Origin of the sequence: Streptomyces ovatisporus (assembly GCF_042653885.1) — a bacterium.
Classification (GTDB): Bacteria; Actinomycetota; Actinomycetes; order Streptomycetales; family Streptomycetaceae; genus Streptomyces; species Streptomyces ovatisporus.
In genome coordinates, this window is sequence record NZ_JBHSFH010000018.1 from 115,344 (window position 1) to 173,014 (window position 57,671).

The following is a 57,671-nucleotide window of genomic DNA, read 5'->3' on the forward strand; positions in this document are numbered from 1 at the left end:
CGCTGGACCGTCCCGCGCCGCTGCGGGTCGGTCGCCGCGCTGTTGCTCCGGAATCGGGCCGGAGCAACAGCTCACCGGCCTCGGCCGACCGACTCGCGACACGGCCTCAGTTCAGCTCAGCATCGGGTCGTGACGGTCAGAGCAGATCGCGGAGCCGCTGCGGATCACCGCAGACGATGAGCCGCTGCCGTGCCTTCGCAAGCGCGGCGGGGAGGGCTTCAGCGGCCTCGGCGTCCGTGCCGCCGTTGACCGCCAGGACCACGACAGTCCGTTCCGGTACACGTGACAGTGCATCGGTCGCCACGCAGAACACATCGCTCCCGTCGACCAGTTGACGCCAGTAGGCGTCCTCGCCGAAGGAGAGTTCGTGCTGGGCCCACGGGTGCTGCTCCCCAGTGGTGAGCAGCAGGATGTCACCAGGCGCGGTTCCCTCGTCGAGGAGCCTGTCCACGGTCTCGTCGGCGATGTCCACCGCGGTCTCGTCGGTGGCACCCACGAGTTCGATCTGCGCTGTCACAGTGGAAGCGGCAGCGCCGGACGCCGAGTTGCCGCGCTGAGGCGATGGACCGCTACTGCGGACGGTGCCTGGACGACCGGGTGTCGGACCCTTGCTGTCCGCGCGCGGCTGCGCGGGGCGCGAAGGGTTCCGGGGGCCGGGTACGGGTGCTGCTGGGCGGGAAGCCTGCGGAGTCCGGGTTGCAGCCGCGATGTTGCGGGGGCCCGGGACGCTCTCGTGAATCTTCGGCTCCTCAGGAGTGAGAGGCATGAGGTGATGTCTATCAAACGCGGGTTCGGGTTCCGTAGGCGGGTTCAGCTCCCGGCTCCGGTGCTCCCGCCTGCTGGTTCAGAAGATGCTCATCTGATCCACGGAGGGATCCTCGGTGGGATCGACCCGGGTCCGCTTCAGGTGCTGCCAGCGGGGCAGCGCATCCATGAAGGCCCAGGACATGCGGTGAATCGGCGTGGGCCCGAGCGCCCGAAGTGCCGTCTTGTGCACTGGCGACGGGTATCCGGCATTGTCGTGAAAGGCGAAATCGGCGTGTGCGCTGCCGAGTTCGGCCATCAACGCGTCCCGGCGCACCTTGGCGAGGACGGAGGCCGCCGCCACCGAGATGCAGGACTGGTCCCCCTTGATCACAGTGCGCACCTGCCAAGGCATCCCGAGGTAGTCGTGGTTGCCGTCGAGAATGACCGCGTCGGGCCGGACGGGGAGTGCTTCGAGCGCCCGCACCGCAGCAAGCCGGAGCGCCGCCGTCATGCCCAGTTCGTCGATCTCCTCCGAGGAGGAGTGACCCAGGGCATGAGCAGTGACCCACCCGTTCAGGACCTCAGCGAGCTCCGTGCGTCTCTTGACGTTGAGCAGCTTGGAGTCGGTGAGGCCCTCGGGCGGGCGGCGCAATCCGGTGATGGCCGCGCAGACCGTCACGGGACCCGCCCACGCACCGCGGCCGACCTCGTCGATTCCGGCGATCACCTTGGCACCCGTCTTGGCGCGGATCGACCGCTCGACGGTGTGAGTCGGAGGCTTGTACGGCATGGCTGGCTCAGCGTAGCGCTGAGAGTCCGCGCCGTGCTCGGCGGGGCTCCCCGAGATCACCTCACCCGGGAAGTACTCCACCGCGTCGGCCAGTTCCCCGGCAGGGCCGGCTTGTTCACGGTCCGGCTTGTGGAACGGAGCGCGGAGAGCGGTGTCTTCGTCCGGAGAGTTCATCGTCGAGCGTCCATCGAGCTGGAATCAGTCGAGGGAACCGTACGAGCGCGGTGTGCACCACTGCTCGAAGGGCCGGTCGAGGTGGTACCTGCCGTCGTTCCCCAGTTCCAGCGTACGCGTTTCCGCGTTGCCGGGATTGGACAGCGACTCGAACTCCGCAACGGTCCAGTGCAGCCAGCGCATGCAGAACAGCCGCATGGTGAGGCCGTGCGTGACGATCAGCACGTTGGGCGGGTGGTCGGGCCGCTCGAAGCTGCGCCACAGACTTTCGAGAAAGGCTCCTGCCCGGTCGTAGACGTCGGCACCGGACTCCCCCTGCGCGAAGCGGTAGAAGAAGTGTCCGTACGCGTTGCGGTAGTCCTTCTGCTTGCGCACGTCCTCCCGGTCCTGCCAGTTTCCCCAGTCCTGCTCCCTCAGGCGGGGTTCCTCGCGGACGCGGAGCAGCGCCGGATCGAGCCGGAACGCGGCGAGAGTCTGGTGAGTGCGCCGGTACGGCGAGACATAGGCGGAGATCCGCTCCTGGCCGAAAAGCTTGCGCAGCTGCGCGCCGGTCTCCTCGGCCTGCCGTACGCCCCGTTCCGTCAGCGCGAGCGCGTGATCAGGCACACGCTCGTAGATGGAGTCGTCGTAGTTCCCCTCGGACTCTCCATGCCTGACCAGGACGATGCGACGAGGTCTTGCCATGGGGCCACTCTAGGCTCACCCCCCGAACTCAGACGGTCCAGGAGGGTTCGAGATCGATCACATCTCCGGCGATGCCGGTCACATCCGCACCCAACTGGGCACGCAGCGCGAGCCGCTCCACCCGCTCGGTGCGGTACTTGCCGTGCTCCGCCGCCGAGTCCCACATGGAGAGGACCATGAATTCGTCCTCCGTCTGCGCCTGCGTGAAGACACCCCGCAGCATCCCCGGTGACCCTGCCATGGCCGGATTCCACACCTTCTCCTGCATGAGCGTGTAGTGCTCGATGCGGTCGCTGCGCACCCGGCAATGAGCGACCCGCAGCAGATCGGCGTCCGCGAAGACGGGCCGGAAACCTGTCTTCACATCGAAGCGGTACTCGAAGAGGCGTACGCGCATGTCCTTGTACGTGCCGACCTGTGCGGCGTGCAGCCGGTCGTGGGAGCGGGCCATGAAGGAGTCGTAGAACGCACGGCTCTCCCAGAACCCGAAGAGGTGCGCGACCCCCGGCCGGGCACGGCTCCAGCCGCCGCCCTGGCCCCGGAATCCCGGCTCGCCGAGCAGTCCCGCCCACTTCCGCTGCCCACGTTCGAACCCCCGACGGTCCACCACGGTGCAGCGCATCCACTTGACCAGCACCGCGCCATCGTACGGCCAAGAGAGTGACAAGCCGTACGCATACGGTCCTCAGGATTCGCGTCGCAGGGCGCTCAGTACCGCTTCTCGCCTGCTTCACCCTCAGCTTCCCCCGTCACGGCGCTCACCGCGCCCGCCCCGAGGTGACAGCGGCCAGATACTCGCTGTAGGTGCGGACGCCGACTGCATGGCCGGGCGTCGTGTGATGTCCCGCCCGGTACGCCCGTGCGGCTCTGCCCGGCAGCCGCACCGGCAGGAGGGGCCTCCGCATGCCGTGTGCACGCAGAGTGAGCAGCGCGAACTCGCGCATGGTGTGCACCTCCGGGCCGCCCATGTCGGCCACCCGTCCGGCGGGCTCGCCCGACGCCAACTCCACGAGTCGCTGCGCCACTTCGTCCACCTCGATCGGCTGGGCGGACATTCCGGCGGGATACAGCGTGACCGGCGACCGCCGCTGCACGGTCGTGATGCGTGCGAGCAGATCGTGGAACTGTGTGGTGCGCAGGATGCTCCAGGGAAGGCCGCAGTCCTCGATGGTCTTCTCCGCGGCCAGCTTCGCCCGGTAGTAGAACAAGGGCACCAGGTCGACACCGACGATGGAGACGTAGACCAGATGCGGTCTCCCTCCGGCCCTGCGCGCAGCCTCGATCAACGCCCGCGTGGCGTCGATGTCCTTCCCCGACCCCGTCGTGGCGCAGTGAACGATGCAGCTGACGCCGGCGACGGCTGCGTCCAGCCCCTTCCCCGTGGTGAGATCACCGGTCGCCCACTGTGGCACTGGAACGCCCGTCTGCGACATGGGAACGGACTGCGCACTCCGGTCTGCAGCGTGTGCACGGCGGCTGAGGACACGCACCTCCCGCCCACGCTCCAGCAGCTTCGGGACGACCCGCCGGCCGAGCGTGCCCGTGCCCCCCGTGACCAGCACTGGCCCGATGTCATCGCTCATGACGTCCATCCTCCGCCGCTCTCCTCATCTGCACACATCCGGTCGTCCGGAGTGTCAGGCCGACCCACGGAGCACCCCAGCCGCACATACGAAAGCGAGGCGGGAACCGGCACACGACCGGTTCCCGCCTCTCAGCTCCCCGCTCGGCACTCACCGCTCAGAGAAGCTTCTCTCCCATCCGCTCACGGAGCCGACCGCCTGGCAGGGCCGGGACCGCCGCGCTCAGCTGCAGCCGCTGGTGGAGCCGCAGCCCTCGCAGAGGTAGCAGCTGCCCGCGCGGCGCATCTTGGTACCGCAGGAGAAGCACAGCGGCGCGTCGGCGTTGAGACCGAGCTGCATCTCCATCAGCTCCGTGGAGTTGTGGGCACCACCCGGCGCGGGAGCCGGGGCCTGTGACTCACTGACCCCTTCTGCCTTGGCCTCTTCCCTGGCCTTCTCCTTCGCCTCCTTGACCGTCTCGGCCTTCGGAGCCGACTGGGCGAGACCTTCGACGTCGAGCTCCTCCTCGGACGGCTCGTACGAGCCGGTCTCCAGGTGACGCTGCCGCTCCCCCGCGGAGTGAATGCCGAGAGCCGACCTGGTCTCGAAGGGCAGGAAGTCCAGCGCCAGCCGCCGGAAGATGTAGTCGACGATCGACTGGGCCATGCGCACGTCGGGGTCGTCCGTCATGCCCGCCGGCTCGAAGCGCATGTTGGTGAACTTCGAGACGTAGGTCTCCAGGGGCACGCCGTACTGCAGACCGACCGAGACGGCGATCGAGAAGGCGTCCATCATGCCCGCGAGCGTCGAGCCCTGCTTGGACATCTTCAGGAAGACCTCGCCCAGCCCGTCGTCCGGGTAGGAGTTGGCGGTCATGTAGCCCTCGGCGCCGCCCACCGTGAAGGAAGTGGTGATGCCGGGGCGGCCCTTGGGCAGTCGCTGCCGCACGGGCCGGTACTCGATGACCTTCTCCGGCTCGGCCTCCTTCTTCTCCTCCTTGCGCTTGGCGGAGAGCGGCTGACCGACCTTGGAGTTCTCGACGTAGACGGCGAGCGCCTTGGTGCCGAGCTTCCAGCCCTGAAGGTAGATCTCCTCGACGTCCTCGACAGTGGACGAGGAGGGCATGTTCACCGTCTTGGAGATCGCGCCGGAGAGGAACGGCTGGGCCGCCGCCATCATCCGCACGTGTCCCATCGGGGAGATGGAACGCTCGCCCATCGCGCAGTCGAAGACGTCGTAGTGCTCCGGCCGCAGACCGGGAGCGTCCACCACGTTGCCGTGCTCGGCGATGTACTCGACGATCGCCTCGACCTGCTCCGGCTGGTAGCCCAGTCGTTTGAGGGCCTTCGGCACGGTGTTGTTGACGATCTGCATCGACCCGCCGCCGACCAGCTTCTTGAACTTGACCAGTGCCAGGTCGGGTTCGACGCCCGTGGTGTCGCAGTCCATCATCAGGCCGATGGTGCCGGTCGGGGCGAGGACGGAGGCCTGCGCGTTGCGGAATCCGTTCTTCTTGCCCAGCCGCAGCACGTCCTGCCATGCCTCGGTGGCCGCGGCCCACACCGGCGTGTCCAGGTCGTCGGCACGCTTGGCCGCCTTGTTGGCGTCGGAGTGCTGACGCATGACGCGGTTGTGGGCGTCGGCGTTGCGGGCATACCCCTCGAACGGGCCGACGACGGCGGCCAGTTCGGCCGAGCGCCGGTACGACACTCCGGTCATCAGCGAGGTGATGCTTCCGGCGAGCCCGCGGCCGCCGTCGGAATCGTAGGCGTGGCCCGTCGCCATCAGCAGGGCGCCCAGGTTGGCGTAGCCGATGCCCAGCTGCCGGAAGGCCCGCGTCGTTTCACCGATCTTCTCGGTCGGAAAGTCGGCGAAGCAGATGGAGATGTCCATGGCCGTGATGACCAGCTCCACGACCTTCGCGAAGCGCTCGGCGTCGAAGGACTGGTGACCCTCGTCGTCGTCCCGCAGGAACTTCATCAGGTTCAGGGAGGCGAGGTTGCAGGACGAGTTGTCCAGGTGCATGTACTCGCTGCACGGGTTGGACGCGGTGATGCGCCCGGACTCCGGCGAGGTGTGCCAGTGGTTGATGGTGTCGTCGTACTGGATGCCCGGGTCAGCGCAGACGTGTGCGGCCTCGGCCATCTTGCGGAAGAGGGACTTGGCGTCCACTTCGTCCACGACCTCGCCCGTCATCCGGCCCCGCAGCGCGAACTTGGAGCCGGACTCGACCGCCTTCATGAACTCGTCCGTGACACGGACCGAGTTGTTGGCGTTCTGGTACTGGACGGAGGTGATGTCGTCGCCGCCCAGGTCCATGTCGAAGCCCGCGTCGCGCAGGGCACGGATCTTCTCCTCCTCCTTCACCTTCGTCTCGATGAAGGCCTCGACGTCCGGGTGGTCGACGTCGAGCACGACCATCTTCGCCGCACGGCGCGTGGCGCCGCCCGACTTGATCGTCCCCGCGGAGGCGTCGGCTCCTCGCATGAACGAGACGGGACCCGAGGCGTTGCCGCCGGAGGAGAGAAGCTCCTTGGAGGAACGGATGCGGGAGAGGTTCAGACCGGCGCCCGAACCGCCCTTGAAGATCATCCCTTCTTCCTTGTACCAGTCCAGGATCGACTCCATGGAGTCGTCGACGGAGAGGATGAAGCAGGCGGAGACCTGCTGCCGCTGCGTCGTGCCGACGTTGAACCACACGGGCGAGTTGAAGCTGAAGATCTGGTGAAGCACGGCGAACGCCAGCTCGTGCTCGAAGATCTCGGCATCCGCCGGCGAGGCGAAGTAGCCGTTCTCCTCACCGGCCGCGCGGTACGTCTTCACCACACGGTCGATCAGCTGCCTGAGGCTGTTCTCGCGCTGCGGAGTACCCACCGCGCCGCGGAAGTACTTGCTGGTCACGATGTTGGCCGCATTGACCGACCAGAAGGCGGGGAACTCGACGCCACGCTGCTCGAAGTTGATCGATCCGTCGCGCCAGTTCGTCATGACGACGTCCCGGTACTCCCAGGTCACCTCGTCGTAGGGATGCACCCCGGGAGTCGTGTGGATGCGCTCGATGCGCAGCCCCTTGTTCACCTTGCCGCCCTTCGCGCGGGAGCCGCGTGCCGGGCCGCTCGTCGTCTCTGTCATTCCGCCTCCCTGTACCGGGCATAACGCCCCGATGTACCCCGAATCTTCCCAGGGCACCTTGCTGTGTCCGATGGCTGGTGCCGGCCGGTGCACACACACCGGGGCCGGGTCGAAAGTCCTGGCAGGCCGCCGCTCAGTCCGCGGTCGGCACCGCTACCGGCGCCGCGGAGCTCTCGCTCCCGCCGCCCGTCCCACTTCCCCCGCGGGCCACGCCGCCCGCTTCCTGCTCGCTCGCCCCCACGCCCTCCCGCGCTTCGCGCAGTTCCTGCACGGCGTCCTCGAAGTCCTCAAGGGACTCGAAGGCGCGGTAGACCGAGGCGAAGCGCAGATAGGCCACAAGATCGAGATCCTGGAGCGGGCCGAGTATCGCCAGCCCCACGTCGTGCGCGGACAGTTCCGCGCTGCCGGTGGCGCGCACCGCCTCCTCGACGCGCTGCCCGAGCTGCGCGAGGGCGTCCTCGGTGACGGGACGTCCCTGACACGCCTTGCGCACGCCGGCGATGACCTTGTCGCGGCTGAACGGCTCGGTGACGCCGCTGCGCTTGATCACCATCAGGGACGCACTCTCCACAGTCGTGAAGCGGCGGGAGCAGTCCGGGCACTGGCGGCGACGCCGGATCGCGGTGCCGTCGTCGGCCGTACGGCTGTCGACCACGCGACTGTCGGGGTGCCGGCAGAAGGGACAGTGCATTTTCCCCACCCTCCTTGAGCCTGCGAGAAGCCCGCTTCGTGCATGACTGGTACGCCCCTCGGCGGACACCGGAAGCGTCCGCGAAGTTGCCACAAGCATAAGCGACGAAGAGACGAATGGATCCCCCGGGACCACAACTTGTGGGTGGCGCACGCCAATCTAACCACTAGATCTGGTGTCGGTGCGTCAGATACGCCAACGCGTGTCGCACCCCGCGCGGCGTCCACGACCCTACGCGAGAAGAGGTACCGCAGACGCATCGGGGCACAGCTGGGAGACTCGTTCCGCGGCGGCGCGAACCGGCCACCCGGGGCGGTCCGGCAACCCGACAGCGAGACCCGAAGCGGGCACCCTCTACACCGTCGGCATCGCTTCAACCAGGAGAACCCGAGATTTTCACTCGAACGTGTGTTTGGCGCAACCTTTCGAAACCAACTACCGTTGTCCCACTAGGGAGAACCGCTCGAGAGGGGCCGACGTGACCACAACCGCAGACAGCGCCACCATCACCTCCCAGAACCGTTCCACACAGTCGCTCGACCGCGTTCAGTCACTGAACGACGGTCCCGTGAACTCGGAGGCGCCTGAGGAGCAGCAAGCCAAGCGCTCGCTGCCAGGACGACCTCCGGGGATCCGTGCGGACAGTTCTGGGCTCACCGACCGGCAACGCCGGGTGATCGAGGTGATTCGCGACTCTGTGCAGCGGCGCGGCTACCCGCCGTCCATGCGGGAGATCGGTCAGGCCGTCGGGCTCTCCAGCACGTCCTCGGTCGCGCATCAGCTGATGGCCCTGGAGCGCAAGGGATTCCTGCGCCGTGATCCGCACCGCCCCCGGGCGTACGAGGTGCGGGGCTCCGACACCCCCAGCACACAGGCGGCCACCGACACCGCGGGCAAGCCGTCCGCCTCGTACGTACCGCTCGTCGGCCGCATCGCCGCCGGTGGTCCGATCCTCGCGGAGGAATCGGTCGAGGACGTCTTCCCGTTGCCGCGTCAACTGGTCGGTGACGGCGAGCTGTTCGTGCTCAAGGTCGTCGGTGACTCGATGGTCGAAGCGGCCATCTGCGACGGGGACTGGGTGACCGTCCGCCGTCAGCCCGTGGCCGAGAACGGAGACATCGTCGCCGCCATGCTGGACGGGGAGGCGACCGTCAAGCGTTTCAAGCGCGAGGACGGTCACGTGTGGCTGCTGCCGCACAACGCCGCCTACCAGCCGATCCCTGGTGACGACGCCACCATCCTCGGCAAGGTCGTGGCGGTGCTGCGAAGGGTGTGACCCGCACCCGCCCCCTCGCCGGGTCACGAGCCGTCGGTTCCACTGCGCCGGGACCGGCGGCTCTGTTGTGCGCGACTCCCCGCCTGTGCAACGGCCCGGCGCCGCGACAGTGCTACGGCCGCGCGCTACGGCCGCCTGGACGGAGCGGCCTCCTTGGCAGCCGCGTCGATGGCGGCCAGTGACCGGCGTACCTGATTGCGGTCGGTCGTGTACCAGAAGTCCGGCATGGAGGCCCTCAGGAAGCCGCCGTACCGTGCCCGCTCCAGCCTCGGGTCGAGGACCGCGACCACGCCGCGGTCCTCGGACGCCCGCACGAGCCGGCCGGAACCCTGCGCCATCAGCAGCGCGGCATGAGTGGCGGCCACCGCCATGAAACCGTTCCCGCCGTGCTCCTCGACCGCTTTCTGCCGGGCGCTCATCAGAGGGTCGTCCGGGCGCGGGAAGGGGATGCGGTCCATCACCACGAGCTGGCAGTTGGCGCCGGGAACATCGACACCCTGCCAGAGGGACAACGTCCCGAAGAGACACGTCTCGGCGTCCTCGGAGAAGCGGCGGATGAGCTCGCCCAGCGTCTCCTCACCCTGGAGCAGGATGGGCACGTCGAGCCGCCCGCGAAGATCCTCCGCAGCGGCCTGAGCGGCCCGCATGGAAGAGAAGAGCCCGAGCGTACGGCCGCCCGCCGCACCCACGAGATCGGCGAGCTCGTCGAGCATGTCGCGCCGCTGGCCCTCCCGCCCGGGCGGTGCCAGGTGGCCGGCGACATAGAGGATCCCCTGCTTGCGGTAGTCGAAGGGGGAGCCGGCGTCCAGCCCGCGCCACTGCGGTGTCTCCTCCTGCGTCTTCTCACCGGCGCCGCCGGGTGAGTCGTCCTCCAGTACGCGTTCGGGGGCCAGGCCGAGAGAGGCTCCCACCCCGTCGAAGTCACCTCCGAGCTTCAGCGTCGCCGAGGTGAGCACGACGGAACGGTCGGCGAACAGCTTCTCGCGCAGCAGTCCCGACACGGACAGTGGAGCGACACGCAGGGAGGCACCGTAGCGGTCGTGCCGCTCGTACCAGATGACGTCGAACTCGGAGCCCTCGACGACACGTTCGGCGACGTCGTGCACGTTCTCCATCGCGGCGAGGGCGAGCTTGCGCACGGCGTCCTCGTCCTGCACGGACTTGTCGCGGGTGTTGCCCAGCGCGGTGATGCACTCGCGAGTGGCATCCCGGAGGGCCATGAGGGCGTGACCGAGGTCCTCCGGGACGACTTCGAGACGTCCCGGCAGGGCCAGCTCCATGAGCCGCTCGAAACCCTCGGCGGCAGTCTGGAGCCGGTCGGCCGCCTTCTCGTCGACGAGCCGCGCCGCGCGGCGCACTGCACGGTTGACGCCGCCGGGGGTCAGCTCCCCCGTGGCGACGCCGGTCACCCGCGAGACCAGCTCGTGCGCCTCGTCGACGATCAGCACGTCGTGCGGGGGAAGCACCGAGGCGCCCTCGATGGCGTCGATCGCCAGCAGGGCGTGATTGGTCACGATGACTTCGGCGAGCTTGGCCCGCTCGCGGGCGGCCTCGGCGAAGCACTCCGCACCGTAGGCGCACTTGGAGGCGCCGAGACACTCGCGTGCGGAGACCGAAACCTGGCCCCAGGCCCGGTCCGAGACGCCGGGCCGCAGGTCGTCCCTGTCACCTGTCCCGGTCTCGTCCGACCAGTCGCGCAGGCGCAGCAGGTCCTTCCCGAGCCGGGACGTGGGGGCAGCGCCCTCGAAGGGGTCGAAGAGCCCCTCTTCCTCCTCCTGCGGAACGCCCTCGTGCAACCGGTGCAGGCACAGGTAGTTCGAGCGGCCCTTGAGCATGGCGAACTCGGCACGACGGCGCAGCAGCGGATGCAGCGCCTCGACCGTGCGGGGCAGGTCGCGTTCGACCAGCTGACGCTGGAGCGCGAGTGTCGCCGTGGCGACCACGACGTGCTCGCCGTTCGCCAGGGCCGGGACCAGGTAACCGAGCGACTTGCCCGTGCCGGTGCCCGCCTGGATCAGCAGATGGGTTCCGCTGTCGACGGCCTCGGCGACCGCTTCGGCCATGGCGATCTGGCCGGGGCGTTCCGTGCCGCCGACAGCGGTGACGGCGGCGTGCAGAAGATCGGTGAGGGCGGGCTTGCTCATAGACACCGCACCTTACGCGTCACCTCTGACAGCGCGTCGGCCGCGCTCGCCCCTCATTACGGGCGGAGGCCGGTGGAGGCGCTCAACGGGTTGGCGACCGTGCCGTGTACGGCGGCGTGCGGCCGGTCAGGACGGTCGCGGTAGCCGTCCAGGTGCAGACGGTTGCGGTTCAGGCACAGCCGGTCGATGCGGGGGGCGAGCAGGTCGAAGGTGCTGAAGCGGTCCTTCATCTCGGGGAAGCGGGCGTGGTACCGCTCGGTCTCCGCCCGTACGAGCGACCAGAACTCGTCCTCCGGTACGTGGAGTTGCTCCTGGCAGAGCGGCGCCAGGTAACGGAAGACCCCCACGAACAGACCGGAGTGGATGAACTGCGTGAGGAAGTCCGGCGGCTCCCGCAGCAGGACCCGGCGGACCTCCTCGGGCATCTCGCCGAGCTCCGGCACGGGCTCGGCACTGACGTTGACGTCGTCGACGAAGTCCTTGACGGCCAGCCGTACCGGCACGTCGGCCTCGTCGAAGATCACGATGGCGTTCTCGCCGTGCGGTGAGAAGACCGTCCCGTACCGGTAGAGGAAATGCAGCAGCGGAGGGAGCAGTGCGCCGAAGAGATGGCGCAGCCATACGCGCGGCTCCAGCCCGGAGCGTCCCACGAGCTCTGCGGTGAGTGAGCGGCCCCGGGCGTCGGTGTGGATGAGAGCGGCGAGCGTACGGGCCCGCTCCCCCGAGTCCAGTCGGCCGGCGAGCGGTTCGCGCCAGATGCAGCCCAGCAGCTCGCGGTACTGGTAGGGCACTTGCGGGAGCCTGTCGAACTGGGGATGCGAGACGGTGACCGAGGCGACCTCACCGAGCAGGACCACGCGGCACTCGTCACGGAGATAGGCGTCGTTGTCACGCAGCCCGTGGATCCACCGGGTCACCGCGGGAGCCGCGAGAGTGCGCTCGGTGGGCAGGCCCCTCCAGACGAGGGTGTTGAGCACGGACAGCGGCAGTTTCACCGTGAGCCGCTCCGGGCGGCTGGTGTTGAGGAACGTGCGGATCGACTGCTGGGGCAGCCGCAGATCGCCGTCCGTGGTCAGGGGGACGATGTCGCCGACGGCAAGGGAGGCGGCGTAGAGCGGTGCGATCATCTCCTCCCACTGCCAGGGATGGACGGGAAGGAACAGGTAGTCCTCGGACGGCAGTCCGCGCGCACGCAGCGTGTAGCGGAAGTCCCGGAGCGTCTCCGGCCTCAGCTCGCGTGCGTAGAGGTGGTGCGGCTCAGCGAGCGAGGGCACACCGCGGTAGGCGGCCAGCCCGGTGCGTACGGCGATCCACGGCAGGCTCTGCGCGCGGCGTGCCTCAGGCGCCCAACGGGCCGCGTCGGACGCGGAGAAGCCCATCCGGCCCTTGTTGGCGACGAGCCACGGGTGACCTTTCTGGTGGCCTTCGAGCTCTGCGTAGCCGAGACCGGCGAGTCGCTCGGCGGTGAGCTCCCGGGCTGCTGACCGGACGTCCGCGGTGAGCGTCGCTGTCAGTTCGCGGATGAGGTGACCGGTGGTGTCACCGGTGAGGCCCAGCACGGATTCGTGAGCGTGAGCGAGAAACGTGAAGGGATCTGCCTCTGCGGGCGTGAGCGACGCCGGGTCGATGTTCCAGTGACCGTATGCGCCGCGGCGAGCGCGGAAACGGAAGGTGAGGCTGTCGTCGACGCGGAGACGGTACGGGCGGAATCCGGCACCCGGCGAGCCGTCCCGCTGTGACACGGGCCGCTCCGAGGCCGACTGCGGAGCGGTGCCGCTCGTACCGCTCGCTGCCGCCTCGGACGCGGTCTCGGGATGGGCCTCGGACGCGGTCTCGGCCTCGGGATCGGTCTCGGGCTCGGGATCGGGTTCCGGGTCGATGATCTCCTCGTACGCGAACTCGCTGAGCATCTTCACCAGGAGTCTTCGCGCGGCGCGGCGCCAGCTGTCGGCGTCCAGTCCGTGCGGGAAGTGCAACGAAGCCGTGTTGCAGGGGTCGTCGAAGCCGTCGTCAGCAGTCGGCGGCAGGTGCACTGGGAATCTCCTTTGCTCGGGGACGGGAACGCTGGAGCAGCGAGTACGAAGAACCGGCCGGACCGGATCCGTCTGTGCCTTCAGAGCACCTCGCGCAGTTCACGGTCGCGGACCATCAGTGCCGCGCGTTTCTCCGGCAGTTCGACTTCTGCGGACAGCCGGAAACCGGCACTCAGGAACGCCGCGACGGAGGCCACGTTGCGCACGTCCGGCTCGGCCAGTACACGGCCGCAGCGCGGTCGTTGGTCGAGGACGAGATCGGCGACGGCGCGCAGCAGAGCCGTGCCGATGCCGCGCCCCCGGTCCGGGACCCCGCCGATCAGCAGGTGCACACCGGTGTCGTGCGGACGTGCTTGGCAGTAGCGGGCGATGGGGTCGAGGTCTGCGCGGTAGATCTCCCAGTAGCTCATCGGGACGCCGTCCAGGACGCCCAGGCAGGGAACGCTGCGGCCGTCGCCGTCCAGTTGCTTCCTCAGGTGAGCTGCTGTGACCTCCTCCGGGCCGGACAGCTCCCAGAAGGCCTCCACTGCCGGGTCGTTCATCCATGCGGTGATCAGTCGCAGGTCGCGTTCGAGTCTCACCGGTACGAGCCGCACCGTCCCGACAGGGGTGCTCGACGACGGCCAGGTGTGGAGCGCGTCGAGCAGCCCCGGCTCCGCCACGCTGCGGCCGCCGAGTCCGGGGCCGGGGCCGTGGGCGCCCGGATGGAGGGGGTGCGGACGGATCGGGCCGTGCGGGTCGGAGGGGACGGCGTGATCGGTCTGGGCAGTCCGGTCGGACCGTACGTCCGGGCCGTGCGGTGTGTGAGCTGCAAGCCGGCCGATCTCATCCGCCTTGTCGTGTTCGGCCAGCAAGGCGGCCAGTTCTCCGGCCAGTTGGAGGTCGAGGGTGTCGTCGTTGCTGGACGCGCCGGAAGCAGGCCGGTTCGGCTGTTGCATGGACGGCGCCTCCTCTCGGTTCTCAGGGCCGTGACGGCTGCCGGGGTGACGGCTGCCGGCGGCCGGTTGCCGTCGTCGTGTGATGTGCGACGTGCGTCTGCAGTCCGGCGGTCGGTCGGAAGTCCGGCGAGTCAGCCGGCCAGCGGGTTGGTGACGGTGACATAGACGGACTGGGTGTCGACCGGCCCGACCAGCTCGTCCATGCCGTGCAGCCTGGTGAGCAGATTGGCCTTGCACCGCAGGGTCGGCGCGTCGAGGAGCAAGGCGGGAAGCGTCGACCTCGGTTCGCCGTCCTCACCCGCCGCCTCGGTCCGCAGGAAGCGGCGGAAGGCGGCGAGCAGCACCTGCTCGGCTGCGAGCTGTTGCTCCCCCAGCGCGCCGATGAGACCGAACACGTTGTTGACGCCCAGGTAGTAGGCGAAGCGCTCGTCGACCACCGCATCCGCGACGAAGGAGTCGCTGGCGACACCGAGCCGTGCACCGGGCATCCGCTGCTGCAGCTCCTCACGGCGGGACGAACGGAAGTAGTAGCCCTGGTTGTCGCGGTAGCGACCGCCCTTCGGCCAGCCGTCGGAGTCGAGCAGAACGAGGGTGTTCTGCTGGTGCGCTTCCAGTGCGATGCCTGCGTTGGCGTCGAACCAGAGGACGGGCCGTACGACGGCGTCGAGGTAGCGCAGGAACCACTCGGTGGCCACCGCAGCCACCGGCCTGCCCGTTGTTGCGGACAGCCGTTCCACGATGCCGGTCAGACGTGAACGCATGACGGTGCCGCCGTCCGCTTCCCTTGACGGGCGTGGGGAGATGAGTCCGGCCACGCAGACAGCGTCGTCCGTGGCGCCGAAGGGGTTGTGCCGGATGACGGTGTCCAGACCGGGCACCGGCCGGCCGTCGGGTCCGTCGACGCCGAGCCACGCCGGATCGCGGACGATGTCGAAGCCCGGATGTGCGGCACGCCACTGGGCGCTCAGCCCCGCGCGCAGCAGACGGTGTACTTCGAGGCCGCGCAGCAGTTCCTTGCGCAGGTTCTCCCGGCGTGAGTTGGTGATGGGCAGGTCGAGGGAGAGCTTCAGCATCGCGGGGCCGTCCGGTCGCACCACTGTGCGCACGGACGAGGTGGGGTGCCACAAGTCCCCCGTCGGGCCCAGGTCGTGCAGCAGTCCGTCGGCGAGGAGGCGGGAGACCGCCGGCCGGTGGGGAAGCTGGCGGGCCTGCCAGGGATGCAGGGGCAGCGGCACCGTACCGGCAGGCAGCCGGGACGCCGCGTCTCCCGCGAGGCGCATCGCGAGCTGATCGCCCGTGACTGTACGGCCGCGTTCCGTCCACGCGGAGTCCCGGGCGAGCACTGACTGGTCGACGGCCATCCAGTGCAACTGGAAGGCACCCCTCAGCTCGGGTGAGTACACACGGCACTCGGCTTCGGAGAGACCTTGGCGTGCCTTCGGGGACGGATGCAGGGGGTGCCCGAGGACGAGGGACTGCTCTGCGTCCAGGAACGAGCTCACCGGGGACGGAGGTTCGGGCGCCGCCGTGCGGGCGGCGAGGAATGCAGCTGTGCGCTCGACGGAATCCGCGACCCGGCCGACGAGGCCGGTGGACTCCGCGGAAGCGGCGGCCCCGTGCGGTGGAGCAGCGACTCCGGAGTCCGTTTCCGTCACCTGTGTTGCCGCAGTCGTCGTCCTTGCGGCGCAGTGCGACGCTTCGCGGCTGATGAGCGCGGCGAGAGTGACGGCGTCCAGTGGCGCGCAGCCCGGCGGGGCGTTCTCGGGTACCGGCGCCCCGAAACGGTGCCGACCGGTGTCGGACCAGTAGTGAACCGGGACGTGCAGAGCGGTGCCGGTGGCGTGCAGTGCGACGCGCAGCGTGTCCTGGGCGGGCCGTGGGATGTCGTTCTCCCGCACCCAGCAGCGCAGCAGATTCTCCGTCGCGGCGGCGTCCGCGACCTGCTCCGGACCGGCGGGTACCGCCGTGCGGGCGGATGCGGGCGCGGTTGCCGTTGCCCTGCCGCGTGCTTGCCGGGGCAGCTCAGCGCGATCGGCAGCGCGATCGTCGTCTGTTCCGTTCAACAGCGCGGTCGCAGCGGGAAGTCCGACTGCCGGTGCAGCGGGCGGCGCAGACGTCTCCGCCGAGGTCTCCGGCGCAGTCGAAGAGTCCGCACTGTCCGCTGGCGTGCCCTGCCGGTTCACCGGTACCTGCCCCGGTACGACGGCACGGTGTCGGCCCGGGCCGGGGGCGGGCGCGGACGCCGTCCCGGTCGGCGGGCCTTCGGCTCCGGTACGCGCGTTCACAGAGATCTCCTCCGGTGTCGACTTGGCGCGCTCATGAGCGGGCCGGACTCCCCCGTCCGTACCAACGAAGCCGATGCCCCGGGATCACGGGCCAAGTGAAGATCTGTCATGTGAAGCGGTCGGAACCGTGGACCCTGCCGGGTCCGTCCCCCTTCTCACCGGGCATAGTGGTTGCCGCTCCGCTCGGCGGGGCCCTCACAACTCAAGAGGCAAGACGACATTCAGGGGGAGTTCATTCATGTCAGCCAACCTCAGGCGCTCGCGACGACGTTCAGCGCCGGCTGTGGCCACCGTCGCGGCAGTCGCGGCTCTTGCACTGACGGCGACGGCGTGCGGGCCGGAGGAAGACAACGGGGGCAGCGCGCCCAGCCCGTCGGTCTCGGCGCCCGAACCGGACGGCAAGCACGACCTGAACCTGCCGGACGAGCTCCCCAAGGACCTCCCGAGTTCCCTCAAGGACCTGGAGAAGTGGCGCAACGGCGAGTGGAAGAAATGGGACCGCGACGAGTGGCTTCGCCGGGCCAAGGAGTTCATCAACCCGATCATCGACGACCTCTGGGACCCGGACCGGATGAAGGACGCCGACGGGAACGACCGCCAGGTCGATGACGACGAGATCGACGACGGCGAGAGCGGCGGCGACAACGGCACCGGCGAGGACGAGGGCGTCACCGACCCCACGCCGGCGCGTGTCACGGCCAAGCCGGTCCGGCTTCCCTACACCAAGAACACCGCGCCGGTGGGCAAGGTCTTCATGGACACCCCGAAGGGCCCGCTGGTCTGCTCCGGCACCGTCGTGGAGGACCCCGCGCACCCGGGCAAGTCCAACCTCGTGGCGACGGCGGGGCACTGTGTGCACGCCGGGAAGACCGGCGGCTGGTTCCGCAATGTGGTCTTCGTGCCGCGTTACAACCCGAAGGGGCTCTCCAACGCACAGCTGGAGAACGCAGCGAGCAAGGACGTCGCCCCTGACGGCGTCTGGTGGGCGAAGTACGCGGGGACCACGGACCACTGGATCGCGGAGGGCGCGAAGGCCGGTGGCGGAGGCGCATCGCAGGACTTCGCCGTGATGAAGGTCAGGCCGGAGGACAAGAAGTCCGGTCCGTCCCTGCAGGAGGTCGTCGGCAAGGCCGCGAAGGTCAACTTCAACACTCCGCGTGTGAAGTCCATTTCGAGCCTCACGCCGCACGGTTATCCGGCAGCGCCTCCGTTCGACGGGACGAAGATGCTCACGTGCACCGGCAAGCCGGGCCGTCTGACCATCGAGCCCAGCGAGCCCACCATGTACCGGGCCGGCTGCACCATGACCGGGGGCTCCTCCGGCGGCGGCTGGCTCACCGCGAGCGGCAGGCAGCTGCTCTCCGTGACCTCCATCGGCCCGGTGCAGGGCGGCTGGCTCGCAGGTCCCCGCATCGGCAAGGAGGCCAAGGAGGTCTTCGACGAGATCGCGAAGAAGTAGCCGGAATAGCCGCACCACCGGCACGTTCGTTCTTGGATGCCGGCCGGCGCCGCCCGTGCGCCGGCCGGCATCCCTCCCCGCCTGCCCGACGACCGCGTCCCGGCCGCCTGTCCGGCCGCCACGTCTCTCCGGGCCGCCGAGGGGGCGCTTCCGGAAGGCGCACATTCCCGGGGCGGCCACGTCCCGACAGCACGCACAGCCATCAATTCACGCCCGATCAGGGGGATCTGTTCCATGTCATCGATACGCAGGCCGGGAAACCGTCGTCCTGCCGTGACCGCCGCCGCGGTCGTCGGGGTTCTCGTACTGACCGCCACCGCCTGTTCGTCCGGCGACGCCGGTGACCGCACCGCACAGGCCCGGCCGTCAGAACGGCCGTCCTCGAACGAGGACCTCGGCATCCCCGACAAGCTGCCCGAGGACCTGCCCACTTCGCTGAAGGACCTGGAGAAGTGGCGCAACGGCGAGTGGAAGAACTGGGACCGTGACCAGTGGATCCGTGAGGGCTCCGACTTCGTGAACCCGTACATCAAGGACCACTGGAAGCCGGACCGCATGGAGGACGCGGAGGACAACGGCAAGCGCGTCCCGGCCGACGTCGAGTCGGCGTCAGGAGCCAGCGCCACAGGTCCCGAGCCCCGCCCGGTCGAGGCCCGTAACGTCAAGACGCCCTACACCAGCAACGCCGCACCCGCGGGCAAGGTGTTCATGGAGACCCCGAAGGGGCCCATGGTCTGCTCCGGCACCGTCGTGCAGGATCCGCGCAATCCGGGACGGTCGAATCTGGTCGCCACGGCGGGTCACTGCGTCCACTCGGGCAAGAACGGCGGCTGGCTGCGCAACATCATGTTCGTACCGGCCTACAACAACCGCGGACTCCCGCCGGCGCAGGTGCGGAACGCGCAGCCGCAGGACGTCGCTCCGTACGGCCAGTGGTGGACGGAGTGGGCGCAGACCAGTGACTACTGGATCAAGCAGGGCGCGCAGTCGGGAGGTGGAGGCGCGCAGCAGGACTTCGCGGTGCTCCAGGTCCGTCCGCAGCAGCGCACGAACAAGTCCCTGGAGGAGACCGTCGGTGCGGCAGTGAAGATCAACTTCAACGCTCCGGCGGCCGAACGCTTCTCCGGGCTCAGTTCCTACGGCTACCCGGCGGCGCCTCCGTACGACGGAGCGAAGATGTACAGCTGCACCGACAAGCCGGGCAGTCTCTCCATCGATCCCTCGCAGCCCGCCCTCTACCGCATCGGCTGCACCATGACCGGTGGCTCCTCGGGCGGCGGCTGGTTCATGAAGGGCGAGAGCGGCAAGGCGGAGCTGGTCTCCGTCAACTCGATCGGTCCGCAGCCGGCCACCTGGCTCGCCGGGCCGCGTCTCGGCCCGACGGCGAAGAACGTCTTCGACAGCATCAGCAAGAAGTACGCGAACAAGAACTGACGGACGCGTGCCGTGTCCACTGCCTGACCGGCACCGCACACGGCACGTGCACGCGCACAGGGCCCGCCCTTCGAAATGAAGAGCGGGCCCTGTGCCGTTTCCGGCTGGTGCCTGTCTCACGACCCCGGCGGCCGCAACCGGCCTTCCGCGCTAGTGCTGAACCGCAGCAGCCGCGGGCTCGTACTGGCGCAGTTCGGCCGCCAGTTCAGCGTGCACACGCACCTTGAGCAGCGTGCCGTCCCCAGTGTGCGTCTCGGAGAGCACCTCACCCTCGCTGTGTACGCGAGAGACGAGATTGCCCGCGGTGTAGGGCACGAGCACCTCCAGTTCGACCGAGGGACGCGGCAACTCCTCGTCGATGAGCGCACGCAGTTCCTCGATCCCCTGCCCGGTACGGGCGGAGACCGCGAGCGCACGGCTCTCGGTACGCAACAGTCGTGCCAGCACGAGCGGTTCGGCGGCGTCGGCCTTGTTCACGACCACGATCTCGGGCACCTGGGAGGCCCCGACATCCCGGATCACCCCGCGCACAGCAGCCAGTTGCTCCTCCGGAGCGGGATGCGAACCGTCCACGACGTGCACGATCAGGTCGGCGTCGGCGACCTCCTCCATCGTGGAGCGGAAGGCGTCGACGAGGTGGTGCGGCAAGTGCCGTACGAATCCGACCGTGTCGGTCAGCGTGTGCAGCCGCCCGCTGGGCGTCTCCGCCTTGCGCACGGTCGGGTCCAGAGTCGCGAACAGGGCGTTCTCGACGAGGACACCGGCCCCGGTGAGACGGTTGAGCAGTGAGGACTTGCCCGCGTTGGTGTATCCGGCGATGGCGACCGACGGCACCTTGTTGCGGCGCCGTTCCTGCCGCTTGATCTCGCGGCCGGTCTTCATCTCCGCGATCTCGCGGCGCATCTTGGACATCCGCTCACGGATGCGCCGCCGGTCAGTCTCGATCTTGGTCTCACCAGGCCCGCGGGTGGCCATGCCGCCGCCCGCGGAGCCGGAGCCACCGCCACCCATCTGCCGGGAGAGCGACTGGCCCCAGCCGCGCAGCCTCGGCAGCATGTACTGCATCTGAGCCAGCGCGACCTGTGCCTTGCCCTCACGAGACTTGGCGTGCTGCGCGAAGATGTCGAGGATGAGGGCCGTACGGTCGACGACCTTGACCTTGACGACGTCCTCGAGATGGATCAGCTGTCCGGAACTCAGCTCACCGTCGCAGACGACGGTGTCCGCACCGCTGTCGATGACGATGTCCCGCAGTTCCTGGGCCTTGCCGGAGCCGATGTACGTCGCCGGGTCCGGCTTGTCACGGCGCTGGATGACGCCGTCGAGTACAAGAGCACCTGCGGTCTCGGCCAGCGCGGCCAGTTCCGCGAGGGAGTTCTCCGCGTCCTGGGCCGTCCCGGACGTCCACACGCCGACGAGCACCACACGCTCCAGGCGGAGCTGCCGGTACTCGACCTCGGTGACGTCCTCCAGCTCGGTGGAGAGTCCGGCGACGCGGCGCAGGGCAGCACGGTCGCTCCGGTCGTACTGTTCGCCGTCACGCTCTCCGTCGACCTCGTCACTCCAAGCAACGTCCTCTTCCATCAGGGCGTCAGCTCGACGGTCGGATTCGGCGACACGCAGGCCATTGGTGGGAAGGGAAGAAGAGGGAGAGGAGAAGGTCATTTGATCCTTACGTCGAAAGCGGATGCGGGAGAAAGCCGTCCCTTGAGTCACAGGTCCTCACATGGACCCGCTAGGGGAACGCTTGCCCCGCACCATTGATTCCCGAGCGGTGGGGCGTTCCCGTGGCGCTCTGCGCGCCGGTGAAATGGTGGCACGGCGGCCGCGCCCCGTCATCCCGTTTCCCGGCTGCCCGCCCGCCACCGGGGGTGGCCGGGCATCGGAGGGGTCTTCTTGCCGTACAGCCATTTCTCGAGGAACACGGTCAGGTCTTCGCCCGAGACCTCGTTCACGAGGGAGATGTAGTCGTCCGTGGAGGCATTGGCGTCACGGTGCAGCGTGACCCATTCCCGTTGCAGACGCTCGAACGCGCCCGCGCCGATCTTCTCGCGGAGAGCGAAGAGCAGGACCGCGGAACCGTCGTACACGCTCTTCCGGAAAATGTTGATCTTGTTGCCGGGCTCGGCGGGGTGCAGCCGCCCGGGCGGACCGAACTTCTTGCGCCAGGTGTCCGAGCTCTTGTACGCGTCACGCGCCCGCGAAGTCAGTGACGGGCCGCCGCGTTCGGCTGCGTAGAGCCACTCGTACCAGGTGGCGTGGCCCTCGTTGAGCCAGAGGTCGTCCCAGCTGCGCGGAGAGACGCTGTCACCGAACCACTGGTGCGCCGCCTCGTGCACCATGATCGATTCCTGGTGCCAGGCGGGGACCACGTCGGTGGTGAAGAGCTGCTTCTCGAAGAGGGACAGCGTCTGCGTCTCCAGCTCGAAACCGGTGCTGGCATCGGCCATCAGCAGACCGTACGTCTCGAACGGGTAGCGGCCCAGTCTCCGCTCCAGCCAGGCCAGTTGCGCGGGAGTCCTGGCGAGCCAGGGCTCCAGTGCCTTCCGGTCACGGCTGGGCACCACGTCGCGCAGCGGCAGACCGTGCGGGCCCTTGCTGCGCCGCACGTACGAACGGCCGATCGAGACCTGCGCGAGTTCCGTGGCCATGGGGTGTGCGAGACGGTACGTCCACTCGGTGCGGTCACCGCCCTTGCGCACCTTCCGCTTCAGCTGTCCGCCCGCCACCACGGTCAGTGCCTCGGGAGCGGTGACACGGAAAGTGAAGGCGGCCTTGTCGGAGGGGTGGTCGTTGCCCGGGAAGACGCGGTGGGCGGCGTCCGCCTGGTTCGCCATGGCCAGCCCGTCCTTGGTGCGGACCCAGCCGTTCGTGGAGGCCTTGTCCGTCGGGCTGGTGTGCCGGACCTCGACGTGCATCCGCTCCCCCTTGCGCAACGCCGCCGAGGGGGTCACCACCAGATCCTCCTTCACGCTCCGGTGCTGCGCCGGACGGCCGTTGACGCGGACAGAGCGCACTTTGCCGGCCGTGAAGTCGAGGTTGAAGCGGGGCAGCCCGTCCTCAGCGGTGACATCTGCGTCGATGACCGTACGTGCGGTGAGCGGCTTGGTGTTGTTGCCCGAGTAGTCGAAGGCGATGTCGTAGGCACCGACGTCGTAGCCCGGATTGCCCAGTTCGGGGAAGAGCCGGTCGCCCACTCCGAGCGGCTTCGGCGGTGGCAGCACGGCTCCGACGAGGGCGAGGACGGCCGCGGCGACGGTGGCGCACGTGCAGGCGCGACGACGGACGGAACGGGAAGCGCGGAGCGGGCCTGCCGCTGCGTGCACAGGGGCTGGGGGAACTGACGCACCGGGCACCGACGCCCGGGAGAGCGGGAAGTCCATGCAGTAACTGCTATCCCTGGTGCGCGGCGGGCAAGGTCGGCTCCGCAGGGCCCCACTCGAAAGAAGTCAGCGCGGTCCAGGCTGCGACGGAGGTGCACGCCAGCGGCCTGCGCCCGCGTACCACCGCGCGCCCCGGCGCAGGCGCGGGACGGGGATGCCTCAGCGCGCGGGAAGCGGGCGGCTGGCTCGCGTGACGTCGTACACGCCGGGGACACGGCGCATCGCACGCATCAGATCAGGCAGCCCGGCCGCGTCGGGCAGCTGCAGGGTGTACGTGTGAAGGACGCGCTGTTCACGCGGCGGTTCGACATCGGCGGCGACGACTGCCGCGCCCTGCGCCGCGATGATCTCGGTCAGATCGGCCAGCAGGTGCGGCCGTCCCAGCGCTTCGGCGCGCAGGGTCACCCTGCAGCCCGCCGCGCCCTGCCGCCAGCGCACCGGCACCGGCCGCCGGCCCGTCGACGTCATGCGCGTCACCGTCTGACAGCTCTCGCGGTGCACAGTGACGGTGCCGCCCCGCACAGCGAATCCCGTCACGGAGTCGGGCGGCACGGGCGTACAGCATCGCGCCAGGCGCACCACGACGTGGGGGTCCTCGGCCACGACGGATGCCGTCTCTGCCGCGCGGCCGTCCTCGGGGTACGGGCCGACCGCTGCGTCCTCGCCCCTCTCCGGGTGGCCTCGGCCTGCCGCGGCGGCCTCGTCGGGCGGGGTCGCCGGGACTGCCGTCGTGCGGGCCGCGACAGGGCGACGGGCGCCGTCCACGGCCTGAAGAGCATGGCCGCCACCGGTTCCGAGGGCGCCCACACTGGTCAGCTCGTGCCTCGGCTCGGCGTCGGCCGCGCCGGGATGAGCCGCCAGCCAGTGCCGGATCGCGATGCGCGCGGCCGGGGTGCGGGCGTGGTCGAGCCACTCCGGCGACGGACCGGACGGTGCCGAGGCCGCGGGCTCGAGGAAGAGCTGCAACGCGTCGCCGTCCCGCAGCACCGTACTGAGCGCCGTCAGGCGTCCGTTGACACGTGCGCCGATGCAGCGGTGGGCCGCTTCGCCGTACCGCGCGTAGGCCGCGTCGACGCAGGTGGCTCCCGCGGGCAGCGGCAGGGCGCCGCCGCTCGGCGCGGGTGCGGCGCCCGGGGACGCGCAGTAGACGGTGATCTCCCGGTCCTGCGCCAGCTCGTCGCGGAGCTCCGTCCAGAACGTCTCGGTGTCCGTGGCGTGGCTCTGCCACTTCAGGAGCCGGGAGAGCCAGCCGGGCCCCGGCTCGTCACCGCCGCCGCCCTCACCGCCGGACGGAACTCCGTGCGGATCGCCGAGTGCGATGACGCCGGCTTCCGCGACGCGGTGCATCTGCCGTGTCCGCACGAGGACTTCGGCCACACGGCCCTCCTCGTCGGCGATCGCCGTGTGCAGCGACTGGTAGAGGTTGAACTTGGGTGCCGCGATGAAGTCCTTGAACTCGGCGACGATCGGCGTGAAGCACGTGTGGAGTTCACCGAGGACGGCGTAGCAGTCGGCGTCCTCCTCGACCATGATCAGCAGACGTCCGAAGTCGCACGGCCCGAGTTCGCCGCGCTTCTGGCGAAGGCGGTGCACCGAGACGGTGTGGCGCGGCCGGATGAGGACCTGCGCGATGATCCCGGCCTCGCGCAGCACCCGCCGCACGGAAGTCGCCACGCCTGTGAGCGGGTCGGGCTCCTTGGCGTGCTCGGCGATCAACTCCCGTGCGAGCGTGTGCTCCTCGGGATGGAGAATCGCGAATACGAGGTCTTCCAGCTCGGTCTTCAGCGCTTGTACGCCCAGCCGTTCGGCGAGCGGGATCAGTACGTCCCGCGTCACTTTGGCGATGCGGACCTGTTTCTCCGGACGCATCACGCCGAGCGTCCGCATGTTGTGCAGCCGGTCGGCGAGCTTGATCGACATCACGCGGACATCGTTGCCGGTGGCCACGAGCATCTTGCGGAACGTCTCCGGCTCGGCCGCCGCTCCGTAGTCGACCTTCTCCAGCTTGGTGACGCCGTCGACGAGGTAACTCACCTCCTCGCCGAACTCCTTGCGCACCTGATCCAGCGTCACATCGGTGTCTTCGACCGTGTCGTGCAGCAGAGACGCCGTCAAAGTGGTGGTCTCGGCGCCCAGTTGGGCGAGCAGCAGAGTCACGGCCAGCGGATGCGTGATGTACGGGTCGCCGCTCTTGCGCATCTGGCCGCGGTGCGAGGACTCCGCCAGTACGTAGGCGCGGCGCAGAGCCGCGAGATCGGCGTCGGGGTGGTGTGCGCGGTGCACCTTGGCGACGTGCTCCATGGCATCGGGCAGACCGTCCCGGCGCGGCCCCTGCCCCAGCAGGGCCGCGTGACTGAGCCTTCTCAGACTCCTCATGGCACCTCCGCTGACGCAACACCCCGGACAGGCCCGGGCCTGTGATGCTACCGACCCCAGCACATGCGGATGACCGGGTCCCGCGCAGCGTGAAACGGATCACCCCTTCGAGGGACGTTTAAAGGCAAGGGAGTTCACCAGTGCGCTTGTTGTGGCGCTTCGGGGCCCATGCGCTGGGCGTGCAGCCACTCCGGGTCGATGGAACCCTCCGCGACGATCACAGCGGGCCCGGTCATCTCGATCTCGCCGTCGGCCTGTTCGGTGATCACCAGACGGCCGCCCGGCACGTCCACGGTGTATGTCGCCGACGCACCGTCAGCCACCGGGTCGGCGCCGTCGCGCCGTGCGGCCGCGGCCATCACCGCACACGCGCCGGTTCCGCAGGACCGGGTCTCCCCCGAGCCGCGCTCGTGGACGCGCAGCGCGACGTGGCGAGGGCCGCGGTCGACCACGAATTCGACGTTCACACCGTCCGGGTAGACAGCGGCCGGTTCGACCTGCGGCGCGTCCAACAGGCTTCCCGCGTGGGCGAGATCGTCGACGAAGACGACAGCGTGCGGGTTGCCCATTCCGACGTGCACTGCCGGCCAGTCGCGCTCACCGACGCGCACCCTGACCTCATCGCCGGGCAGAGCGGCGGGTCCCATGGCCACGGTGATCTCGCCGCCGTCCTCACCGAGGTGCGTGCGCCGTACGCCCGCCCGCGTCGCGACGGCGACCTCACCCGCCTTGGCCAGTCCCGCACGTTCCAGATAGCGCACGAAGACCCGCACACCGTTGCCGCACATCTCCGCGACGGAACCGTCTGCGTTGCGGTAGTCCATGAACCACTCGGCGTCTCCCGCCATGGTCCGGGCCTCCGGGTGGGCCGCCGACCGCACCACCCGCAGCAGCCCGTCGCCGCCGATCCCCGCCCGCCGGTCGCACAGCCGCGCGACGGTCTCCGGGGACACCTCGAGAGTGCCGTCCGGGTCGGGGAGGATGACGAAGTCGTTCTCGGTGCCGTGCCCCTTCAGGAACGGCACGGGCTGTGCGCTGACCATGCACCCGATCGTACGGGAGCCGCAGTCGCTGCTGCCCGTCGCGGCGAGGGGCTCAGCGCAGCCTGGCGACGCGCCAGATGGCCAGCACCACGACGGTGCCCACGACGACCGCGTACAGCAGCACGACCCGCCAGTCCGCACGGTCGCCGGAGCCCCGCACGGGTAGCCCCGGCCAGGTCAGGCCGGCGCGACGGGCCGCCATCACTCCCCAGCCCGCGGCACAGCCGCAGATCAGCAGACCGAGCATGGAGACGACCGCTCCGGTGCCGCCGCCCGGCTCGAAGGCGAGCGGGAAAGCGAACATGAGCGAGCCGAGCGCGCTCAGCACCACGATGGGGGCGATCTGCCACAGCCGCAGTTTGCGCGGCGGACGCAGATCCTGCGGCTCCACGGGCGTCTCGTCGACGGGTGGCAGATCACCGGCGTCGCGGGGAGGGCCGTCGGCGTCGCCGTCGGCGTCCGCGACGCCGCTGCCGCGGGTGCCGGCCGTGCCGTTCCCGCGGACGTCGACGCTGCGGTCGGCTTCCGCGGCCCCGCCGGGGGCGGAACCGCCGTTGACCCCGGTCACGTCCTCCGACCGGTCGTCGAGGCTCGTGATGTCTTCGAGGCGTCCAACAGGCCCGACTCGCTCAACGTCGTCGACGGCTGTCTCCTCATTGTCACGAGGGCCGGCCTCCATCGCCACCCGCCCTCCCAACTACGGCTGCAGGCTCCGAACGATGGTCGATGATGGCACGCCGCCGCGGCCCCGGCGGACGCGCAGGGCGTCCCGATGCCATCACGTGATCAGGCTGTGACCGCTTCTTCCAGGAGAGCCAGTGCTTTCCCGGTCAGTTCCCTCCTGTCCGGTTCCGCACCGCTCAGCCAGTGGACACGCGGGTCGCGGCGGAACCACGAATCCTGGCGGCGCGCGAAGCGCTTCGTGGCGCGTACCGTCTCTTCCCGCGCCTCCGCCTCGGTGCACTCCCCCGCGAGGTTCGCGAGCACCTGCTGGTAACCGAGGGCACGCGACGCCGTACGTCCGGTGCGCAGTCCGGCCGCCTCCAGAGCGCGTACCTCTGCGACCAGGCCCGCCTCCCACATGCGGTCCACGCGGGAGGCGATCCGCGCGTCGAGCTCCGGTCGTGCCACGTCGACCCCGATCTGAACGGTCTCGTACACGGCCTCGTGACCGGGGAGATTCGCGGTGAACGGACGGCCGGTGATCTCGATGACCTCCAGGGCCCGCACGATGCGGCGGCCGTTGCTGGGCAGGATCGCACGGGCAGCGACCGGATCGGCCTGCGCCAGACGCGAGTGCAGCACTCCCGACCCCTCGGCTGCGAGCTCTCCCTCCAGGCGTGCCCGTACCTCGGGATCGGTGCCCGGGAACTCCATCGCGTCGATCGCCCCCCGCACGTACAGCCCCGAACCGCCCACCAGCACGGGGACGCGGCCTGCGGAGCGGAGTCTGTCGATCTCGGCCCGCGCGAGCCTCTGGTACTCGGCGACGCTGGCGGCGGCTGTGACGTCCCAGATGTCCAGCAGGTGGTGCGGTACGCCTGCGCGTTCCTCGGCCGCCAGCTTCGCGGTGCCGATGTCCATGCCCCTGTAGAGCTGCATCGAGTCCGCGTTGATCACCTCGCCGCCCAGCTGGCGGGCGAGAGCGACACCCAGGTCGGACTTCCCGGCAGCGGTCGGTCCGACGACGGCGACCACCGGCGGGACGCTGCGGCTTCGCGGGGAGGGGGCAGAGGGATTCACGCCGTCAGTGTCGCAAACCTCCGTCACGTCCCCGACCCACGAAGGAGGGACGTGACGCGCCTTGAGCGGCTTCGTTGCCTGTTTCGAGGGTTCCCAGAGCCGTTTTCCGGGACGCGGCGGCCCGGGGCCGGGGAAGCCGGTCTCCCCGGGGCGCCGGATCGGGACCTAATGAGTAAGGTCAGGAGTGTAGATATGGGCGTCTTTGCACGACTTCTGCGCCGTTCTTCCGGTCCTCGGAAGCCGGCCGCCGGCGCCGCCGAGGCTGCCGGGCCGGCGGACGGAAAGGCGAAAGAACAGGAGGTCAGGGCTGCGACAGGGACCGGGGACGACAACGAGGACGTCGGCATCCCGAAGCAGCAGTCAGCAGAGGGAGCCGCCGACAGCGAAGCCGCCGACGACACCCGCAACTGAACTGCCGCTCAGGCACACCGGACAGAAGGAAGGTGGCCACCATGGGCTTCATGGACAAGGTCAAGGACATGCTGGGTCAGCACGGCGACAAGGTCTCGAAGGGCGTCGACAAGGCCGGGCGGATGGCCGACTCGAAGACCAAGGGCAAGTACAGCGACAAGATCCGGACCGGCACCCAGAAGGCCAGGGAGCAGGCTGAGAAGCTCGGCCGCCAGGAGGGCGGCGGAAAGGGCCCCGAGGCCGGCGGGGGCCACGGAAAGGGTCCCGACGCCGGCGGCGGGCGCGGGAAGGGCCCCGGCGGCGTCTGACCAGAGCCGGTCCGTCCGCCGCCGCGCGGCCCGCCATGTGGGCGTGTGTCCTCCGGATCACCGGGGCACACGCCCACATCCGTACGGTCGGCGGGCGGCCGATCAGTGGCGGCGACGCCGGCTGTCAGCTCCAGCTGGCGACGAGGTACCCGACGCCGTACGGAGCCTCGTCGTAGAGCAGGCGTCCTTCGAGCCCGCTGCCCGCCTCACCCGCTGCCGTGCGGCCGGCGGCGGCCGCACCCGCGAGCACGTGCCAGCTGGAGCGGCCGGACGCGCCCAGCTCGTACCCCAACTCCTCGTCCAGAGCGAGCAGCTGGTCGGGGCTCGCACTCTCCAGGGCCCGGGCCGCCAAGGCGTCGAACGCGGCGGCACGCTCATCGAAGTAGCCCGGGGCCTTGAGGGTGCGGCAGTTCGTGCCGTCACCCATCACGAGCAGGGCCAACCGCTCGTCCGAAACGGCGAGTTGGGCCCCGACCGCCTCACAGCGCTCCCGGTTCAGCGGTTCGCCGACGCCGAGGCCCTCGACCGGGGCGGCGGTCCACTCCGCGCGGCTCAGCAGCCACGCGCCGACGGCGAGGGACGACGGCAGCGGGTGTGCTTCCGGGGCGGGGTCGCCCTTGCCGAGGGTCACGTCGAGGTCCACGCCGTAGCCCCGGAAGGAACCACGCGCGCCCTGGACGTACGTCCCCCGGGCTGCGGGTTCTGCGGGGCCGAGGACCACGAGTTTGCCGGGACGCGCCCCGGCAAGACGTCTGAGCGCTTCGTCGCAGGCGGCGCGGGCTGCATCCATCTCGTGGGCCGCACCTCCCGCGACCTCGGGCACGAGCAGCGGCGGACAGGGGCATACGGCTGCGGCGACAAGCATGGCGCGCAGCTTAACGCCGGAAGTCGCTCTGCGTAACCGCTCGATCAGGACGTACCTCCGGCGAGTGGTGCAGGAGTCGGGGAATGCGCTGCTGCATGCTCCTCGGCGCCCTCGCCTGTCGCCGCCCGGTGCGCGGGCGGCCTCGTCCCGTCGTGCTCAGTCCCGTGCTTCGCGGGCCGTTCAGCAGACGCTGCAGCCGCCGGAGTCGGGCGGCAGCGGCTGCGGAGCGCCTACCGCCGGCAGCCCGAGCATGACGCCCTGCTGCTGTGTCCGGGCGGCCGGCGCCGCGTGCCGGGCCTCCCAGGCGTCCCCCGCACGGGTACGCCGCACGGACGCCGGCGGGGACTCCGCGAGCAGGTGGTGCGGTGCCGCGTAGGTGATCTCGACGGTGACGGTGTCGCCCGGACGTACCGTCTCCTCGGGCGGCGCGAAGTGCACCAGCCTGTTGTCGGGCGCCCGTCCGGACAGCCGCTTCGTGACGTCGTTCTTCCGCCCTTCGCCCTCCGCGACGAGCAACTCGAGCGTCCGGCCGACCTGGTTCTTGTTCTCCTCCCAGGAGATCTCCTCCTGGAGCGCGACCAGACGTTCGTACCGCTCCTGCACGACCTGCTTCGGGATCTGGCCGTCCATCTCGGCGGCGGGCGTCCCGGGACGCTTGCTGTACTGGAAGGTGAACGCCTGCGCGAAGCGTGCCTCCCGCACCACGTGCAGCGTCTCCTGGAAGTCCTCCTCGGTCTCGCCGGGGAAGCCCACGATGATGTCCGTGGTGATGGCCGCCCGAGGCATCGCGGCGCGCACCTTCTCGATGATGCTGAGGAAGCGCTCCTGACGGTACGAGCGCCGCATCGCCTTCAGGACCTTCGACGAGCCCGACTGCAGCGGCATGTGCAGTTGCGGCATCACGTTCGGCGTCTCGGCCATCGCCGCGATCACGTCGTCCGTGAAGTCACGCGGATGCGGCGAGGTGAAGCGGACCCGCTCCAGCCCTTCGATGCGGCCGCAGGCACGGAGCAGCTTGCTGAACGCCTCGCGGTCGCCGATGTCCGAGCCGTAGGCGTTGACGTTCTGTCCGAGCAGCGTGATCTCGCTGACGCCCTCGTCGACCAGTGCCTCGATCTCGGCGAGGATGTCGCCGGGCCGACGGTCCTTCTCCTTGCCGCGCAGCTGCGGAACGATGCAGAAGGTGCAGGTGTTGTTGCACCCCACGGAGACGGAGACCCAGGCGGCGTAGGCACTCTCCCGTCGCGTGGGCAGCGTCGAGGGGAACGCCTCCAGCGACTCGGCGACCTCGACCTGCGCCTCTTCCCGGATGCGGGCGCGCTCCAGCAGGACCGGCAGCTTCCCCACGTTGTGCGTACCGAAGACGACGTCGACCCACGGGGCCTTCTTCACGATCGTCTCGCGGTCCTTCTGCGCGAGGCAGCCGCCGACAGCGATCTGCATGCCGGGGCGGGAGGCCTTCTTCGGTGCGAGCTGGCCGAGGTTGCCGTACAGCCGGTTGTCGGCGTTCTCCCGCACCGCGCAGGTGTTGAAGACGACGACGTCGGCGCCGTCCGCGTCCCCGGGCGCCCGCACGTAGCCCGCGTCCTCCAGCAGGCCGGCCATCCGCTCGCTGTCGTGGACGTTCATCTGACAGCCGAACGTCCGCAGCTCATATGTCTTCGCAGTCATCTCAGTCGACCAGGGTACGCGCTCCCTCCCCGCCCCCGCCCCTCGCTTACCGGGCCGCGGACTGGCACGATCACGCGCATGTTCAGCTTCCGCCGCATCGTCCCCGGCACGAGCAGCAGCCGCTCGCGTCGGCGCTCCCTGCTGCGCGCGGGAGCAGCAGCCGCCGTGGTGCTCGCGCTGCTGCTGTGGTGGCTGGTCCCCGGCGGACGCTCCGCCCCCAGCGGGACCGTCTCGTTCGCCACGGGAGTCCCCACCGGTGTGTACGCGCGTTACGGCTCACTCCTCGAGCAGCGCATGGACCGTGAGATGCCCGGGGTCGACGTGCGGCTGCTGCCCAGTCAGGGCTCGGTGCAGAACCTCGACATGGTCTCGTCGGGCAAGGCCTCCTTCACGATCGCGGCAGCCGACGCGGTGGCCACCTACCGGGACGACGGGGAGAAGGGCGCGGAACAGCTGCGCGCGTGTGCGCGGCTGTACGACGACTACATGCAGCTCGTCGTGCCCGCGGGTTCGGCCGTCCGCAGTGCGAAGGACCTCAAGGGACTGCGCGTGGGCGTCGGCCAGAAGCGCTCCGGTGTGAACCTCATCGCCGGCCGGCTGCTGCGGGCCGCCGGGCTTGACGTCGACAAGGACGTGCACGCTGTCCGCGCGGGTATCGACCGTATGCCGGGCCTGCTGGAGGAGGGGAAGCTCGACGCCTTCTTCTGGTCGGGCGGACTGCCGACCAACGCGATCGAGAGCCTTGCCGCGAAGACGAACATCCAGCTGGTCCAGCTGGGCGATCTCGTGCCGAAGCTGCACGCGCTGCAGCCCGAGACCCGCCACTACCGCGCCGCGGTGATGCCGCCGGACGCCTATCCGGCAGTCCAGCAGGGCGAGCCCGTGAAGACGGTGGCCGTCGCCAACCTCCTGGTGACCACGGACCGTACGGACACTGCTCTGACGGAAGGCGTGACGCGGGCGGTACTCAGGAGCCGCGACCAGATCGGCGAGAAGGTCCACGCGGCGCAGAAGGTCGACCTGCGCACTGCGATCTACACCGCACCGCTGGCGCTGCACCGAGGCGCCAGGGACTACTACCGCTCGGTCAAGCCGTAGTGGCCCGTCCCGTGCCGGTGTTCGAGCTCCCGCCGTGGCCCTGCCGTGCTAAAGCCTCTGTCGGTGCCCGCCCATAGGCTCGCTCCATGGCTGAGGAACGGTTCAAGGACGGCACGCTCTCCGGCGAGGGCGAGTACGTGGACGGTCAGCGGCACGGGCCGTGGACGTTCTACTTCCGCAACGGCCGCCTCCAGGCGCAGGGCAGCTACAAGTCCGGGCAGTTGGACGGCGACTGGGTCTGGCACCGCAAGGACGGTGGCCTGCTCCAGCAGGGGGCTTTCGTGGACGGTCAGCAGCACGGCCTGTGGCGCCGCTGGTACGACAACGGGGCGCTGTGGGACGAGGGTGAGTACGACCTGGGCAAGAAGACCGGGGAGTGGGTGACGTACGACCGCAACGGCGAGGTGTCCAAGCGCAGGAACCACCGCTGAGGCTTCGGTCTCCGCCGTTTCTGGACGGACCGGCCCCGCGGACGGGCCGGTCGCGGCTCGAACCGGCGCTCACGTCGGACCGCGTCCGGCAGGACCGCGCGGTGACCGGCAGCGACTGAGGGAACGCCACTGCTCGGACCACCGGGTGCTCATGGCGGGAGCGCGCTACTGACGGCACGGCCGGACAGCAGATGACTTCTCGGCACTCTGCCATCGGCGAATCTGCCCCGGGCCGAGATCACTTACGCGGGCGTCGCATCGCGCCGAGTGTGGATGACAGCGGCACCCCCGCCGCGCCCACACATGGAGGACCGATGGCTCCAGACATGACCGGCCTGCAGCCGGTCCGTGACGCACAGACCGCCGAGGACGACACCCCGCGGACGCGCTTCGACGACCACCTGGCGGAGCAACTGCTCGCGCAGCGGATCGTCTTCCTCGGCACCCAGGTCGACGAAGTCTCCGCGAACCGCGTCTGTGCGCAGCTGCTCATGCTCTCGGCAGAGGACCCGAGGACCGACATCTGCCTGTGCATCAACAGTCCGGGCGGCTCCGTCACGTCCGGTCTGGCGATCTACGACACCATGCAGCTCGTCCCCAACGACGTCTCGACGCTGGGCATGGGATTCGCCGCGAGCATGGGCCAGTTCCTGCTGACAGTCGGCGCGGCGGGGAAGCGCTTCGTGATGCCGAACACGCGGATCATGATGCACCAGCCGTCGGCGGGGATCGGAGGGCCCGCGGCGGACATCGCGATCCAGGCGGAGAACCTCGAATTCATGAAGTCGACGATCGAACGGATCACCGCGTCGCACAGCGGCCAGGACGTGGAGACAGTCTCCCGGGACAGCGACCGCGACCGCTGGTTCACGGCGGAGCAGGCGAAGGAGTACGGACTGGCCGACCGCGTCGTCGAATCGCTCGCCGACGTCCGCCCGGCCCGTTCGCAGCGACGGATGGGACTGTGACATGAGCCAGTACACGATCCCGACCGTCGTCGAGCGCACTCCGCAGGGCGAAAGGGCGTATGACATCTACAGCCGGCTGCTGGCCGACCGGGTCATCTTCCTCGGCACCGAGATCGACGACGGAGTGGCGAACGTCGTCATCGCGCAGCTCCTCCACCTCGAGGCGTCGAACCCGGAGCGAGAGGTCGCCGTCTACATCAACTCGCCCGGCGGATCCTTCACTTCGCTCATGGCGATCTACGACACGATGACGTTCGTCGGCGCCCCGATCGCGACGTTCTGCGTCGGCCAGGCCGCCTCGACAGCGGCGGTGCTGCTCGCGGGCGGCGATCCCGGACGCCGCTTCGTCCTCGATCACTCCCGGGTGCTGCTGGGACAGCCCGCGAGCGGAGGTCACCAGGGGACTGTCTCCGATCTCAGCCTGCAGGCGAAGGAGATGCTGCGCATCCGCTCCCAGGTCGAGGAGGTCCTCTCCAGGCACACCAGCCACGATGTCCAGACCCTCCGCGCCGACATGGACCGCGACAAGGTCTTCACCGCTCACGAGGCGGTGGCGTACGGGCTCGCCGACGAGGTGCTCACGCGGCGCGCCCAGGCGGCGGCCTGACTCCGTTCCGGCTCCTGGGCTGCCGCCGTCCCCCGACGGGACGGCGGCAGCCCGGAACGCATCAGGCAGCGAGGCGCATCTCCCCGTGCATGGGGGGTTTCCGCACACTGTCGCGCCGGGGGCCGCCCGTGGCGTCCGGACGGCGCGCGAGGAACGAGGTGACGGAAGTCCCTGTGCGCGCCGCCCCCGTGCGCGCTCCGCCGAGGCGGACCAGTTCCTCGTGCGCGAGGACGAGGAGACCGGCGAGATCCAGGCTCAGCGCCCGAGCGGCTGCCGCGAGCACCTCGGACGACGCCTCCTTCAGACCACGCTCCAGCTCGGAGAGGTAGGGCATCGAGATGCGGGCCGCGTCCGCGACGTCCTTCAGCGTGCGTTCCTGGGCAAGCCGCTCACGGCGCAGGACGTCCCCGACGACGTCCCGCCAGAGCGGCTCCTTCGCGGCGGGAACAGTTGCGGCAGGGGGCTGTGCGGCGGAGTTCGGCTGTGCGGCAGGGTTCCGGGACGGCGCGGGCGCCCGTGTGGGCGGGGATGTCTGCCCGGGCGGTACGTGCGGCCGGGGCGTTACGTGCGGCGCTGCCGCGGCAGGCGGGCACAACGGGAGGACGCGGGCTCGGTTCGACGCGGGTTCGGTCACCTTCCCAGCGTAGGAGCGCCGGGCTCCGGGGGAAGGGAACTGCGGTCTGCCCTCGGCGAAATCGCCGAGGCGCGCGGCTTGCGGGAGCGCTCGCAGCGCTCCCGCCGGTTCCCGGGAGGGAAGTGCCCGCCGGCGGGGCGGTGTTCCCCGCGCCGCGCGGGCTGCTGCGAGCCGGGCCTCCGCGGACGGTCCGCAGAGGCCCCCTGCTGCACCCGGCCTGGCCTGTCCGGTGCGAACTGCGAACGCCCCGTCAGGCGTTGGGGTCGAACGGGATGTCGCCCGGCTTGGCTCCTTCGAGGTGCGAGTTGAACGTGTCGTCCCTGATGCCGAGCGTCGCGTCACCGAAGTCCGCGCCGGTGAGCTTCTCGCGCAGCCCCCCGGGGAAACCGTTCCAGCCGACCAGCGTCGGGTACTGCCACGCGCCCTTGTGGTTCTCCGGCGGCTCGTCGCCGCCGTCGTTCTTGGCGGCCCGGAAGCAGTGCGTGCCGGCCCCGTCCTTGTGGTAGACGACCTTCGGGTGGGTGCCGTCGAACGGCAGGTCGGAGGCCTTGTGGATGTCGAACCCGCCGTGCCTCGAAGTCGACACGTACTCCGCCTTGTTGTCCTTCACCCACACCACGATGTGCTCCCAGTCGTGTGTGTGGCCGGCGCTGCCCGGACCGAGGGAGACCTGGTCCTTCTCGAAGTAGGAGGCGTAGACGATCCCGCACCAGCCGTTGTTGCACTTCTCGCGCGAGTAGCTGTTGGTGTTGTCGAGATCGGACTCGTCACGGCAGTTGCCGTTGACGTCGCCACCCAGCTTCAGACCCTCGTTCAACGTCCCGTCGGGACCTATCGCGGGAGTGGCGTAGCAGCCGTCCTTGTCGTAGTCGTAGGCGGGCTGAAACGTCTTCTCCCGTTCCTCTGCGTCGGCCGGCAGCGCCGGCGGCGGTCCCACGACCGCCGAGGCCGGGAATGCGAACAGCGTGACGACGGCGGCCGCGCCGGCGATCCCTGCGAGCGACAGCCGCCGCGAGCGGCGCGGGCGCGAGGGCCCTGATGTCGCTGACGTCGTTGTGTGCTTCACGTGCGTCCTCCTCACGAGTCCGGCAGAGGGCCGGAAGCTTTGGATTGGCATGCGCATGATTGCCACACGCGAAACATGCACGCCCCTGTGCACACCGCGTACAGGGGCGTGGAGGCCTCTCCCCTCGTGCGTCCGGGGCCCGTCGCCGTCCTCGATCCGGGCTTCCGGCACGGGGAGTTGGAAGGGCTGGGACCGGCTTGCATCGATCCTGGTGCGGCAGACCGGGCGCCGACGGCGACGGAACGAGGGCTCCCGTCGCGGCGGGCCTCTGCGGCAACAGACCGGCCTCACCGAGCCGTTCGCAGTCGGCGGCACCGGCGGCACCGGCGGGCAGCGATGGTGCGCCAATACGTCACCACCAGCCGAATCACAAGCGCTATCTTCGCGGCCCGCATGATGGCAGGGTCCTCACCAGGAGGAACGAGGACCCATAGATCGGAGCAGCCGCATGCACGACGACCGCCGCATCGTTGAGGACCGACTGCGCCGCGTCCTGACCGAGCGCATCAGGCCCGCGGTGTACAGCAGTCCAGTACCCCTGACCGTCGAGCGCTGGGACGCTCCCGGCGAGCCCGTGCCCGTGGCCGAGGGCCTCAACGCGTCCTACGAGCCCGCGAAGGCGGGTCAGCGGTGGGGTCCCGCGTGGGGGACGACGTGGTTCCGGGTCACCGGACGCGTACCGGAGGAGTGGCAGGGCCGGACGGTCGAGGCGGTGCTGGACCTCGGCTTCGACCGGAACATGCCCGGCTTCCAGTGCGAGGGGCTGATCTACCGGGCGGACGGCGAGGCTGTGAAGGCACTCAATCCGCGCAACGACTGGGTGCGCATCGCCGATTCGGCATCCGGCGACGAAGAGGTCGAGCTGTTCGTCGAGGCCGCGTCCAACCCGATCGTCAACACCCCGCAGACGCCCACGTATCAGGGCGACAGGCTCACCGCCAGCGATCGCCCGCTCTACCGCCTGCGGCGGATGGAGCTCGCGGTCTTCGAGGCCGAGGTGTGGGAGCTGGTGCAGGACCTCGAAGTGACCGGATCGCTGATGCGGGAGCTGCCGCTGGAGGACGCGCGGCGCTGGGAGCTGCTGCGCGCGGTGGAGGACGCACTGGACGCCGTAGACCTTCATGACATCGTTGGCACCGCCTCCGCGGCTCGTGCCGCACTCGCCGGCGTACTGTCCACACCTGCACGGCCGTCGGCCCATCGCATCAGCGCCGTCGGGCACGCACACATCGACTCGGCGTGGCTGTGGCCGGTCCGCGAGACCGTGCGGAAGGTCGCCCGTACGGCTTCGAACATGGTCAACCTCATGGACGACCACCCCGAGTTCGTCTTCGCCATGTCCTCCGCGCAGCAACTGGCCTGGATCAAGGAGCACCGGCCGGAGGTCTATTCCAAGGTGAAGAAGAAGGTCGCGGACGGCCAGTTCGTGCCCGTGGGCGGGATGTGGGTCGAGTCGGACACGAACATGGTCGGCGGCGAGGCCATGGTGCGGCAGTTCCTCTACGGAAAGCGGTTCTTCCTGGACGAGTTCGGCGTGGAGACCAGGGAGGTGTGGCTGCCGGACTCCTTCGGCTACACGGCGGCGATGCCGCAGATCGTGAAGCTGGCGGGCGCGAAGTGGTTCCTGACCCAGAAGATCTCCTGGAGTGAGACGAACAAGTTCCCGCATCACTCCTTCTGGTGGGAGGGCATCGACGGAACCCGCGTCTTCACGCACTTCCCTCCGGTCGACACCTACAACTCCGATCTGGGCGGGGCGGAGATGGCGCACGCCGCCCGCAACTACCAGGAGAAGGGCGGCGCCACGCGCTCCCTGGCACCCTTCGGCTGGGGCGACGGAGGCGGTGGGTCCACGCGCGAGATGCTGGCGCGCGCAGAGCGGCTGAAGGACCTCGAGGGTTCGCCGCGGGTGACCATCGAGAAGCCGTCGGCGTTCTTCGCGAAGGCGGAGGAGGAGTACGCGCAGAAGGCGCCGGTGTGGGCCGGCGAGCTCTATCTGGAGCTGCACCGGGGCACGTACACGTCGCAGGCGAAGACCAAACAGGGCAACCGGCACAGCGAATCACTGCTGCGTGAGGCCGAGTTGTGGGCGGCGACGGCTGCGGTACGGACGGGACACACCTACCCGTACGAACAGCTCGACGCGTTGTGGAAGACGGTGCTGCTGCACCAGTTCCACGACATCCTGCCGGGTTCGTCGATCGCCTGGGTGCACCGCGAGGCCCGTGAGACCTATGCCCGTGTGAAGGCGGAACTCGAAGCGATCATCGGCGAGGCCCAGGCCGCCCTCGCCGGCGAGGGCGACGTTCCGCTCGTCTTCAACGCCGCACCGCACGCGCGGGACGGTGTCGCGGCGGGAGGAGCCGAGCCTGCCCGGCAGCGCACCGGCGGCACGCCCGTGTCGGTCGAGGAGCGTCCCGGCGGCGGCTGGGTCCTCGCCAACGGGCTGCTGCGGATCGAGGTCGACGCCCGCGGTCTGGTCGTATCGGCGTACGACAAGGACGCCCGCCGTGAAAGCGTCGCGCCCGGCGAGGCGGCCAACCTGCTCCAGGTGCATCCCGACTTCCCCAACCACTGGGACGCCTGGGACGTCGACTCCTTCTACCGTCACAACGTCACAGACCTCACGGGCACCGACGAGCTGGCGCTGGCGGAGTCCGGCGAGGAGCGTGCCACTGTGCGCGTCGCCCGCTCCTTCGGTGATTCCTCCGTAGTGCAGCGGCTCACTCTGCGCGCGGGTTCAAAGGTGCTGGACATCGAGACAGAGGTGGACTGGCACGAGACGGAGAAGTTCCTGAAGGCCGCCTTCCCGCTGGATGTGAAGGCGGACCGTTCCGCGTCCGAGACGCAGTTCGGGCACGTCTTCCGGCCGACGCACACCAACACCTCGTGGGAGACGGCCAAGTTCGAGATCTGCGCCCACCGCTGGCTGCACGTCGAGGAGCCCGGCTGGGGAGCCGCCGTCGTCAACGACTCGACGTACGGGCACGACGTCACACGCGAGGTCCGGCCGGACGGCGGGCAGACCACCACTGTCCGGCTGTCGCTGCTGCGCGCGCCGCGCTATCCGGACCCGGAGACCGACCAGGGAACGCACACCCTGCGTTTCGCGCTCGCGCCGGGCGCCACGATCGGGGACGCCGTACGGGAGGGCCACTGGATCAACCTGCCGGAACGTACGGTGCGGGGCGCCGGCAGCGGCGTCGCGCCACTGGTCGGTGTCGACAACGACCAGGTGGTCGTCGAAGCGGTCAAGCTGGCCGACGACCGCAGCGGCGACCTCGTGGTCCGGCTCTACGAGTCGCACGGCGGCCGTGCACACGCGGTGCTCTCCGCCGGTACGCCGGTCACGTCGGTGACGGAGACGGATCTGCTGGAGCGGCCTCTCGCCGACGCGGAGGCAAGGGAGTTGACCGGCGACGGCACAGTCGAGGTGACTCTGCGTCCCTTCCAGATCCTCACTCTCCGGCTGGGCAGGCAGACGGCCCCGTCGGCACAGCAGTAGGACAGCAGCAGGGCAGCAGGAGGACGGTTCACTGCCGGGGCGGTGTGCGGACAGCGTCACCAGACGTGTCGTCTCGCCCGTCCCGGTGGTCCGGCGAGCCGCTCGGAGCCCGTCAGGTTTCCGGCGTCTCCTGAGGACTCGCCCCGCGCTGGGGCGGGTCTTCCGGTGACGGCCTGGTGCGCGGCACCGTGATCACCACGCGCAGTCCCCGGGGTTCGTTGCGCCGGTAGGCGATGCGCGCTCCGCCGGCGGCGAGCAGCGCCTTCGTGATGGAAAGACCCAGGCCCGAACCGGAGATGTTCTGGTGCCGGCTGCTGCGCCAGAACCGGTCACCGATGCGCTCCAGTTCCTCGTCGCTCAGGCCGGGCCCGCCGTCCGCGACGGTGAGCGTCACCCGGTCCCCCTCGGAGACGACCCCCACCGTGACCGGCTCGCCCTCGGGCGTGAACTTCAGGGCGTTGTCGACCACCGCGTCGAGCGCACTGGACAGTGCGACAGGGTCGGCCCAGCCCGTGGCCGCCGACGGCCCCTCCGAGTCCAGGAGGACGCCTTTGCGCTCCGCGACCGGACGCCAGGCCGCGACGCGCTCGGCTGCGAGCTCGGCGACATCGGTCAGCCGCAGGTCGGCCGGGGAGTGCTCGGCCAGGGCCAGATCGAGGAGGTCGTCCAGCACCCGGGCCAGACGCTTGCCCTCGGACTGCACGGACGCGAACTCCTCCTGTGCCTCCGGCAGTTCCAGTCCCAGCAGTTCGATGCGCAGCAGCAGCGCGGCCAGCGGGTTGCGCAGCTGGTGCGACGCGTCGGCCACGAAGGCCCGCTGCTGCTCCAGTACGTCCTCGACGTTGTCGGCCATCTCGTTGAACGAGCGGGCCAGCCGTCTCAGCTCCGGCGGGCCGCCCGAGGCGGCCACCCGTGATTTGAACTTGCCCAGAGCGATCTCGTGAGCGGCCCTGTCCAGTGTGCGTACGGGTCGCAGCACCCAGCCCGTCAGCCGCAGCGCGAGACCGACGGCCAGCAGCATGGCGGCGAACTCGCCCACGGCGATCGGCAGCCAGTCCTGGACGATCCGGGAGCGCAACTGCCCGGTCGGCGAGTCGGTCAGTACAACGGCGGCCACGTCGCCGTCCCGGATGACGGGTGAGGCGACGGCGATGCGGGGGTCCTCCTGCCAGGGCCACACCTGGGCGGGGTCGTGGCTGCGGCGTCCGGCCAGCGCTTCGGCGAAGGCGTCGGCGCCCTGGCCTTCCTGGGGGACCTGCCAGCCGTCCGGTGAGACGCCCATGGCCCGGCCGTCGCGGAGGAAGACGCCCACGTCGATGCCGTAGAGGTCGTGGTAGCGGGCGAGTTCGTCCTGCAGGATCTCGCGTCGCTCGTCCTCCTCGCTCGACGTCGCGACGAACTGGGCGAGCGCGGCGAACCGCGCGGTGTCGTCGATCCGGTCCACCACGACGCGCTGCTGCTGTGCGGCGGCCTGGCTGGCCGCGAGCGGGAAACCCAGGGCGAGGAGCACACCGGCGAGCAGGACGAGCAGCAGCGGTAGCAGACGGGCATGCATCGTGATTCCTGCCGGGCCCCGGTCGCCTAGGCCGTCTGCGAGGGCACGACGAGCCTGTATCCCACGCCCCGCACCGTCTCGATCAGTGCGGGCCGCTGCATCTTCGAGCGCAGGGAGGCGATGTGCACCTCCAGGGTCCGTCCGGTGCCCTCCCAGCTCGTACGCCAGACCTCGCTGATGATCTGCTCGCGGCGGAAGACGACACCGGGCCGCTGCGCGAGGAGCGCCAGTACCTCGAATTCCTTGCGGGTGAGAGCGACGGCGGCGCCGTCCACGTAGACCTGGCGCATGGACAGCTCGATGGTGACCGGGCCCAGCCGGAGCGTACGGTCCGCGGCGCCGGAGCCGCCGGAGGGCACTGTCCCCGCGCCGCCCGGTGCGCCCGCTCCGCTCGCGGAGGTGTCGGCGCTCTCCTCGGGCGCGGCGCGCCGGCTGACCGCGTGGATGCGCGCCAGCAGTTCACCGGTGTCGTAGGGCTTGACCACGTAGTCGTCGGCGCCGAGGTTCAGGCCGTGGATCCGGGACCGGACACCGCCGCGCGCGGTCACCATGATCACGGGGGTGGAGCTGATCTTCCGGATGCGGCCGCACACCTCGAAGCCGTCCTGGTCGGGAAGGCCGAGGTCGAGAAGGACGACGCCGAAGGGAGGGGCGTCGTCGGCGGGCAGCAGTTCGCGGAGTGCCTCTTCGCCGCTGCGTGCGTGGACCACCTCGAAGCCGTGCCGTTCCAGCACCGCCGAGAGCGCCGCGGCGACGTGGTTGTCGTCCTCGACGAGCAGCAGCCTCACTGCGGCCTCCCTTCGAATCGTCGTGCCGGCCGTTCGGCGAGCGGGCCTCGGCACTGCATCCACGCGCATTCACGCAGGTGAGTCAAGGGGCTCCCTGTCACGCGGTACGTACCGTTATGCAGCCGGTACGACACAGTGCGCAATTCCCCCGCCGGCGTCCCGCCGCCCCCTCCGGAAGCCGCCTCCACCCCCGCCGCAGGGGCGCCGGCAGCGCCCTAGCCTGGGCGGGCGCTCGCACAGTGTGCCGTTTCGCGACGCGATCGTTATGCTCAATTTCCCCTCAGATGTAATGACGCTGGTGGCAGTCGCTCATTAGTGTCCTCGCAACCGACGAGGACGGAGCTACACGCCGATGAGCGAAGTATCGGTGATCAAGGACGCCGCGCCGGCCGCGGACGACCTGGTCGTACTGGACAACGTCAACAAGCATTTCGGCGCGCTGCATGTGCTCCAGGACATCGATCTGACCATCGCGCGCGGGGAGGTCGTCGTCGTCATCGGCCCCTCGGGGTCCGGCAAGTCCACACTGTGCCGCACCATCAACCGCCTCGAGACGGTCGACTCGGGCAGCATCTCCATCGACGGCAAGCCCCTTCCCCAGGAGGGCAAGGCGCTGGCCAAGCTGCGCGCGGACGTCGGAATGGTCTTCCAGGCGTTCAATCTCTTCGCGCACAAGACGGTGCTCGAGAACGTCATGCTCGGTCAGACCAAGGTCCGGCGCACGGACAAGCAGGAGGCCGAGAAGAAGGCGCGTGCGCTGCTGGACCGCGTCGGCGTCGGCAACCAGGCGGACAAGTACCCGGCTCAGCTCTCGGGAGGCCAGCAGCAGCGTGTGGCCATCGCCCGCGCGCTCGCCATGGACCCCAAGGTGATGCTCTTCGACGAGCCCACCTCCGCGCTCGACCCCGAGATGATCAACGAGGTTCTCGAGGTCATGAAGCAGCTCGCCGACGAAGGCATGACGATGGTCGTCGTCACCCACGAGATGGGCTTCGCACGCTCGGCCGCGAACAGGGTCGTCTTCATGGCGGACGGCCGGATCGTCGAGGAGGCGACACCGGACCAGTTCTTCAACAACCCTCGCAGCGACCGCGCGAAGGACTTCCTCGCGAAGATCCTTCACCACTGACGTGTCCGCCGAGCGGAGTGCCGTGATTCCGGCCGGCCCCGGCCCCTACGACCGCCGACAGGCGTCCCGTGCCCCCGGCTCTCACCCCACCGACAGCCGGACCGCCGGACGCCCCCATGCACCGATACCGAGCAAGGGATGTTTCTCATGAAGTTCCGCAAGAGCGCCGCCGCGGCGGCCGTGGTCCTCACCGTCGCCCTCTCCGCCACCGCATGCGGCGGCAAGGAGGGTCCCGCAGGCGACAAGCCGGGCGGTGACACCGACAAGAAGGCGCTGCCCACGTACAAGGTCGCCAAGGACGTCGACGTCGACTCCCCCGTGATCAAGAAGGCGCAGAAGCGCGGCAAGCTGATCATCGGGGCCAAGTCCGACCAGCCCTACCTCGGCTTCCAGGACCCCTCCTCGAAGGAGTACGAGGGCTTCGACATCGAGGTCGCCAAGATGGTCGCCGCCGACCTGGGCTTCGACCCCGAGAAGGACATCCAGTTCAAGACCATCGACTCCTCGGTCCGTGAGACGGCCATCTCCAAGGGCCAGGTCGACCTGATGGTCGGCACCTACACCATGAACGACGAGCGCAAGAAGCAGGTGAGCTTCGCGGGCCCGTACTACATGGCCGGCCAGGACCTGCTCGTCCGCAAGGACGAGAAGTCCATCAAGGGCCCGGACAGCATCAAGGGCAAGAAGGTCTGCTCGGTCACCGGTTCGACCCCGCTGCAGAACCTCAAGGACAACAAGTCGAAGTACGGTGCCACTCCCGTCGAGTTCGGCAAGTACACCGACTGCGTCAAGCAGCTGCTCGACGGCCAGGTCGACGCCATGACCACTGACGACGCCATCCTCAAGGGCTACGCCGCCGAGCGTCCCACCAAGCTCAAGGTCGTCGGCGAGACCTTCAGCGAGGAGCCCTACGGCATCGGCCTGAAGAAGGACGACAAGGCGCTGCAGGAGGCCGTGCTCGACGCCGTCGAGGCGCACCAGAAGGACGGCAGCTACAAGAAGGCGTACGACGCGACGCTGGGCCGCTCCGGCTCCACGTTCGAGGAGCCCCCGGCCCTCGAGCGCGGCTGATCCCGCGCCGCAAGGCCTGACCGGCGCGCCGTGAACGCTGCCGGCGCGCCGCAAGCCCTGCCGGCCACCGGCGTCACCCGCCGTCCCGTACGTCCGCCTCGCGGGCGGGCGTACGGGACGCGGCATTTCCCTGACCGCCCAGCGGAGACCCTATGAATGTTCTGCTCGATCACCTGGACCTGTTCCGCGACGGATTCCTCGGAACGGTCTCACTGACCGCGACCAGCGCTCTGCTGGCCCTCGTGCTGGGCGTGCTGATAGCCGGCTTCCGGGTCTCGCCCGTGCCGCCCCTGCGCGTGTTCGGCACCGTGTGGGTGACGCTGCTGCGCAACACACCGCTGACACTGCTGTTCCTCGTGGCCTTCTTCGTCCTGCCGCAGGTCGTCTTCCCCGGCATCAGCTCGTACATCCTGGGCGTGCTGGCGCTGGGCTTCTACACGTCGGCGTTCGTCTGCGAGGCGGTGCGCTCCGGCATCAGCACCGTGCCGCTCGGGCAGGCGGAGGCGGCCCGCAGCCTCGGCATGACCTTCGTGCAGACCCTCCGGATGGTCGTACTGCCGCAGGCGACCCGGACAGTGCTGCCGCCGCTCAGCAGCATCATCATCGCGCTGACGAAGAACTCGGCCATCGCCGGTGCCTTCAACAACCCCGAACTCTTCAGCGTGCAGAAGGTGCTGAGCGACAAGGGCTTCAACGTCATGGTCATCTTCGTCTGGGTGGCCCTCGCCTACCTCGTCCTCGTCTTTGCGATCAGCGGCCTCTTCCGCCTGCTGGAGCGCCGTCTGGAGGTCGCCCGATGAGCTCGTCCGTCCTCTTCGACGCGCCCGGGCCCAAGGCCCGCATGCGCAACCGCCTGTACGCCGTGATCGGCACCGCCGGTCTGCTGGCGCTGCTCGGCTTCGTCGCCTACCGGCTGGCCGCCAAGGGCCAGTTCGACGGCGCCATGTGGGACATCTTCAACTACGCGGGCGTCCGCAACTCCATCGTCACGGGCATCGTCAGCACCCTCCAGGCGTTCGCCATGGCCGGGGTGCTGTCGCTGGTCCTCGCGGTGCTGCTGGCCGTGGCGCGGCTGTCGGAGCACAAGCCCGTCAGCTGGGTGGCCACCGGAATCATCGAACTCTTCCGCGCCGTACCGCTGCTGATCACCATCTACGTGCTGTGGGTGGGCTTCTTCACCAGTGAGCCCCTCTGGGCCGTGGTCATCGGGCTCACGCTCTACAACGGCGCCGTACAGGCGGAGGTCCTTCGCGCAGGCATCCTCGCCGTACCGAAGGGGCAGAGCGAGGCCGCGTACGCGCTGGGAATGAGCAAGACCCAGGTCATGACCACGGTGCTGATCCCGCAGGCCGTACGGTCCATGCTGCCGACGATCGTCAGCCAGCTCGTGGTCACGCTCAAGGACACCTCGCTCGGCTTCGTCATCACCTACGAGGAACTGCTCTACGCCGGACGGCAGATGGCCAGCACCATCCTCGTCGACGGAGAGAACCCCTACGTCCCGGTGGTTCTCGTGTTCGGTGCCATCTACGTCGCGATGTGCCTCGCGCTGTCCGCGCTGGCCAACTGGATCGAGCAACGCGGACGCCGGACGAAGACCGGCATCAAGGTGGCCGAGGCCCAGAAGGCGACGCCCGACATGGGCAACGCGGGCGGAGGGGCCGCGGTCTGACGGACCGTCCCGCCGGCGGTGCGCCGGTGAGGGCGAGCAGTGTACGGACAAGGCGGGGGCGGAGGCCCGGACAGATCATGACAAGTCCGGGCCTCCGCCCCCGCAGCTTGACGGGTGACCTTGCACTGGGTTGCATACATTGCGTGATCGCTCACGAGGCTCCACCTGTGCCGACTCCTCCCTCGTCGCCCGCTTGCGCGGTACGGGCGACGCGTGGTGCCGGCCACCGTACGAAGTCCAGCCGCGGAGCCCTGCCCGGCACGCACACCGGTGCTGAGTTCCGCACGGTGACGCGCGCGTGAGCGAGTCCGAAGTCATCGTCGTCGGCGCCGGGCCGACCGGCCTCGCCCTGTCGCTGGCACTCTCCAGGTTCGGGGTGCCCTCACTCGTGCTCGACAACGGCGACGGTGAGGTGACAGCGCGAGCAGCCCGCACCTGCGTCCTCCGGCCGGACACGGCAGCGTGGCTTCCCGCCCCTCCGGACTCTCCCGTCCCGGCCGCCCGCTGGACCCGCTGGCGTACGAGACGACGTCAGCAGACCGTTCACCAGAGGGAGTTGGACGAGGAGACCGCGCCCTTCCACGTGGAACAGCACGTACTGGAAAGGGCGCTGCGCGCGGCACTGGCGCAGGAGAAGCTGGCACGCATCGTGACGGGCAGCCATCTGGACGTCCTCGAACAGGACGCCGCGGGGGTCACCGCACACACGCGTCGGCGCGGCCCGGAGGGTACGGCGGGGCGCGGCGGCGGCACGTGGTGGCGCGGCAGCTATCTGGTGGGCTGCGACGGTGCCCGCTCGACGGTGCGGAAGCTGCTGGGGGTGCCCTTCGCCGGGCGTACAGCCGTGGAGCGGCACGCGGTCGCGGCCCTGCGGACGCGGCTGCCCTGGGAGTCGGAGGCGCTGCTCGACCGTGACCTGGGCGGCGAACACAGGGAGGTCACAGCCCGGCCCCTGCCCGGCGGGGTATGGCGACTGGACTGGCTGCTGCCCGCGCGGGGAGACCTCGTCACCCCTGAAGCGCTCCTGGATCACATCCATTCGACTCTCGCCCACTGGCACGGCAGGGGCGGGGCCGGCGGCCACGGCAAGGGCGGGGACCGTGGCGCCGACGCTGCGGCGGCGCCCGGCCCGTACGAACTCCTCGACACGGGAGTGCACACCTCTCACCAGCGGCTCGCCCGGCGCTGGCGCGTGGGACGTGCCTTCCTCGCGGGGGACGCGGCACATCTGGTGGGCGCCCTCGGGGTGCAGTCGGTGGACGAAGGTCTGCGCGACGCCGCCAACCTGGCGTGGAAGCTCGCCGTGGTGTGGCACGAGCTGAGCGGCGTACGCGGACCGCGCGTCGACCGGGATGCCGTCGAAGTCGTGCTCGGCAGCTACGAGTCGGAGCGGCGCGGCGCCGTCGCCTCGCGCCTGCGGGCGGTCGATCAGGCGCTGCCGCTCGTACGCCGGGAAGGCGGCGGACTGCGGGCCATCCTTCCGGGCGGCGGTGCGCGTACGCCCCTGGAGCTGCTCACCGACGGGCATCTCGGGCGCGGACTGCTGGGCTCGCCTGCGGCGTACGGACGCTCACCGCTGACTCCGCCGCGTGGGACCGTCGACACTGTGCCTGTCGCCACGCCGCCGGGGGCGCCCGTGGACGACGTGTCAGTGATCGCACTGAACGGCGAGCAGGGCCGGCTGCGTGAGCGGCTGTGCGGCAACGGAGGCGAACTGCTGGTCGTGCTCGTCGCGCCGGGCACCGGGGTATGGGACAGCAGGCACTGGCTGTCCGCCGGGATAATGCCCGAACTTGCGGCTGCGGTGGGGGCGTTGCCGCTCAAAGCAGAGCTGCTGGTGACCGAGAGCTACCCGGGCGCCGCTCCGCACACGGTGCTGGTGATACGGCCCGACGGGCACCTGGTGGCGGCCCTGCCGGCACCTCGTATCGCTCAACTGCGTGAGTGCGCCGACGCGTTGCGCGGCGGGCCCCTCGCCGGAGCACGCTCGGCGTCCCCTCGCGACGCACGCCGGTAGCGGGGCTTCCGGGCCATGAGGGGGCTCAACAGCTCTCGGCAAGCCCTTGAACTCTCCCGCCAAGCCCGCAGAGAGGCGAACCCGGCTCGGCCCAACACCCTTCAGTCTTCCGGCAGATGCTGCTCCAGCAGTTCGCCGTCCGCTCCTTCTTCTTCCAGCGCCCTGCGGACCACGCGCAGCGCCAGCCCTTCGCCGTACCCCTTACGCGCCAGCATCCCGGCGAGGCGGCGTATGCGCTTCTCCTGGTCGAGGCCCCGCGTGCTGCGCAGCTTTCTCTCGACGAGGGCGCGGGCCGTATCCGCCTCCTGCTCGGAGCCGAGTTGCCCGACCGCCTCGTCGACGATCCCCGACTCGACGCCCTTCAGGCGCAGTTCGCGGGCGAGGGCCCGGCGGGCGAGGCCGCGGCTGTGGTGCCGGGACTCGACCCAGGCACCGGCGAACGCCACATCGTCGATCAGGCCTACCTCTTCGAAGCGGGCGAGCACCTCCTCCGCCGCTTCGTCGGGGACCTCACGCTTCCGCAGGGCGTCGGCGAGCTGCTTCCGCGTGCGCGGCGTCCCCGTCAGCAGCCGCAGACAGATGGCACGTGCCCGCTCGACCGGGTCTTTTTCGGGTCCCTCGTTCGGAGCGTCCCCCGCCGCCGGCTCGCCACCACGGCCGCCGGCGGATTCGCCCCCCTCCTCGTCCACCTCAAGCTCCGGGCCGGCCTCCCACGGTGAGCCGAAGTCGGCGAAGCGTTCGCCGTCGCGCCGTGAGCCGCGTGACACTCGCGTCCGCGATGAGCGCGGTGGTCCCGCCTCGGCCCTCGACGAGGTGGGACCACCGCTGTCTTCGCGCACCGGCCACTGGCTGCGCCGCGTCACGGATCAGCTCTTTGCAGCGGCGGCCTTGGCGGACTTGGCCTTCGTCGCCGCTGCCGGCACCGACTTGGCCGCGGGAGGCGCCCCGTCCGCCGAACCAGCCCCCGCCGCGTCGGCACCGGGTTCGCCTGTGGGCTCCTCCGGAGTCACACCGATCCCCAGCTTCTCCTTGATCTTCTTCTCGATCTCGTTGGCCAGGTCGGGGTTGTCGCGCAGGAAGTTGCGGGAGTTCTCCTTGCCCTGGCCCAGCTGGTCGCCCTCGTAGGTGTACCAGGCGCCGGACTTGCGGATGAAGCCGTTCTCGACGCCCATGTCGATCAGGCCGCCCTCACGGCTGATGCCCTGGCCGTAGAGGATGTCGAACTCCGCCTGCTTGAAAGGCGGAGCCACCTTGTTCTTGACGACCTTCACACGGGTGCGGTTGCCCACCGGTTCCGTGCCGTCCTTGAGTGTCTCGATGCGGCGGATGTCGAGCCGCACCGACGCGTAGAACTTCAGCGCACGGCCACCGGTGGTCGTCTCCGGCGAGCCGAACATCACGCCGACCTTCTCGCGGAGCTGGTTGATGAAGATCGCCGTGGTCTTGGAGTGGTTCAGCGCACCGGTGATCTTCCGCAACGCCTGGCTCATCAGACGGGCCTGGAGACCGACGTGCGAGTCGCCCATCTCGCCCTCGATCTCCGCGCGCGGGACGAGGGCCGCGACGGAGTCGATGACGATCAGGTCGAGCGCGCCGGAGCGGATGAGCATGTCGACGATTTCCAGCGCCTGTTCGCCGTTGTCCGGCTGGGAGAGGATCAGCGCGTCCGTGTCGACGCCGAGCTTCTTCGCGTACTCGGGATCGAGCGCGTGCTCCGCGTCGACGAACGCGACGGTGCCGCCCGCCTTCTGCGCGTTGGCCACCGCGTGCAGCGTCAGGGTCGTCTTGCCGGAGGACTCCGGGCCGTACACCTCGACGACACGGCCACGCGGGAGGCCGCCGACGCCGAGAGCGACATCGAGTGCGGTGGACCCGGTGGGGATGATCTCGACCGGCTCGTTCGGCCGCTCCCCCATGCGCATCACGGCGCCCTTGCCGAACTGCCGTTCAATCTGCGCGAGGGCTGTTTCGAGCGCCTTCTCGCGGTCGGTTTCTGCCATCGGTGCCACCCGGTTTGCTTGAGTCGATCGCTTCACGTCCACGACGCTAGCGGCTGCCACTGACAATCCGCCCCGGAGCCCGCTCCGGGGCCGGAAGGGCGGGAGCGGGAGATCTCCCGTGCCCGCCAGGAACTCCATAAGAATCGATGTTCGATTTTTGCGTCAAGTCACCCCGTATTTCTGTGGATAACTCACGAAAGACCTGCTCATAACGCCCACTCAGAAACGGCTCGAGCGGCACCGCGGACATGAGCGGGCGGCAGCCGGCTCCGGTTCATCTCTTCTCGGCAGGCACATCCATGACGGCACACACCGTGCGCCAGATCTCCTTCGCGTCCCAGCCGGCGTCCAGGGCCTCGCAGACCGTACGGCCGCCGAGTTCGGACATCACGTGGTCACGGGCGAAGGAGTCGGCGTAGGCCTCGCCGAAGTGGTCCGCCATCCGCTGCCAGAAGTCCGTCAACCGCATGCTCCCCAGTATCCAGCTCCGGACCGGCCGCCCTGCCCTCGTCGGCCGTCCTCGTCGGCCCTCGGCTGTCCTCCTCGGCGCTCGTCGGCGCTCGGCCGTCCTCAGCCCAGGGCCCGTACGCCGCGGTGACCAGTACGAGCCCGCCGGGCCCGGCGCGGTGCTGTGCCCCGCGGTGCACGAAGACCTCGACGCCTTCGGATACGGCGCCGATGGTGCAGGCGCCGTGCGTGTGCCGGGCGAAGGTCCTACGCAGGTAGCGGACGCGCAGCAGATCGACCTCCGGCAGCGCCGGATGCCGCCAGTGCCGTGCGCTCTCGCCGGTCTCCACAGCTCCCATTCTGCGTCCGCGCCCGGCGCGGCATCGTCGCCGGACCGCCCGGTCAGCGCCGCGGCCTGGCGTTGTCGGTGGCCGGGTGCACGATGGACGGCATGGGTCAGTCCTCGCCGGCTGCGGCGCTCGATGTCTTCTCCCCCGCGACGCGGGCCTGGTTCGCGGGCGCCTTCCGCGAGCCCACTGCCGCGCAGGCAGGGGCCTGGCGGGCGATCGCCGAGGAGTCGGACGCCCTGGTCGTGGCCCCCACCGGTTCCGGCAAGACCCTCGCCGCCTTCCTGGCCTCCCTGGACGCGCTGGCCTCCACGCCACCGCCTGCCGACCCCCTCAAGCGCTGCCGCGTGCTGTACGTCTCGCCGCTGAAGGCTCTGGCGGTGGACGTGGAGCGCAATCTGCGCAGCCCCCTGACCGGAATCCGCCAGGAGTCGCTCCGGCTCGGCCTGCCCGAGCCCGACATCAGGGTCGGCATCCGCTCCGGTGACACCCCCGCCGCCGAGCGGCGCTCCCTCGCGCGGCGCCCTCCCGACATCCTGATCACGACCCCCGAGTCGCTGTTCCTGATGCTCACCTCCGCCGCCCGGGACGCCCTCTCCGGCGTCGAGACAGTGATCCTCGACGAGGTGCACGCGGTCGCGGGCACCAAGCGCGGCGCTCATCTCGCTCTGTCCCTGGAGCGGCTGGACCACCTGCTGGAGCGCCCTGCCCGGCGGATCGGCCTCTCCGCGACGGTACGCCCCGTGGACGAGGTCGCCCGCTTCCTCTCCCCGCAGCGCAAGGCCACTGTCGTACAGCCCCCTTCCGGCAAGGAGTTCGACCTGTCGGTCGTCGTCCCGGTCGAGGACATGGGCGAGCTGGCCGGCTCCCCGGTGCAGGACGGCAGCACGGGCGGCGGCAGCGGTCCCGGGGACGGCGCGAAGCCCTCCATCTGGCCGTCCGTCGAGGAGCGGATCACCGACCTGGTGCAGGCGCACCGGTCCACCATCGTCTTCGCCAACTCGCGACGGCTCGCTGAGCGTCTGTGCAACAGGCTCAACGAGATCGCGTACGAACGCGCGACAGGCGAGGCCATGCCGGAGCACCACACACCTGCGGAGGTGATGGCCGAGTCGGGAACGGCCAAGGGAGCGCCGCCGCTGCTCGCCCGCGCTCACCACGGCTCGGTCTCCAAGGACCAGCGTGCCCAGGTGGAGGAGGAGCTGAAGTCGGGCCGGCTGCCGGCGGTGGTGGCCACCTCCAGCCTGGAGCTGGGCATCGACATGGGTGCGGTCGATCTCGTCGTACAGGTCGAGTCGCCGCCGTCGGTCGCCTCCGGGCTTCAGCGGGTGGGCCGTGCGGGGCACCAGGTGGGCGCCGTCTCGGCCGGTGTCGTCTTTCCCAAGTACCGCGGCGACCTCGTCCAGTCCGCGGTGGTCACCGAACGGATGCGCGAGGGTGCCATCGAGGCGCTGCGCGTTCCGTCCAACCCGCTGGACGTACTGGCGCAGCAGCTCGTCGCCATGGTCTCGGTGGACACCTGGGACGTGGCGGAGCTGCTCCTGCTCGTCCGCCGCGCCGCTCCCTTCTCCTCGCTGCCGGAGTCGGCGTACCACGCCGTGCTGGACATGCTCGCGGGCCGTTACCCGTCCGACGCCTTCGCCGAACTGCGCCCCCGGCTGGTCTGGGACCGGGTGGCGCAGACCGTCGGCGCCCGGCCCGGCGCGCAGCGGCTCGCGGTCACCTCCGGCGGCACCATCCCCGACCGCGGCCTGTTCGGCGTCTTCCTCGCCGGCTCCGACCCGAAGAAGGGCGGTGGCCGCGTCGGCGAGCTGGACGAGGAGATGGTCTACGAGTCCCGGGTGGGTGACGTCTTCACGCTGGGCACCACGTCCTGGCGGATCGAGGACATCACCCGCGACCGCGTGCTGGTCTCACCCGCACCGGGCGTGCCCGGCCGGCTGCCGTTCTGGAAGGGCGACCAGCTGGGCCGCCCCCTCGAACTCGGACGGGCGCTCGGCGCGTTCCTCCGGGAAGTCGGATCGCTCTCAGCGGCAGCGGCGCAGGAGCGGCTGGCCGCCGCCGGTCTCGACCAGCTCGCGGTCACCAACCTCCTCACCTATCTCGACGAGCAGCGCAGCGCCTGCGGCCACCTCCCGGACGACCGCACGATCGTGGTGGAGCGCTTCCGCGACGAGCTGGGCGACTGGCGGATCGTCGTGCACTCGCCCTTCGGTGCCCAGGTGCACGCCCCCTGGGCCCTCGCACTCGGGGCGCGCCTGACCGAGCGTTACGGCATGGACGCGCAGGTCATGCATGCCGACGACGGCCTGGTTCTGCGGCTTCCGGACGCCGATCTGATGGGCCTGGACCTGCTGGAGGAGGCGTCGGCGGGCGGCGATGCGGCCTTCGACTCCGGTCAGGCACCCGTCGGCGTCTCCGACGTCCTCTTCGACAAGGGCGACGTGGAGCAGATCGTCACCGACCAGGTCGGCGGGTCCGCCCTGTTCGCCGCCCGTTTCCGCGAGTGCGCCGCTCGCGCGCTGCTCCTGCCGCGCCGCAGTCCGGGCAAGCGCACACCGCTGTGGCAGCAGCGTCAGCGTGCGGCTCAACTGCTGCAGGTGGCTTCGGAGTTCGGTTCCTTCCCCATCGTGCTGGAGGCCGTACGGGAGTGCTTGCAGGACGTCTTCGACGTACCCGGGCTGTCCGAGCTGATGGGCGACATCGAGTCCCGACGGGTACGCGTCGTCGAGGTCACCACCAACGACCCGTCCCCCTTCGCGCGCTCGCTGCTGTTCGGCTACGTCGCGCAGTACCTGTACGAGGGCGACTCGCCCCTCGCCGAACGCCGTGCCGCCGCCCTGTCCCTCGACTCGCGGCTGCTCGCCGAACTGCTCGGCCAGGCGGAACTGCGTGAGCTGCTCGACGCGGAGGTGCTCGGCGAGCTGGAGCAGGAGCTGCAGTGGCTGACCGAGGACCGCCGCGTCAAGGACGCGGAGGGCGTCGCCGACCTGCTCCGCCTCCTCGGTCCGCTGACTACGGCCGAACTGCGGGAACGGGGCGCCGATCCGCAGTGGGCGGCCGACCTGGAGTCCGCCCGCCGTGCCATCCGCGTCCGTATCGCGGGGGAGCAGCACTTCGCCGCGGTGGAGGACGCCGGCCGGCTGCGGGATGCGCTGGGCGTGGCACTGCCCGTGGGCGTCCCGGAGGCCTTCACAGAACCGGTACCCGATCCGCTCGGCGACCTGCTCGCACGCTATGCCCGCACTCACGGCCCGTTCATCTCAGCCGACGCCGCCACCCGCTTCGGACTCGGCACCGCGGTGGCCGAGGGCGCGCTGCACCGCCTCGCGGCGAGCGGCCGTCTCGTCCAGGGCGAGTTCCACCCGGCAGGGATCGGCCAGGAATGGTGTGACGCCAATGTGCTGCGCCGCCTGCGCCGCCGTTCACTGGCTTCGCTGCGGCAGGAGCTGGAGCCGGTTCCGGCGCCGGCGCTCGCGGCGTTCCTCCCCCAGTGGCAGCACCTGGGCTCCGGCCGCGTGCGCGGAATCGACGGACTGCTGCGCGCGGTCGAGCAGTTGCAGGGCGCACCGGTCCCCGCCTCGGCCCTGGAGAAGCTGGTGCTGCCCGGCCGCGTCCGCGACTACGCACCGGCCATGCTCGACGAGCTCACCACCACGGGCGAGGTGATCTGGGCCGGCGCCGGATCACTGCCGGGCAAGGACGGCTGGATCTCCCTCTATCCGGCGGACAACGCACCTCTGCTGCTGCCACCGCCACTGCCCCTGGAGCTGACTCCCCTCCACCGGTCGGTGCTGGACGCCCTGGCTCCGGGCTACGGCCTGTTCTTCCGTCAGATCGCGGACCAGGTGCGTGCCACGGAGGCCCCTGAGGCGACGGATCCCCAACTGGCCGACGCTCTCTGGGACCTGGCCTGGTACGGCCACGTCGGCAACGACTCGCTCGCTCCGCTGCGCGCCCTGCTGGGCTCGGGCCGCACCGCGGGAGCGACGGCGCACCGCGCCAAACGCTCCGTCCCCCGCGGTCGCTACGGCTCACTGACGGCCGCCACCACCCGCAGCGGTACGAACCGGCCGACTGCCTCGCGCAACGGCCCCCCGACGGTCGCCGGCCGCTGGTCCCTGCTGCCCGTCGCGGAGTCCGACGCGACGCACCGTGCCCACGCGCTGGCCCGTACGCTCCTCGACCGGCACGGCATCGTCACACGCGGAGCAGTGTCGGCCGAGGGAGTGCAGGGCGGATTCTCCGCGGCCTACAGGGTGCTGGCGGCGTTCGAGGAGAGCGGGCAGGCCCGCCGCGGCTACGTCGTGGAGGGCCTGGGCGCGGCCCAGTTCGCGATGGACGGCGCCATCGACAGGCTCCGCGCGGTGCACAGCGCCCGCGAACGTGAAGAGCACTTCCGCGCTGTCGTCCTCGCCGCCGCCGACCCGGCGAACGCATACGGCGCAGCTCTGCCGTGGCCGGATCCGCCCGAAGGCGCCACGCACAAGCCGGGACGCAAGGCGGGAGCCGTGGTCGTCCTCGTCGACGGGGAGTTGACGCTCTACATGGAACGCGGCGGAAAGACCCTGCTCGCCTGGCCCGGCGGCTTTCCGGAGGGCGGCACCCCGGAGGGCCCAGCAGCGGCAGACGCCCAGGGCGGTCCCCCCGGGACCACCCCGGCACTGACGACCGCGGCCGAAGCTCTGGCGCGCGCCGCCCAGGAGGGCGCCCTGGGTACGGTCACCGTGGAGCGCGTCAACGGGGCGCCTACGCTGTCCTCTCCGATAGGCGCCATGCTGGAGAGCGCGGGCTTCCACGCCACGCCACGAGGGCTGCGACTCCGCGCGCGTTAGCGGCAACCGGCCGCTCTCCCCCGGCAGTCGACGCCCGCCCGACCGACGGTCGAAGACAACCCGAACGAGGCCGACGAGGGACGTCGCCCGCCTCCGTGTCCGGCTCCCCCACTCCGTTCCCGACTGCCGCAGGAGAGCGATGCCCGAAGGAGACACCGTCTGGTACAGCACGCGTCAGCTCCACGAGGCGCTCGCCGGCCGGACCCTGACCCGTACGGACTTCCGCGTCCCCCGGATCGCCACGGCCGACCTCAGCGGGCGCGCGATCCTCGACGTCTTCCCCCGCGGGAAGCACATCCTCATGCGCGTGGAAGGAGGAGTCACCATCCATTCCCATCTCGGCATGGAGGGCTCCTGGAGGGTGAGCACCGGGCAGCTGCGCCCCCGGGGCGGAGGCGGACCGTCGCACCAGATCCGGGCAGTGCTCACCGCCGGTGCCACCACCGCCACCGGCTACCGCCTCCCTCTGCTCGAACTCCTGCGCACCGGCGAGGAGTCGGCGGCTCTCGGCCATCTGGGCCCCGATCTTCTGGGCCCCGACTGGGACCCTGCCGAGGCCGAGCGCCGCCTCGTGTCGGACCCCGGTCGTCCCCTCGTCGAAGCCCTGCTCGATCAGCGCAACCTGGCCGGCATCGGCAATGTCTACGCCGCCGAACTCTGCTTCCTCGCCGGCACCTCACCGTGGACGCCCGTGGGAGAGCTTCCCGGAACGCTGCCGGCCCGCATCGTCGCCGCCGCCCAGCGGCTCCTGGACGCCAACAAGGACCGCCTCGCCCGCCGTACGACGCGCGCCCCCGCAGGAGCGGACCGCGACCGCGCGGTGTGGGTCTACGGGCGCACGCGCCGCCCCTGCCACCGCTGCGGCACACCCGTCCTCTCGGGCACTCACGGCCCCCCGGAACGGCCCCGCCCCGTCTTCTACTGCCCCCGCTGCCAGCCGGGCCCGCTCCGCGCCGCAGACGACTCCCCTCGCCGCTGACTTCCGGGGCGTCCCCGCTTCCTCAGCTCCGCCCGTATCTGCGGATCCGGCGGTCTTCCCGGTCCCGGCTCCTCCGGTCTTCCCGCTCCCGGACGGATGCCGGCCCACACCCGCTCCGTGCGGTCCGCCCCCGATGCTCGCCCCCGAGGTACGTCTCGACGCGCCCCTCCGCCCTGCTGCGACCGGATCGCCGTACGGCCCGCCTTCCGGGCCGGCGAATGGACCTCCCCCGCCCCGACCACGGCCCCCTCAGGGTGACGTGGACGGGCAGCAGCCCCAGTCCCCACCCGAGCAGCACGAAGGCCGCACCCGGTGCCGTGTCCGCTGCGGGCCACCACGCCACCAGGCCGCACCACGCACCGCACAGCACAGCCGGCAGAAGGCTTCGGCAGCGGCCCAGCAGCCCACGGCTCAGCGCCGCCATCACACCTCCCGCACACCCGGCAACGGCTGCATACTGCTCATGCTCGCGCACAGTGTGCGACTGCGCGACCACAGCGAGAGGCCCCGCCGGGGAGCCCGGCGGGGCCTCTCGAGAAGCTGAACGGCTGGACGGTGCGGAGCGTCAGGCGGCGACCACGTCCACGGCCTCTGCAGGGGCCTTGATCGTCACGCGCTCTTCCGGAACCCCTGTGACGGAAGTCACGGAGACGGGATTGAGCACCGGCCGGCGCATCGGCGCAGGAACCGTGTCGCTCGCAGCGGACTCGGCCAGCTCCGCAAGGGCCAGCTCGTCACTGACCTCACGCATGAGCTCGGACATCCGCACATCCAGCGCATCGCAGATCGAGGACAGCAGCTCCGAAGAGGCTTCCTTCTGGCCACGCTCGACCTCGGAGAGATACCCGAGCGAAACCCGGGCAGATGAAGAGACTTCGCGCAGGGTCCTGCCCTGGCGCTGGCGCTGCCGACGCAGCACGTCACCCAGCAGGCGACGGAGCAGAATCATCGGTGCTCCTCCCTCTCAACGCGCGGCGTCTTCCACAGCTTGATACCCACCACCCCAGGGGGTGTGAATCCTTCAGGCTCCACCGTACCGCCTACGGCTCCAGCCGTGCGGGGAGCGATGTCTTGTTCACTCAGGGCTGCAAACATCAATTCCCCCCGCGTTGTTCCGTATCCTTCGGCCGCACCTTCCCCGTCAGTTCCTCATTAAGCAGCCGCAGGGCGTTCGTCACACTGGCCTTGCGGATCGTGGCCCGGTTCCCGTCCAGCTTCAGCGGGCGGGCGATCGCACCGTCCGAACCGGCGACAGCGGCGAAGACCGTGCCCACCTCCTGCCCGTCCTGCGGCTCCGGGCCGGCGACCCCGGTCGTGGCCACACCCCAGGTGGACTTCAGCAGCTTCCTCACGCCCTGGGCCATCTGCCTGGC

Annotated in this window: 46 protein-coding genes (1 of these 46 only partly in view); 17 read left to right on the plus strand and 29 right to left on the minus strand. The window is 70.1% G+C overall.

What is annotated here, in order from left to right:
* Positions 1-136: 136 nt before the first annotated feature.
* From ACFPA8_RS27200 to nrdR, 7 genes are all read right to left on the minus strand, one after another.
* Complete coding sequence (locus ACFPA8_RS27200; protein WP_386452796.1) at positions 137-517, minus strand: hypothetical protein; 381 nt, start codon at positions 515-517, stop codon at positions 137-139.
* 327 nt (positions 518-844) lie between these two features.
* Positions 845-1,537, minus strand: a complete 693-nt coding sequence (locus tag ACFPA8_RS27205) for a ribonuclease HII (protein WP_386452891.1) — start codon at positions 1,535-1,537, stop codon at positions 845-847.
* 198 nt (positions 1,538-1,735) lie between these two features.
* Positions 1,736-2,395, minus strand: a complete 660-nt coding sequence (locus tag ACFPA8_RS27210) for a histidine phosphatase family protein (RefSeq protein WP_386452798.1) — start codon at positions 2,393-2,395, stop codon at positions 1,736-1,738.
* Positions 2,396-2,423: 28 nt separating this feature from the next.
* Complete coding sequence (locus tag ACFPA8_RS27215) at positions 2,424-3,032, minus strand: YdbC family protein (RefSeq protein WP_386452799.1); 609 nt, start codon at positions 3,030-3,032, stop codon at positions 2,424-2,426.
* Between the two features lie 121 nt (positions 3,033-3,153).
* Positions 3,154-3,978, minus strand: a complete 825-nt coding sequence (locus tag ACFPA8_RS27220) for an SDR family oxidoreductase (RefSeq protein ID WP_386452801.1) — start codon at positions 3,976-3,978, stop codon at positions 3,154-3,156.
* Positions 3,979-4,200: 222 nt separating this feature from the next.
* Complete coding sequence (locus ACFPA8_RS27225) at positions 4,201-7,089, minus strand: vitamin B12-dependent ribonucleotide reductase (protein WP_386452803.1); 2,889 nt, start codon at positions 7,087-7,089, stop codon at positions 4,201-4,203.
* 133 nt (positions 7,090-7,222) lie between these two features.
* A complete protein-coding gene (nrdR, locus tag ACFPA8_RS27230; RefSeq protein ID WP_386452805.1) occupies positions 7,223-7,780 on the minus strand; it encodes a transcriptional regulator NrdR in 558 nt (185 codons plus the stop codon).
* A 553-nt stretch (positions 7,781-8,333) separates the two neighbouring features.
* Here nrdR and lexA point away from each other — a divergent pair.
* Positions 8,334-9,056 carry a transcriptional repressor LexA gene (gene lexA, locus ACFPA8_RS27235; RefSeq protein WP_386452893.1) on the plus strand — a complete coding sequence of 241 codons (723 nt, stop codon included), beginning with the start codon at positions 8,334-8,336 and terminating at the stop codon, positions 9,054-9,056.
* Positions 9,057-9,181: 125 nt separating this feature from the next.
* Here lexA and ACFPA8_RS27240 read toward each other — a convergent pair whose 3' ends face one another.
* The 4 genes from ACFPA8_RS27240 to ACFPA8_RS27255 form a co-directional block, all read right to left on the minus strand.
* Positions 9,182-11,200 (minus strand): ATP-dependent DNA helicase, encoded by a 2,019-nt coding sequence (locus ACFPA8_RS27240; protein WP_386452807.1) that lies wholly within the window; start codon positions 11,198-11,200, stop codon positions 9,182-9,184.
* A gap of 56 nt (positions 11,201-11,256) precedes the next feature.
* On the minus strand, positions 11,257-13,110 hold the full coding sequence (locus ACFPA8_RS27245; RefSeq protein WP_386452895.1) for an IucA/IucC family protein: 1,854 nt from the start codon (positions 13,108-13,110) through the stop codon (positions 11,257-11,259).
* A gap of 203 nt (positions 13,111-13,313) precedes the next feature.
* On the minus strand, positions 13,314-14,171 hold the full coding sequence (locus ACFPA8_RS27250; protein ID WP_386452809.1) for a GNAT family N-acetyltransferase: 858 nt from the start codon (positions 14,169-14,171) through the stop codon (positions 13,314-13,316).
* A 131-nt stretch (positions 14,172-14,302) separates the two neighbouring features.
* Positions 14,303-16,234 (minus strand): IucA/IucC family protein, encoded by a 1,932-nt coding sequence (locus ACFPA8_RS27255; protein WP_386452810.1) that lies wholly within the window; start codon positions 16,232-16,234, stop codon positions 14,303-14,305.
* A 460-nt stretch (positions 16,235-16,694) separates the two neighbouring features.
* On the opposite strand from ACFPA8_RS27255, the gene ACFPA8_RS27260 reads away from it, so the two are divergent.
* Both ACFPA8_RS27260 and ACFPA8_RS27265 read left to right on the plus strand, forming a co-directional pair.
* Positions 16,695-17,915, plus strand: a complete 1,221-nt coding sequence (locus tag ACFPA8_RS27260) for a trypsin-like serine peptidase (RefSeq protein ID WP_386452811.1) — start codon at positions 16,695-16,697, stop codon at positions 17,913-17,915.
* A gap of 234 nt (positions 17,916-18,149) precedes the next feature.
* Complete coding sequence (locus ACFPA8_RS27265) at positions 18,150-19,349, plus strand: trypsin-like serine peptidase (protein ID WP_386452812.1); 1,200 nt, start codon at positions 18,150-18,152, stop codon at positions 19,347-19,349.
* A 150-nt stretch (positions 19,350-19,499) separates the two neighbouring features.
* On the opposite strand, the gene hflX is transcribed toward ACFPA8_RS27265, so the two are convergent.
* The 6 genes from hflX to miaA all read right to left on the minus strand — a co-directional run bounded on the left by hflX (position 19,500) and on the right by miaA (position 27,894).
* Positions 19,500-21,014, minus strand: coding sequence for a GTPase HflX (gene hflX / locus ACFPA8_RS27270; RefSeq protein WP_386452813.1), 1,515 nt, complete (start codon positions 21,012-21,014; stop codon positions 19,500-19,502).
* A gap of 170 nt (positions 21,015-21,184) precedes the next feature.
* Entirely contained in the window at positions 21,185-22,732 is a 1,548-nt protein-coding gene (locus ACFPA8_RS27275; protein ID WP_386452814.1) for a M1 family metallopeptidase, read from the minus strand.
* Between the two features lie 159 nt (positions 22,733-22,891).
* On the minus strand, positions 22,892-25,108 hold the full coding sequence (locus tag ACFPA8_RS27280) for a RelA/SpoT family protein (RefSeq protein ID WP_386452815.1): 2,217 nt from the start codon (positions 25,106-25,108) through the stop codon (positions 22,892-22,894).
* Between the two features lie 134 nt (positions 25,109-25,242).
* A complete protein-coding gene (gene dapF / locus ACFPA8_RS27285) occupies positions 25,243-26,151 on the minus strand; it encodes a diaminopimelate epimerase (protein WP_386452817.1) in 909 nt (302 codons plus the stop codon).
* A gap of 52 nt (positions 26,152-26,203) precedes the next feature.
* The gene (locus tag ACFPA8_RS27290; protein ID WP_386452819.1) at positions 26,204-26,836 is read right to left on the minus strand and encodes a hypothetical protein; all 633 of its coding nucleotides are present in this window, start codon (positions 26,834-26,836) and stop codon (positions 26,204-26,206) included.
* A gap of 101 nt (positions 26,837-26,937) precedes the next feature.
* Entirely contained in the window at positions 26,938-27,894 is a 957-nt protein-coding gene (gene miaA / locus ACFPA8_RS27295; RefSeq protein WP_386452820.1) for a tRNA (adenosine(37)-N6)-dimethylallyltransferase MiaA, read from the minus strand.
* 192 nt (positions 27,895-28,086) lie between these two features.
* On the opposite strand from miaA, the gene ACFPA8_RS27300 reads away from it, so the two are divergent.
* Together ACFPA8_RS27300 and ACFPA8_RS27305 are read left to right on the plus strand one after the other, a co-directional pair.
* Positions 28,087-28,305, plus strand: coding sequence for a hypothetical protein (locus tag ACFPA8_RS27300; RefSeq protein WP_386452822.1), 219 nt, complete (start codon positions 28,087-28,089; stop codon positions 28,303-28,305).
* Positions 28,306-28,346: 41 nt separating this feature from the next.
* A complete protein-coding gene (locus tag ACFPA8_RS27305; protein WP_386452824.1) occupies positions 28,347-28,613 on the plus strand; it encodes an antitoxin in 267 nt (88 codons plus the stop codon).
* 124 nt (positions 28,614-28,737) lie between these two features.
* Here ACFPA8_RS27305 and ACFPA8_RS27310 read toward each other — a convergent pair whose 3' ends face one another.
* Together ACFPA8_RS27310 and miaB are read right to left on the minus strand one after the other, a co-directional pair.
* Positions 28,738-29,478, minus strand: a complete 741-nt coding sequence (locus ACFPA8_RS27310; RefSeq protein ID WP_386452825.1) for a class III extradiol dioxygenase subunit B-like domain-containing protein — start codon at positions 29,476-29,478, stop codon at positions 28,738-28,740.
* A 180-nt stretch (positions 29,479-29,658) separates the two neighbouring features.
* Complete coding sequence (gene miaB / locus ACFPA8_RS27315; RefSeq protein ID WP_386452827.1) at positions 29,659-31,149, minus strand: tRNA (N6-isopentenyl adenosine(37)-C2)-methylthiotransferase MiaB; 1,491 nt, start codon at positions 31,147-31,149, stop codon at positions 29,659-29,661.
* Positions 31,150-31,227: 78 nt separating this feature from the next.
* Here miaB and ACFPA8_RS27320 point away from each other — a divergent pair, with 78 nt between their 5' ends.
* The 4 genes from ACFPA8_RS27320 (at position 31,228) to ACFPA8_RS27335 (ending at position 34,253) form a co-directional block, all read left to right on the plus strand.
* On the plus strand, positions 31,228-32,247 hold the full coding sequence (locus tag ACFPA8_RS27320) for a TAXI family TRAP transporter solute-binding subunit (protein ID WP_386452829.1): 1,020 nt from the start codon (positions 31,228-31,230) through the stop codon (positions 32,245-32,247).
* An 86-nt stretch (positions 32,248-32,333) separates the two neighbouring features.
* Entirely contained in the window at positions 32,334-32,678 is a 345-nt protein-coding gene (locus tag ACFPA8_RS27325; protein ID WP_386452831.1) for a toxin-antitoxin system YwqK family antitoxin, read from the plus strand.
* Positions 32,679-32,992: 314 nt separating this feature from the next.
* Positions 32,993-33,646 carry an ATP-dependent Clp protease proteolytic subunit gene (locus ACFPA8_RS27330; protein WP_386452832.1) on the plus strand — a complete coding sequence of 218 codons (654 nt, stop codon included), beginning with the start codon at positions 32,993-32,995 and terminating at the stop codon, positions 33,644-33,646.
* Position 33,647: 1 nt separating this feature from the next.
* On the plus strand, positions 33,648-34,253 hold the full coding sequence (locus ACFPA8_RS27335) for a ClpP family protease (RefSeq protein WP_386452834.1): 606 nt from the start codon (positions 33,648-33,650) through the stop codon (positions 34,251-34,253).
* Between the two features lie 61 nt (positions 34,254-34,314).
* Here ACFPA8_RS27335 and ACFPA8_RS27340 read toward each other — a convergent pair whose 3' ends face one another.
* Entirely contained in the window at positions 34,315-34,887 is a 573-nt protein-coding gene (locus ACFPA8_RS27340) for a helix-turn-helix domain-containing protein (RefSeq protein ID WP_386452836.1), read from the minus strand.
* A 250-nt stretch (positions 34,888-35,137) separates the two neighbouring features.
* Positions 35,138-35,953, minus strand: a complete 816-nt coding sequence (locus tag ACFPA8_RS27345; protein ID WP_386452838.1) for an NPP1 family protein — start codon at positions 35,951-35,953, stop codon at positions 35,138-35,140.
* 448 nt (positions 35,954-36,401) lie between these two features.
* On the opposite strand from ACFPA8_RS27345, the gene ACFPA8_RS27350 reads away from it, so the two are divergent.
* Positions 36,402-39,458, plus strand: coding sequence for an alpha-mannosidase (locus ACFPA8_RS27350; RefSeq protein ID WP_386452840.1), 3,057 nt, complete (start codon positions 36,402-36,404; stop codon positions 39,456-39,458).
* 112 nt (positions 39,459-39,570) lie between these two features.
* On the opposite strand, the gene ACFPA8_RS27355 is transcribed toward ACFPA8_RS27350, so the two are convergent.
* Positions 39,571-41,013: a sensor histidine kinase gene (locus tag ACFPA8_RS27355; protein ID WP_386452842.1), complete on the minus strand. Its 1,443-nt coding sequence runs from the start codon at positions 41,011-41,013 to the stop codon at positions 39,571-39,573.
* A 26-nt stretch (positions 41,014-41,039) separates the two neighbouring features.
* On the minus strand, positions 41,040-41,801 hold the full coding sequence (locus tag ACFPA8_RS27360; RefSeq protein ID WP_386452844.1) for a response regulator transcription factor: 762 nt from the start codon (positions 41,799-41,801) through the stop codon (positions 41,040-41,042).
* Between the two features lie 352 nt (positions 41,802-42,153).
* Here ACFPA8_RS27360 and ACFPA8_RS27365 point away from each other — a divergent pair, with 352 nt between their 5' ends.
* From ACFPA8_RS27365 to ACFPA8_RS27385, 5 genes are all read left to right on the plus strand, one after another.
* Positions 42,154-42,930, plus strand: coding sequence for an amino acid ABC transporter ATP-binding protein (locus ACFPA8_RS27365; protein ID WP_386452846.1), 777 nt, complete (start codon positions 42,154-42,156; stop codon positions 42,928-42,930).
* A gap of 147 nt (positions 42,931-43,077) precedes the next feature.
* Positions 43,078-44,001 carry a glutamate ABC transporter substrate-binding protein gene (locus tag ACFPA8_RS27370; protein WP_386452848.1) on the plus strand — a complete coding sequence of 308 codons (924 nt, stop codon included), beginning with the start codon at positions 43,078-43,080 and terminating at the stop codon, positions 43,999-44,001.
* A gap of 152 nt (positions 44,002-44,153) precedes the next feature.
* Positions 44,154-44,801, plus strand: a complete 648-nt coding sequence (locus ACFPA8_RS27375; RefSeq protein WP_386452850.1) for an amino acid ABC transporter permease — start codon at positions 44,154-44,156, stop codon at positions 44,799-44,801.
* Positions 44,798-45,673 carry an amino acid ABC transporter permease gene (locus ACFPA8_RS27380; protein WP_386452852.1) on the plus strand — a complete coding sequence of 292 codons (876 nt, stop codon included), beginning with the start codon at positions 44,798-44,800 and terminating at the stop codon, positions 45,671-45,673. Before ACFPA8_RS27375 ends, ACFPA8_RS27380 begins: the two co-directional genes overlap by 4 nt.
* A gap of 298 nt (positions 45,674-45,971) precedes the next feature.
* A complete protein-coding gene (locus ACFPA8_RS27385; protein WP_386452854.1) occupies positions 45,972-47,690 on the plus strand; it encodes an FAD-dependent monooxygenase in 1,719 nt (572 codons plus the stop codon).
* A 101-nt stretch (positions 47,691-47,791) separates the two neighbouring features.
* Here ACFPA8_RS27385 and recX read toward each other — a convergent pair whose 3' ends face one another.
* The 4 genes from recX to ACFPA8_RS27405 form a co-directional block, all read right to left on the minus strand.
* Positions 47,792-48,553 carry a recombination regulator RecX gene (gene recX / locus ACFPA8_RS27390; protein ID WP_386452856.1) on the minus strand — a complete coding sequence of 254 codons (762 nt, stop codon included), beginning with the start codon at positions 48,551-48,553 and terminating at the stop codon, positions 47,792-47,794.
* Positions 48,554-48,556: 3 nt separating this feature from the next.
* Complete coding sequence (gene recA / locus ACFPA8_RS27395; RefSeq protein WP_386452858.1) at positions 48,557-49,690, minus strand: recombinase RecA; 1,134 nt, start codon at positions 49,688-49,690, stop codon at positions 48,557-48,559.
* Positions 49,691-49,964: 274 nt separating this feature from the next.
* Positions 49,965-50,159, minus strand: a complete 195-nt coding sequence (locus ACFPA8_RS27400; RefSeq protein WP_045866245.1) for a DUF3046 domain-containing protein — start codon at positions 50,157-50,159, stop codon at positions 49,965-49,967.
* Positions 50,086-50,496, minus strand: a complete 411-nt coding sequence (locus tag ACFPA8_RS27405) for an AraC family ligand binding domain-containing protein (protein WP_386452860.1) — start codon at positions 50,494-50,496, stop codon at positions 50,086-50,088. Before ACFPA8_RS27405 ends, ACFPA8_RS27400 begins: the two co-directional genes overlap by 74 nt.
* Positions 50,497-50,588: 92 nt before the next feature.
* Between ACFPA8_RS27405 and ACFPA8_RS27410 the strand changes: the two genes are divergently transcribed.
* Both ACFPA8_RS27410 and ACFPA8_RS27415 read left to right on the plus strand, forming a co-directional pair.
* On the plus strand, positions 50,589-55,319 hold the full coding sequence (locus tag ACFPA8_RS27410; protein WP_386452862.1) for an ATP-dependent helicase: 4,731 nt from the start codon (positions 50,589-50,591) through the stop codon (positions 55,317-55,319).
* 139 nt (positions 55,320-55,458) lie between these two features.
* Positions 55,459-56,298, plus strand: coding sequence for an Fpg/Nei family DNA glycosylase (locus tag ACFPA8_RS27415; RefSeq protein WP_386452864.1), 840 nt, complete (start codon positions 55,459-55,461; stop codon positions 56,296-56,298).
* A 565-nt stretch (positions 56,299-56,863) separates the two neighbouring features.
* On the opposite strand, the gene ACFPA8_RS27420 is transcribed toward ACFPA8_RS27415, so the two are convergent.
* A complete protein-coding gene (locus tag ACFPA8_RS27420; RefSeq protein WP_386452865.1) occupies positions 56,864-57,247 on the minus strand; it encodes a helix-turn-helix domain-containing protein in 384 nt (127 codons plus the stop codon).
* A 145-nt stretch (positions 57,248-57,392) separates the two neighbouring features.
* A protein-coding gene (locus ACFPA8_RS27425) for a CinA family protein (RefSeq protein WP_386452867.1) crosses the window boundary here: on the minus strand, positions 57,393-57,671 show its 3' portion. Its footprint extends 261 nt past the window's final position; the window shows 279 of its 540 coding nt (coding positions 262-540); the start codon falls outside the window, past its right edge — the gene reads right to left on this strand; it ends in the stop codon at positions 57,393-57,395.

What these genes read in the sequence shown, in the direction of transcription:
- ACFPA8_RS27205 (WP_386452891.1), bottom strand. Translation starts at nt 1,537, where the DNA reads ATGCCGTACAAGCCTCCGACTCACACCGTCGAGCGGTCGATCCGCGCC.
- ACFPA8_RS27210 (WP_386452798.1), bottom strand. Translation starts at nt 2,395, where the DNA reads ATGGCAAGACCTCGTCGCATCGTCCTGGTCAGGCATGGAGAGTCCGAG.
- ACFPA8_RS27220 (WP_386452801.1), bottom strand. Translation starts at nt 3,978, where the DNA reads ATGAGCGATGACATCGGGCCAGTGCTGGTCACGGGGGGCACGGGCACG.
- ACFPA8_RS27225 (WP_386452803.1), bottom strand. Translation starts at nt 7,089, where the DNA reads ATGACAGAGACGACGAGCGGCCCGGCACGCGGCTCCCGCGCGAAGGGC.
- nrdR (WP_386452805.1), bottom strand. Translation starts at nt 7,780, where the DNA reads ATGCACTGTCCCTTCTGCCGGCACCCCGACAGTCGCGTGGTCGACAGC.
- ACFPA8_RS27240 (WP_386452807.1), bottom strand. Translation starts at nt 11,200, where the DNA reads ATGAGCAAGCCCGCCCTCACCGATCTTCTGCACGCCGCCGTCACCGCT.
- ACFPA8_RS27245 (WP_386452895.1), bottom strand. Translation starts at nt 13,110, where the DNA reads ATGCTCAGCGAGTTCGCGTACGAGGAGATCATCGACCCGGAACCCGAT.
- ACFPA8_RS27250 (WP_386452809.1), bottom strand. Translation starts at nt 14,171, where the DNA reads ATGCAACAGCCGAACCGGCCTGCTTCCGGCGCGTCCAGCAACGACGAC.
- ACFPA8_RS27260 (WP_386452811.1), top strand. Translation starts at nt 16,695, where the DNA reads ATGTCAGCCAACCTCAGGCGCTCGCGACGACGTTCAGCGCCGGCTGTG.
- ACFPA8_RS27265 (WP_386452812.1), top strand. Translation starts at nt 18,150, where the DNA reads ATGTCATCGATACGCAGGCCGGGAAACCGTCGTCCTGCCGTGACCGCC.
- hflX (WP_386452813.1), bottom strand. Translation starts at nt 21,014, where the DNA reads ATGACCTTCTCCTCTCCCTCTTCTTCCCTTCCCACCAATGGCCTGCGT.
- ACFPA8_RS27275 (WP_386452814.1), bottom strand. Translation starts at nt 22,732, where the DNA reads ATGGACTTCCCGCTCTCCCGGGCGTCGGTGCCCGGTGCGTCAGTTCCC.
- ACFPA8_RS27280 (WP_386452815.1), bottom strand. Translation starts at nt 25,108, where the DNA reads ATGAGGAGTCTGAGAAGGCTCAGTCACGCGGCCCTGCTGGGGCAGGGG.
- dapF (WP_386452817.1), bottom strand. Translation starts at nt 26,151, where the DNA reads ATGGTCAGCGCACAGCCCGTGCCGTTCCTGAAGGGGCACGGCACCGAG.
- ACFPA8_RS27300 (WP_386452822.1), top strand. Translation starts at nt 28,087, where the DNA reads ATGGGCGTCTTTGCACGACTTCTGCGCCGTTCTTCCGGTCCTCGGAAG.
- ACFPA8_RS27305 (WP_386452824.1), top strand. Translation starts at nt 28,347, where the DNA reads ATGGGCTTCATGGACAAGGTCAAGGACATGCTGGGTCAGCACGGCGAC.
- ACFPA8_RS27310 (WP_386452825.1), bottom strand. Translation starts at nt 29,478, where the DNA reads ATGCTTGTCGCCGCAGCCGTATGCCCCTGTCCGCCGCTGCTCGTGCCC.
- miaB (WP_386452827.1), bottom strand. Translation starts at nt 31,149, where the DNA reads ATGACTGCGAAGACATATGAGCTGCGGACGTTCGGCTGTCAGATGAAC.
- ACFPA8_RS27320 (WP_386452829.1), top strand. Translation starts at nt 31,228, where the DNA reads ATGTTCAGCTTCCGCCGCATCGTCCCCGGCACGAGCAGCAGCCGCTCG.
- ACFPA8_RS27325 (WP_386452831.1), top strand. Translation starts at nt 32,334, where the DNA reads ATGGCTGAGGAACGGTTCAAGGACGGCACGCTCTCCGGCGAGGGCGAG.
- ACFPA8_RS27330 (WP_386452832.1), top strand. Translation starts at nt 32,993, where the DNA reads ATGGCTCCAGACATGACCGGCCTGCAGCCGGTCCGTGACGCACAGACC.
- ACFPA8_RS27335 (WP_386452834.1), top strand. Translation starts at nt 33,648, where the DNA reads ATGAGCCAGTACACGATCCCGACCGTCGTCGAGCGCACTCCGCAGGGC.
- ACFPA8_RS27350 (WP_386452840.1), top strand. Translation starts at nt 36,402, where the DNA reads ATGCACGACGACCGCCGCATCGTTGAGGACCGACTGCGCCGCGTCCTG.
- ACFPA8_RS27355 (WP_386452842.1), bottom strand. Translation starts at nt 41,013, where the DNA reads ATGCATGCCCGTCTGCTACCGCTGCTGCTCGTCCTGCTCGCCGGTGTG.
- ACFPA8_RS27365 (WP_386452846.1), top strand. Translation starts at nt 42,154, where the DNA reads ATGAGCGAAGTATCGGTGATCAAGGACGCCGCGCCGGCCGCGGACGAC.
- ACFPA8_RS27370 (WP_386452848.1), top strand. Translation starts at nt 43,078, where the DNA reads ATGAAGTTCCGCAAGAGCGCCGCCGCGGCGGCCGTGGTCCTCACCGTC.
- ACFPA8_RS27375 (WP_386452850.1), top strand. Translation starts at nt 44,154, where the DNA reads ATGAATGTTCTGCTCGATCACCTGGACCTGTTCCGCGACGGATTCCTC.
- ACFPA8_RS27380 (WP_386452852.1), top strand. Translation starts at nt 44,798, where the DNA reads ATGAGCTCGTCCGTCCTCTTCGACGCGCCCGGGCCCAAGGCCCGCATG.
- recA (WP_386452858.1), bottom strand. Translation starts at nt 49,690, where the DNA reads ATGGCAGAAACCGACCGCGAGAAGGCGCTCGAAACAGCCCTCGCGCAG.
- ACFPA8_RS27400 (WP_045866245.1), bottom strand. Translation starts at nt 50,159, where the DNA reads ATGCGGTTGACGGACTTCTGGCAGCGGATGGCGGACCACTTCGGCGAG.
- ACFPA8_RS27405 (WP_386452860.1), bottom strand. Translation starts at nt 50,496, where the DNA reads ATGGGAGCTGTGGAGACCGGCGAGAGCGCACGGCACTGGCGGCATCCG.
- ACFPA8_RS27410 (WP_386452862.1), top strand. Translation starts at nt 50,589, where the DNA reads ATGGGTCAGTCCTCGCCGGCTGCGGCGCTCGATGTCTTCTCCCCCGCG.
- ACFPA8_RS27415 (WP_386452864.1), top strand. Translation starts at nt 55,459, where the DNA reads ATGCCCGAAGGAGACACCGTCTGGTACAGCACGCGTCAGCTCCACGAG.
- ACFPA8_RS27420 (WP_386452865.1), bottom strand. Translation starts at nt 57,247, where the DNA reads ATGATTCTGCTCCGTCGCCTGCTGGGTGACGTGCTGCGTCGGCAGCGC.